Origin of the sequence: Micromonospora pattaloongensis, from assembly GCF_900107255.1 — a bacterium.
GTDB lineage: Bacteria > Actinomycetota > Actinomycetes > Mycobacteriales > Micromonosporaceae > Micromonospora_I > Micromonospora_I pattaloongensis.
This window is the reverse complement of the sequence record NZ_FNPH01000003.1, coordinates 115,344-173,014: the sequence shown is the minus strand read 5'-3', so window position 1 is coordinate 173,014 and position 57,671 is coordinate 115,344. Positions and strand designations below refer to the sequence as shown.

The following is a 57,671-nucleotide window of genomic DNA, read 5'->3' as shown; positions in this document are numbered from 1 at the left end:
TCGGCATCGTGCGAGTCGAACCAGGCGTTCACGGCTTCGCTTGTTTCTGCCGTGACCTTGATGGGCCGTAGCTCTTCGACTCTGGCAGACCGGTCGCCGTGCCCCACGAGGTAGTGGCCTTCAAGCAGTTCCAGGACGTGGTTGAGGTTGTCCGCGTAAGGGCCGTATCGGCCGCGGCTGAATGAAAGTCGAAGTGGCTGGCCCAGAACCTGAAGGAAGTATGCGATCTTTTGGATCTCTAGTTCCGTCACGCCTTCTCTCGGCGCAAGAGTGCGCGCCTGTGCCAGAAAGCGCTCGATTGCCCGGAGCAGCAGAGCTCTTCCCGGAGTGAGAGGAGGTCGAGGTGTCGCGACGGGCATGTCCGCCGGGTCGGGCGCTCCCTCGGGTGGATAGACCAACACTCGGACGTCGGGAAGGTCGCGGAAGGTCTGCTCGATGAGTGGGCGCACCTCTTCCCAATCGAGTCCACCGTTCCCGCAGCCGAGGGCGGGGATCGCGACAGACTTGATATTCCGTTCGCGGATGACGCGAGCGAGATCGTGAAGGCCCGCCCTGATGTCGGTGAGTTTCGACTGTGACCGCCAGTGCCCCTTGGTGGGGAAGTTGATCACGTAGCGGCGAGGGCCTACCAGGGCTGAGTCGAAGACGAACATCTTGCCGAGCTTTATCTGGTCGGCTGCGCAGGCGGCACGGTAGGCCGTGTAGTTCGCGGGAAATGCCCGCTTGAACTGCAGCGCGATACCTTTGCCCATGACGCCGACGGTGTTGACGGTGTTGACGAGGGCTTCGGCCTCGGCGGTGAGCAGGTTGCCGTGACTCGTGATGATCATGTCTCCACCTCCCGTCGTCTGTACCCGTAGTACCAGTCGGGTCTGACATCAACGTAGACGTCGTTCGTGCCCGCCGCCGTCAGGACCTGCTGCAACTCATGTCTCCGCTCCCGCGTGCGGACGACATAGCCTGCCACAATCTCCAGCGGAAACTCCCGGTGAACCAGGAACTCAGCCATGCGGCGACGCTTGCGATCAGGATCTTCGTCCGTGCTCTTCCAAATCTTCTCCTGCATCAGGGGCCAGTCGATGAGCTTTGCGAGCTCCTCAACCGAGGACGAGAAGCGGGTGAGTGCGGAGGCGCAGTTGGCATCGCTGGCAACCCACGGCAGTCCCGCAGCCTCGACCCGATCCACTGAGCTGACCAGGTAGACCAACGGATCGTCCCCGCCTGGGTAGCGTCCCGGGACTCCGTCACGGTGATCGCACGCAATCTTGTACATCATGGGGGAACACGGTGCGAAGTAGAAGGGCACGTAGTCTGCCACTACGCCCCCCGGTCCGCATTCCACCGGTCGCGACCGCCGGTTGGCCTTTATCTCGACATCTCCGACATCGGTGACAAGGCATTCACCTACGAAGTTGTCGGCGACCAGCCTGCCCCTTGCCAGAATCGACGGAATGTTCCGGATATGCGTGAAGTGATAGATGAGAGCGCGTTCTGGTGGTCGAACCGTCTGCGGCATCGCTCAGTCCAGCTCGCTCGGGTCGATGCGCGCATTGACCTCCGCGTGCTCCGCGAGCAGGTAGAGCAGGTTCGACCCGTCGATTAGCTCCAGCGGCTTTCCCGACGCGAACTCGAAGGACGCCGGCCCGTAGCCGCTCGTGGTAACCAGGATGCCCTTGGAGGCGCCCTCGTTCTGGACCGTCCCGAACAGGTCGCGCACCGACGACACGTCGACGGTGTTGCGGTACCGCTTCGCCTGAATCACGACCTTGCCGCCGAAGATCGGCCGTGGGTCGAACGCCACGCAGTCCACGCCGCCGTCGCGCGACGGCCGGGTCTGCTTCGTGTCCAGCCCCATCTTGCTGAACAGGTTCTGGATGAGGCTCTCGAACTCGGTCGGGGTGAGCTTGAGCAGGTTGGGCCGCTGGTCGAGGTCCGCCAGGACGTCCACCTCGTCCACGAACCTCTTGTCGACCATGTCGAACTCCAGTACCGGGCGCACGGGCGCCAGTGCCTCCGGTCGCTTCGAGACGGCGGCGTTGAGGTGCTGGAGGCACGCGGCCGGGTCGACCTTGCTGAGGTTGAGCGCGGTGAAGGTTTCGCGGGTGGTCCGCAGCGTCACCAGACACGGCTGGACGGAGGCTCCGGTGCGAGGATCGGTAGTGTCGACGATGCCGTTGAACACCACCGTCTCGATCAGCCGCTCGCGGTCCGCTTCGAAGAGCTCGTGCACGGTACGCAATGTCACCTGCGTGACGACGTTCGTGTACCGCTCCTTGATTTCCTTGGCGGGGCGGGCCAGCGTCGTCACCTCGTCCCGCGACTTCACGTACCGGTACTCGCGCACACCCGGAATGACGTCGAGCGTCGGCAGGTGATATTCGACGACGAGCTGCCGCGACTCGGGCACGTACGCAAGGCGGTAGTGCTGGGGGAAGTCGTCCGGGTAGACGGAGTTGCCGAGCACCATCCCGAAGTAGTCCACGACCGCCGCGGGTTCGCGAGCCGCGACCGCCCCGGCAAACCGATCGATCTCGGCGTTGTGTGCGGCGACCTCCTCCGCGGCCTTCTCGCACTTCTTCTGATATCGGTGGTGCGCTGCCGTTAGCCGCCGTTGACGATCCGCTTCGGCCGCTTGGTGCTGTGCCTGCGCTTGAGCGAAGGCGTGTTGGGCGGCGGCGAACTGCTGTTGGTACTTCGCCTGCCCGCCAAACATCTTGCTCAGCATGCCCGGCGCGGGCGGCTCGAATTGCCGCCAGTCGGGTGGGGGAAGTGGCGTACCGAGATCGCCCGGGTTGAACGGTGGATGCGTGACGGACTTCTTCAGTCGAGCGAAGTCGATGTGGTCGTCGACCGCGAGGGTGGCGGCGAGCAGCGTTTCCAGCTCCTCCAGATGCGCCTGCAGGTCGGCGTTCTCTGCGGCGACCTCCGCGGCGCGTGCCTCGGCGTACAGCCGCTTCCGTTCTCGCTCGTTTGCCGCACTCGCCCGCTGTGCGGCCCGCATCGCGCGCTCTGCTTCGCGCCGCATCTGCTGGTGGTGACGCACGCTAGCGGCCTGGGCCCGTTGCTGCGCGCGTACCTGCCGCGCGTGTGCCCGCTGCATCTCCCGAATAAAGCCCATGAGGCGTCCTACTGATCGAGGGGTGGGGGAGCCGACACCATATCGACATTTGCCATGGCGGGTAACCCTGTGGCACGGCGATATCCCGCACGGTGACCGTCAGGGCGACTGTTTCGATCCGTTTGGGTAGCGAGCGGCGCCGATGGCCGGGTTGCTCCCGCTGTGATGTTTCGGCACGCTCGTCGGACGCCTGACGCTGTACGGACTGATCCGTCAGTTAAGCGTGCTGCACAGGCGTGATTGTGGCCCTCGCGGCCGGTAATGTGCCGGGAACCGTCGGCAAACAAGGGGAGGGGACCACGTGGCCGTTGGACTCACGTTGCCGCCCGCCGTCGAGGCCGAGCGGGTCGTCACCGCCGTGCTCGACGACCTCCGTTCCGGCGCTCACCGCGGGGTCGTGGTCGACTCCCCGCCGGGGGCCGGCAAGTCCACGCTCGTGGTCCGCGCGGCCGTCGAGCTGGCCGCCGCCGGCGAGTCGCTGATCATCATCGCCCAGACCAACGAGCAGGTCGACGACCTCATCGACCGGCTGGCCCAGAAAGCCCCCGAGCTGGCCATCGGCCGGCTGTCCGCCACGGACTACGTACCCTCGGAGCGGGTCTCCCGGCACGCGACCGTGACGGTCGCGGCGAAGGTCGCGGAGCTCGGTGGTGCGGCCGTCATCATCGGTACGGCGGCCAAGTGGGCGATGGTCTCGGACGGCTCGTGGCCGTGGGCGATCGTCGACGAGGCGTACCAGATGCGCTCCGATGCCCTGCTGCGCGTCGCCGGCCGGTTTGAGCGGGCGCTGTTCGTGGGGGACCCCGGCCAGCTCGACCCGTTCTCGACGGTGGAGACGTCGCGCTGGACCGGACTGACCTGGGATCCGATGCAGAGCGCGGTGGCGGTGCTGCTGCGGCACAACCCCGACCTGCCCGTGCACCGGCTGCCGGTGTCGTGGCGGCTCCCCGCGTCGGCGGCGCCGGTGATCGCGCAGGCGTTCTATCCGTTCACCGGCTTCCGGGCCGGGACGACGGCTGACGAGCGGTTGCTGCACCTGTCGGCTCCGGGTTCGGGAGACGCGGTGGACGCGGCGGTGGAGCTGGCTGCGTCGTCGGGGTGGGCGCTGTACGAGCTGCCCGCGCGGCACACGCTGCGCACCGACACCGAGGCGGCGTCGGCGTGCGCGGCGCTCGCGCTGCGGGTGCTGGAGCGGGGCACCGTGGCGGTGTCGTCGGGGGAGTCTGCGCCGGTGGACGCGTCGCGGATCGCTATCGGGGCGGCGCACCGCGACCAGGTCGCGGCGATCCGGGCGCGGCTCGGCGCGGCCGGCGAGGGCATCACGGTGGACACCGCCAACCGGTTGCAGGGTCGGGAGTACGACGTGACGGTGGTGCTGCACCCGTTGTCGGGGCGGCGCGACGCGACCGCGTTCCACCTGGAGTCGGGGCGGCTGTGCGTGCTGACGTCACGGCACCGGCACGCGTGCATCGTGGTGGCGCGAGAGGGGATCGCGGAGCTGCTGGACGCGCACCCATCGACCGAGCCCGTCCACCTCAACGTGCCCGTCAAGTTCCCCGACGGCTGGGAAGCGAACCAGTCGGTCTTGGCTCATATCGCGGCCATCAAGTCGACTCCCGTCCGGCTAAGTCACACGCTATGAAGCCATTGCCGCGCGTGCTGGCAGACGCGAAATCCCGACCGCAACCGCCGGAGCGACCCCCGCCCGGCTATGCGGCGGCGACCCGAGCGGCGTGAAAGACGTCGGCCGGAAGCGGGTTTTCCAGTCGCCATACGATCCGCATCGGCCGGTCCCCGCTGTGCTTCACGTATGTCATCGGTCCGGCGTACAGGTACGGCGGCGCCCCCAGGTCGCCGTCCGCCATCTTGGTTTCGCGTACGAAGAGGTGCACGGTCGAGCCGCGTGCCGCGTGGTTGATGTAGCGCTGGCCGGTCGGTGACGTCGACGCGGTCGTGCTCTGCGATTCCCACTGGAAGAGCTCCGGTGTGATCGCGCGGTCCTGGTACATCGTCGTCGCCGAATAGTGCGCCTCCGTCTTTACGAGCGTCACGAAGAACAGATCTGCTCGCTCGGACTCCACCCATTTCACGCCTTCGCGCAGCGCCGCCGGGTTCGGCACGCCGAACGCGGCGCACGCCTCGTCGCGGCTGTAGCGGGCGTGCACGCGCAGTGGCACCGTCGGCGACGGAAGGGGCCAGGTCACGCGCGGGATGCGCGCCCGCAGCACGTCGGCTACCTGGCTCAGCTCGCTGCACCGCGCCAGGTGTGCCCACAGCCGCGCCAACGATGACTCGACGTCGATGGGCGTCGAGCCGCCCCACAGCGCGTGGTGCAGCATGGCCAGCAGCCGCGGATCCTCCGGTCGCTCACCGCGCGCCACGTGTTGGAGTTGCTCAAGCCGGTCGGGGTCGTCAACGTGCAGCATCCGCCCGATCGCCGCGCCGATCGCCGCATCGTCCGCGCCGCCATCCGACGCGTCAAACCCGGCGCGCCGGCGCAGCCCCGACCAGCCCCCGACGTTCCTCCGCCGGTAGACGTCCTCGATCTCCAGCCCCGTCTCGGCAAGAAACTCGCCGAGCGTCACGTCGGCGCCGAGCCGTCGCAACTCGGCGACCAGGTCCCGCGTACGCGTGGTCAGCGCGCTTTGCAGGTTGGCCAGCACCACGTCCTTCGCGACCCGGTCGAGTTCGATGTGACAGCCGCTCGGCAGCGTCGGGAAGTCGTCGGCCACGGCGTGGGCCAGCGCGCGCCGGCTCGTGCCGGTGAGCGCGCGGAACCGCAGGTCGAAGCGGAATTCGGCGTGCTGGGCGCCGATGAAGTCGAGGACGGTCAGGCAGGGCTTGTCGTCGGCGAGCCGCAGCCCGCGGCCGAGCTGCTGCAGGAAGATCGTGGCGCTTTCGGTCGGCCGCAGCAGCAGGATGGTGTCTACGGTGGGCAGGTCGACGCCCTCGTTGAAGAGGTCGACGGTGCAGAGCGCCTGCACGCGTCCGGCTGCCAATGCCTCGACTGCGGCCCGCCGGTCGACGCCCCCCGGGCGGGACGTGACCGCCTGCGCCGCGATCCCTTCCCGCCGGAACCGGTCGGCCATGAACTCCGCGTGCGCAATGTCGACGCAGAACACGAGAGCCCGCATCCGGCGTACGTCGACCTTGTCGCGCAGTTGCTGCAGGATGATCCTCGCGCGGGCGTCGTTGCCGGTGTAGAGGTTGCTCAGCTCCGCCTGGTCGTAGCCTCGCCCGCGCGTCCACCGCACCCGCGACACGTCGACGTCGTCGTGTAGCCCGAAGTACTGGAACGGCGCGAGCAGTTGCCGCTCCAGCGCCTCCCACAGGTGCAACTCCACGGCGGTGTGTCCGTCGAACCACTGCCGCACGTCCCGGCCGTCGGCGCGGTCGGGGGTGGCGGTGAGGCCGAGCAGCACGCGCGGTGTCAGGTGCCGCAGAAGCCGCGCGTACGTGGGCGCCTCGGCGTGGTGGAACTCGTCGACGATCACCATGTCGAAGTGGGCCGGGTCGAGGTCGCTCAGGTCGAGCCGGTTCAGCGACTGCACGGACGCGAACACATGGCGCCATTCGCGCGGCTTTTCGCCGGAGACCAGCGTCTCGCCGAAACTGCCGTCGCGGAGTACCTGCCGGAACACGGACCGGCTCTGCCGCAGGATCTGCTCTTGGTGCGCGACGAAGAGCAGCGTGCCGACCTTTCCGTCGCGCCGCAGTCGCCGGTAATCCAGCGCCGCCACCACGGTCTTGCCGGTGCCGGTCGCCATCACCACCAGGTTGCGGTGCCGGCCGTGCACCTTCCGCTCGGCGTCCAGGTCGTCGAGGATCTCTTGCTGGTACGGGTACGGTCGGACGTCCAGCGTCGTCAGCTCGATGGCGGTGTCGTCGAGGCCACCGCCGCCCCGCTCCGCCGACAGTGCCACCCGCAGCCGTTCGCGGCTGACCTCCGGGTCGTAGTCCTCGAACGCCGGATCTTCCCAGTAGTCCTCGAACGTCGCCTCGAACGTGTCGACCACGTCCGGCTGCTCGATGGCCGACAGCCGTACGTTCCACTCGACCCCGTCGAGCAGTGCCGTGCGTGACAGGTTCGACGATCCGACGTACGCGGTGGTGGCGCCCGTCGCTCGTCGGAACAGCCACGCCTTCGCGTGCAGCCGGGTCGTCTTCGTCTCGTACGAGACCTTGATTTTCGCTCCCCACCGTGCGAGCTGGTCGAGTGCCCGCTGGTCGGTGGCGCCGAGGTACGTGGTGGTGATGACCCGCATTCGGCAGCCGCGCGCGAGCAGCTGGGTGATCGGTCGCTCTAGCGTGCGAAGTCCGTGCCATTTGATGAACGCGCAGAGGAGGTCGACCTGGTCGGCGGAGGCCATCTCCTTGGCCACCTCGTGGCCGATCCGCGGCTGATTGCGCCCGTTGACGAGCAGCGCGCCGGTGCTCAGCGGAATCTCCGGCCGGGGCAGGGGAGTGATGGGTGCTGGCGGTGTGGGACGGTGCAGGATGGCCGTGAGGCGCTGCGCGGCCGCGACGTTGTCGTCGGCGTCAAGCACCCTGTCTGAGGCGTCGCGGATCGCGGCAGCGATGCGATTGGCGAGCTCGACTTGACCGGCGAGTCGCTGCGCGTCCGTCCCCGGAACCGCGCGGAGCGCACGCTTGGCGAGGGCCGCGACGTGCCGGGCGAGCAGCTCGTGCGCGTCGGTGGGATCCAGACCGGTCCGTTGGACGAGCTCGCCATCAATGCCCGAGAGCTGCTTCTCCAGCCCCTGCGTAACGAGTGTGTCGTACGCGCCGCGCGCAAGGTCGGTCACTCGCGCAAGCTACCGCCGTCGCGCCCATTAATCGATCACCCAAAGAGTCTGGTAACGCGATCCGTTGACGCACGCACCCGTCCTGGCCTTGAAACCTCGCTTCAATCGCCGGGTACCGAAAGCGTGATCTGGGGTCAGCCGATGAAGGGACCGATTCGGCGCTCAAGGTAGTGGCGGATGCGCAGCCGGACGGTTTCGTGTATCGGCAGCCGTTGTAGCTCCTCTGATGGGATGAAGCGAACGTCTGTCGACTCGTCGCTGACGGCTATGGCACCGCGGATGGGTCGAGCTATGAACGTGACGTTGAACTCTTGGCGTACCTCGCCGTCGGCGTACGCGATGACGTGATTCGGGTCGGTGTAGACGCCGAGAATGCCCGTCGTCTCGACGTCCAGGCCGGTCTCTTCCCTGACCTCCCGGACGACGGCATCAGCGAGCGTTTCCCCGATCTCCATCGTTCCGCCGGGTAGCGACCAGTTGCCGCTGTCGGCGCGTCGCTGCATCAGGATGCGCCCCTCGTCGTCTACCACCAGGGCTGATCCGCCCGGCACGATGGAGTTTGCCGCGGGCGCGTTGGGGTCGTTGTAGTAGTCCACCCGCCGGCTCATGCGTTGGTGCCCTCCATCGGCTGGACGGTAGCCCACACCTGCTCGAACTGCTCCGCGAAGCTCACGAAGATGCCGTAGGGGGAGAGTCCACTCGGTGTAGCGGCGGTGTGCGCCGGGGGCCCGCAGAGTCTCGCCTACGTCGTTGGCGAGCGGTCGGTGACGAAGACGCCCAGGCCTTGGTGGCCGTATAGCTCGCCGGTCTCGATCAAGATCGTGATGGCCTGGCGCACGGTCGACTGGCTGCCGACTTCGTACAGGTCGGCGAGCGCCTTCGTCGACGGCAGCTTGTGTCCGGGCGGCCACTCCCCAGAGGCGATGCGCTGCCTGATGTCGGCGATAATCCGCCGGTAGTGCGGCTCGAATCTCTGTGCGGGCATGCGAGGTTCTCTCAGCTAGGCCCACACATCTGATCACGGATCACCTCCGAACCTCAACGGCAACGTTGGCTTTACCAACAATGTCGGTACATCGCTGCGGATGCATCGCCTTCGCGCAACGGCGGCCGAGGTGGCGCCTGAGCTGTCACGTGCGCGCCGCGAGCATGGCGCGCCCCGGCGCACGGTCGTGATTGGCTCAGCTGGCGCTCGGCGCTGCCGATGCGGTAAAGGACGAGACTCGGAAGGGGGCGCGGATGGTGCGTTACCAACCGTTCGCGCTTCTATTCGGCATCGCCGCGTTCGGCTCGATCATCGCGACCGCGATCATGTGGCCGCGCCGTCGGCTGACGCCGGCCGCCGGGGCGATGACCGTGGCGATGGCCGGGCTGGCCTGGTGGTCGGCGACGAAGTGCCTTTCGGTGCTCGCCACCGACCTTGAGGTGAAGCTCGCGTTCGAGACGGCGATCTATCCCGGCGTCTGCGCGTGCGTCGCCGGCTTCTTCTGCTACGCGAAGGGCATGGCCGATCGGGCGTGGACACTGTCGCGTTCCGCGGCGTTTTTGCTGGCGATCGAGCCTGCGTTCGCGATCGTCACCGCCGCCACCAACACGTGGCACCGTGAGTTCTACGCCGGCGCCGTGCTCTCCGGCTCGCCGCCGCTGCTGGCGCCCCAGCCGGGGCCGGCGTTCTGGGTGCACACCATCTACAGCTACGTGCTGCTGGCCTGGGCGATGTTCGCGCTGGTGCGTGCCTGTCTGCAGGCTCCCCGGTCCTACCGGGGGCACTTCGTCTGGCCGCTGGTGGCCGTCGTGCCGCCGGTGATCGGCAACATCATCACCGTGTCGTACATGCCGCAGGGCAAGACCGTGGGCCTGACCCCGGTCTTCTTCTGTATTTCGGCCGGCGCGTGTTGCTGGGCGCTGCTCCGGGAGGCGTTGCCGGAGCTGGTCCCGGTTGCCGGCCGGCAGATCCTGGAGACGATCAGCGACGCGGTCATCGTGATCGACAGGTCCTCCCGGGTCCTCGACCTCAATCCCGCCGCCGATCGTCTGCTCCGGCGGCTCCAGCCCGACGCGCCCCCCAGCATCCTCGGCATGCAGGCCCGTGACGTGCTCAGCATTGACCGGGTGTTGTCGGCCGGATCGGACGCGGAGTACACCCTCACGGCCGCCGACGGGCAGCGGTTCGACCTCAACGTGCGGCACAGCGCGCTCTCCGACCGCGCCAACAGGGTGATCGGGTGGGTGCTGGTGGTGCATGACGTCACCGAGCGCAACCGTCAACGCCACGAGCTGCGGGCGGCCAACGACGAACTGCGTGAGCAGCTGCTCGCGGTGGAGCGGCTCCGCGCGGAGCTGGCCGAGCAGGCCAGCCGCGATTCGCTCACCGGGCTGCACAACCGGCGGTACCTGATCGGCGCGCTCGACCGCGAGGTGGCGCTGGCCGCCGCCGAACGCCGTCCGCTCAGCGTGGTCATGATCGATATTGACCATTTCAAGGGGATCAACGACCGCTTCGGGCATATTGCCGGTGACGAGGTGATCGCCACGACCGCCCAGCGCATCACCGCCCTCATCCAGGAGGGGGAGAGCGCGGTGCGCTACGGCGGGGAGGAGTTCTTCCTCGTGCTGCCCGGCTGCACCGCCGAGCAGGCGCGGCAGCGTGCGGAGACGATGCGGGAGGTCTGCGTCTCGTCGTCCTTCATCATCGGCGGGCAACCGTTGACCGTGACGATCAGCGGCGGCGTCGCGGAGTATCTGGGGTCGGAGAGCCCGGCGGCGCTGATCGAGGCGGCGGACCAGGCGCTCTATGTGGCGAAGAGCCTCGGACGCAACCGCATCGAGACCGCGCGGGCGACGGCCTCGTCATCGGACGGTCGGAAAACTTCGAGCGCGTGCCCTGGTGGTCTCTGACCGCTCGGCGCGATCTGCGACGAAGACGCCGCGACCCGGTGAGCCGATGACGACGCCGCGGTCCCGCAGCAGCGCCACGGCCCGAGCCGCCGTGGAGAACGACACGGAGTAGAGCTCGGCGAGCTTGGTGTAGGACGGCAGCTTGGTGCCGGGCTTGTACTCGCCGGCGTTGATCCGCGTCGCGATGTCTGCAGCGATGCCGGTATAGCTCAGCGGGATCGCAGGCATGACTGATCCTCCCGGGTTCGCCCGTGGCGGGAGCGCTGGGCAACGGTCGTGGCCACGTGGAGACGACACCGGGGCAGACCGGGTAGAGGGGCGGACGCCTTACGGCTCGGATCGGCCTGCGACGAACGTTCACTTGCCCTGCTGACCTTCCACCAGGCCCCGATCGCGGAGAATCCGCAGCGCTGCCTGGGCGGTCGAGACGCTCACGTTGTACTGCTCGGCGAGCTGGGCGTACGTGGGCAGCTTGTCGCCCGGCGTTAGCTCGCCGCTGTTGATCTGCTCGGTGATCGCGTTGACCACGCGCAGGTAGTCGGCAGTTCGGCTGGTCATGGTGGTGGAACTCCTCGCTCGGCTTATTGATTTGAGCACGAAGAGGAGGGGAGCTACAACAAGCATGTTGACTTAGGTAAGTAAGCCACCTAGCTTTGCCTCGTGGGACTCCTCGCTCGGCGGCTTGGAATCCCGCCCCTCGGGTGGATTCCCGGTCGGTGTCGGGGCTGCTCCTGGCAGGGGCGCCTCCCCAGCGCATCCCGTCCAGCAGGGCTGCCCCGGCATCTCAACCCCTGCACGTGTGACACCGACGAGGCGTGTCGAAGGGGCACGTCGAAACAGCAGACGCCCATCTCTCGCTGCGTCGATGACGGCGGGAGTCGTAAGCCGGCCCGGGGCGGGTGCTGGGCAACGGTCGTACCCACTGCGCAGCTGACCGACCCCGCCCGTCCCGGTGCCCCACTCGACCAGCCATCTCAACGGAGGCGCGTATGCAGCGCATCGTGCACATCAACGCGGCAGAGACGCTCGGCGAGATTCCGATACCCGTGCATGTGACCGCCGAGGATGAGCACTTCGCCGTGCTCGCGGTCGTGGTGCACGCGGCGGAGGAGTGGCCAGCCGGCCCGGTCTGCCGCAACGAGCGGGTGCCGCATCCGTGCCGGCTGCACCGCTGGGGCCGCGAGGTGCTGCGCCGGCGCGGTCTCTCCGACGCCCGCGTCGAGGAACTGGCGGCGCGCACCCGCGCCGACCTGTCGCGCCGCGGAGCCCGGCGATGAGCCGCGCGATCCGCGGCCCGAGGGTCTGCCGACCGGACGCCTTATCGTGCCGGCACAAAACCCGAGGTATTCCAGTTAAGGATCGTCCACACCCGACCGATACGCGAGCGATCGTCGCGATCGGCCGCTGGCTTGTGGCGATTTTTCCGCCTCATCCGGAAGGCCGAAGGATGGTGGAAGTTCCACCATCCGTTGCGCTGTCATCATTTGCGCCGCCGGCCGCCCGCGCGGCCATCGATGCTCGTATGGTGCGCGTAGTGAACGCGACGCCGCCCTCCGTGATTGGCCCGCTCGCCACCACCGCAGCGGGTGTCCCGGGGCACTCGATTGTTTACTCGCCGGTAGTCGGACCGATGCCGCCGCGACGACGCGGGGGTGCGCGGTGACCGAGTACGGCAGGCGGAACGCGACGCGACTGGGGCCGGACCAGGTGCGCCGGGCGCGCTTCGCGCCCGCGTCGCGCCGCCGCCCCGGCCTGGAGGCCGAGCAGGTGTACGCGTTCCTCGCGATGGTCGCCGACGAGCTCGGCTATCTGCACCGCGACTTGGCGGTGGCGCGCGCCGAGAACGAGCGCATCAAGAAGGGCCTGCGCGCCTGGCAGAGCCAGCACGCCGACTGCGCCGTGACGGTGCACGGCACTCCCGTGACCAAGCCCTCCGTCGGGAGAGCGCGACCGCACGGCAGGCAGGGGGACTGGTGATGGACGGGCCGTACGCGGGGGCGTCGAAGCCGATGCCGGATGAGCTGGTCCGGCACTACCGGGACACCCTGACCGCGCACGCCGACGATCCGGCGCTCGGCGCGTGCCCCCGATGCGAGCGCAGCCGCTGCGACGAGTGGCGCTGGGCGTACGAGCAGCTGGTGATGGCCGGGCGGCTGGAAGACCTGTGGGCCGGGACCACCACGACGACGACCGGCCGCGCGCGGCCGGGGACGGTGAGGAGGACATGAGCATTCTGCGCAGCGGCGATGACGACATGCATTACTCGGACGGTTCGCACCGCTGGGTGCCGCCGCCCGGTCGGGCCGACCAGGACGCCTGGGAGGACCGGGTCCGCGAGCACCAGCGCCAGCACCAGCGTCAGCTGCACGCGTCGGCCGCGGTGCCGCCGCAGCCGGACCGCCAGCCGCCGGTCATTCCGCGGCAGCGGGCTGCGATGCCGGCCCGCCAGCCCCTCCGGTAGCCGGCCCGGCCGGCGCGCTGTCGATCCACGGGCGGAAGCGACGCCCGGCACCCGCGCGTTACAGCGACTCGCCGCTTCTGTCCTCTTTCGGTCGTCTGTCCCCTCTCGATCTTGTCTGTCCGGGATGACCGGGGAAGGGTCGGCGCAGACGTTCCCGCTGCACAGGCCGCGGGACGGTGGCCGACGCGCGTGAGGAGCACCCCGTGCCGCAACCGATGCCAGCCGTGGGCGACGACGCCCGCGCCACGACCGACGTACCGTCGATGTTTTCCCGGCGCCGGATCGGCGCCGCTGCCGCCGCCGTCGCGGTGGCCCTGACCGCCTCGGTCCTGACCGCGCCGTCCGCGGTCGCCGCGCCCGAGGGCCCCGGGCAGGGCAGCTGCAAGATCCAGGAAGACCCGTCCTGGTCCGGCTGGTCCAACCACGACCAGGTCGGCAGGACGCTCGCGCAGATCGCGAAGAACAGCGGCGGGCGGGTCACCGTCGACGTGGCCGGCCGCTCGCCGCAGGGCCGCGAGCTGTGGGCCGCCCGGGTCGGCACCGGCGACCGGGTGCTGCTGGTGACCTCGGCGATCCACGGCAACGAGCGCACCGGCACCGAGGCGCTGCTCGGCATCCTCAAGGACCTGAGCAACGGCAACGACGCCCGCACCCGGCAGCTCCTGCAGGAGATCACGCTGGTCGCCATGCCGATGGTCAACCCCGACGGCGGCGAGCTCAACCGGCGGATGAACGTGCTCTCCTGGGACGCGACCGTCGCGCAGTTCCCGCAGCTCGCGGGCGCGCCGCGGGCCTGGTACCACCGGCTGACCGGCGACGGCATCAACCTGCCCGGGTACGACCTCAACCGTGACTTCAACCCGGACCTCAACTACGTGCCGCGCGCCGCGGACCTGCCGGGCCGGGACACCGACGCGGGCTTCTTCCTGTCGCCGGAGTCGCGGGCGATCCGCGACGTCTACGTCAAGCTCCGCGCCGAGAAGGGCGCCGTCGACGCGTACATCGACCTGCACCACATGGGCCCCTGCGACCGGATCACCGGCGGCGGGCAGGACGGCAAGCTGATCACGTTCTCGCTGGACTACCCGCCGCTCGGCGTGCAGGACGGCGCCAAGTACCGGGCGACGTACCCGGCGCTCGACCAGGACAAGTCCCGCCGGTACGCGCTGTCGGTCTACAACGGCCTGGTCGACACGTACGGCAACCAGTCGCCGCTGGCGGCGGTCGGCCGCTACTTCCACCCCGACAACCGGGAGTACGCCGGCCAGGGGCGCTCGGCGTTCGCGCTGAACGGCACCGGCACGGTGCTCTTCGAGGTGCGCGGCCAGCAGGACGACCTGGGCCAGAAGCAGCACGGCATGATGGTCAACTCGGTGCGCACCGGCATCGAGTCGCTGATGGCCGGCCTGGCCACCGGCAGCGTCGACACCCTCGACGGGAACGACTTCTTCGACCTGCCGGACTACGGCTGGGACACCACGGCCGACTGACCGGCCACACGGATTCGCGGCAGCCGCGGGGGAGAGAGGGCCCTTCGCGGCTGCCGCGCTTTTGGTGCGTGATTTGGCCGAACCCGGCCATTTCCTTGACCGCGCCCGGTTTCCGCTGAAAACGTTCCAAGGCCGGCATCGACCGATGTGGCTCCCCGAGGCGGGAGCGTGAACGGGAGGAGCGAGCGTGCCCAGAGGTTCCACCACCAGCCGCATGGTCGCGGCGCTGACCGGGCTGGCGCTCGTCGCCGGACCGGCGAGCCCCCCGGCCGCCGCCGCCCCGTCCGACCGGGCCGCCGCCGGCGCGTCCGTGATCGCCGAGGAAACGATCGGCCCGCGCCTGGTCGACCTGACCATTCAGTCACCCGCGCTCGGCGGCACCGCCACGGTGCGGCTGCTGACCCCCGACGGCTGGGCCGAACGCGACCGGCGCGACCGCTGGCCGGTGCTCTACCTGCTGCACGGCTGCTGCGACTCGTACCTCAGCTGGACCCGCTCCACCGACGTCGCCAGCATCCCCGAGCTGCGCGACGTGCTCGTGGTGATGCCGGAGGCCGGCGCCGCCGGCTGGTACAGCGACTGGTGGAACTTCGGCGCCGGCGGCACGCCGGGCTGGGAGACCTTCCACCTGCGGGAGCTGCGGAAGATCCTGGAACACGGGTACGGCGCCGGCCCGAAGCGGGCGATCGCCGGCCTGTCGATGGGCGGGTTCGGCGCGATGTCGTACGCCGCCCGCAATCCGGGGATGTTCCGGGCCGCCGCCTCGTTCAGCGGCGTCGTGCACCCATCGGCCGACGCGCAGTTCTGGCTGCCGTTCTTCGGCCGCACCGGACAGGACCCGTACGCGCTCTGGGGCGACCCGGTCGCGCAGCGGGCGATCTGGGCCGCGCACGACCCGTACGACCTGGCGAAGCGGCTGCGCCACACGAAGCTCTTCCTCGCCACCGGCGACGGCACCGCGGGCGGCCCGTTCGATCCGCCGGGACGCACCGACGGGCTCGAGGCGCTGATCCACCGGGAGAACGTCGCGTTCGCCGACCGGCTCGAACAGCTGGGCGTGGACGTGACGACGAACTTCTACGGGCCCGGCACGCACAGCTGGCCGTACTGGCAGCGGGAGCTGCACCGGGCGCTACCGATGCTGCTGGACGCGCTGCACGTGCGGGCCGGCGTGGGCCGGGGCTGACGCGCTGCACGTGCGGGCCGGCGTGGGCCGGGGCTGACGCGCTGCGCGCGCGGGCCGGCGTCGGCCGGGGCTGACGAGCGGCAGCCGCGGGAGCCGAGGGGCTCCCGCGGCTGCCGCGTGTCCGGCTACCCGGCGCAGCCGCTGGTCGGCAGGCTCCGCGCCGCCGGTGGCGTACGTCCGTCGTAGACCGCCAGCAGGAAGCGCTGCGGACAGCGCCACGTGCTGCCGGTGCGGATGCTGAAGTGCAGGTGTGGCCCGGTCGAGTTGCCGGTGTTGTCGGTGCGGCCGATCTGCTGACCCGCCCGCACCGTGCTCCCGTTCGCCACCGACCAGCTGAGCAGGTGGCAGTAGATGTAGGAAGCCCCGTCGGCGCCGGTCAGGATGATCCCTCTGCCGCAGCTGCCGTCGTTGACCCGGCTGACCCGGCCGGCCCGCACCGCGTACGCCGGGCTGCCGTTCGGCACCGGCAGGTCGATGGCCGGCGGGGGCGACCAGTGCGGGTCGTCGTACTCGGAGCGCGGCAGCGCGCTGCGCGGCACCGGCAGCGAGACGCCCGGCGTCGCCGACGCCGTCCGGACCCGCACCGCGTCGGCCACGATCTCGCCCGTGCCGGTGGTCCACCGGCTGACCCCGACCGCGTTGTAGTCGCCGCCGGCGAGCGTGAACGTGCCGAGCGACACCCACCGGCCGCCGGTGGCGCGCTGGTCGACGTGCACGGTCTGGGTGCCGCTGGTCGTCGCCACCAGGTACGGCGTCCTGTTGTTGTAGCCGCGGTCGGCGGGGTACCAGACGTCGACCGTGTATCTGCCCGTACCCGGGATATTGATCTTGTACCAGGCCGCGTCGCTGCGCGCGGTGTACGGGGTCGCGAACCGGTAGTCCGCGCCGTAACGCTGGCCGTTCCACGTCGAGGTGCCCCAGTTGGTGCTGGCGCTGAACCGGCCGGCGGTGCTGTTGTCGACGACCACCGTCGCCGCCGCGGCCGGCTCGGCCGGCGCCGCGACCGTCGCCAGCAGCGCCACACCGGCCGCGCAGGCATGTCGGCGTACGTGCAGATGTCCCATAAAAAGCCTTCCAGCATCGAGGAACGTGAGTCGTGTCCTGATCAGGAAAGGCGGGCCCGTCGCCTCTCACCCTGCCGGGGTGACGGGAGATCGTGAGCGCGTCTCGTCCTTGCTCACCCGCGGGGGTGAGTTGCGCGCAAACCCGCCCGCAACGCGGGAGAGCCTGCTCCGACCGGACGGGGTTGACTCATGATCGTCGACGGACGGGCGGCTCGACACGCCGACGAGACTGCAACCCAGCCGCCAACGATCGAGGCTCGCCATCGCAGATGGCGAGCCCGTAACGGGGGGCATGCACAGTGGGGCGAAGTCAGCGGAGGGGGACTTCGACCGCCACGTCGCGCTTCGTGTAGTGCGCCTGGACCTGGTCGGCGCCGTACTTGTCGCGGAACCGTCCGACGATGCCCTCGACCCGGGCGGCGTCGGTGATCGGGATGGCGCTCGCCCGGACCGCGGCGCCGTTCGCCGCGATCCGGATCGTCGGCGTCTTGCGGACGTTCTTGAACCAGTCGCTGTCCGAGCCGGTCACCGGCACCAGATAGAGCCGGTCGTCGTCCTGCACGAACCAGACCGGGCGCGAGGACTCCCGCCCCGACGTCCGCCCGGTCACGGTGATCTCGATTTCCCTGGCGTTCCCCAGCGCGTCCCTGACGTCGTTGGCCACGTCCCCTCCCTCAGCTGCGGGTGCCGACACCTGCCCCGCTGTCCACGCTATGGACCCGTGCGGGGGCGCGGGGGTGCATCTGCCGATCCGTTGTCGTGATGACGACACCTGCTCCCGCGGCCGACGTCGATCACGGTGCGTGTCGGGATGCGCGTACGCGGGTGATGGCGCGGCGCGGGGGGAGTGGGATGTCCGGTTGCTGGCACCAGAGCCGGACATTGTGGTGATCTTCCGGGCGATCATGGGCCGGAACCGACAATTCCTCTCCGTAGTTGATCACCGGTGGCGACGGTGTAAATGCCGAGCGCGACGGGATGAAAGCTGACCAGATAAGAGTCACCCATCCGACAGGAAAGCGGCACCCGAAAGGCGGAGTGCGCGACCCGTACGGCCGATCATCAACCTCCTCCGCCATATCGATTACGACTGTCCAACAGTCACCGTCCACGGTGCACCGGTCCGCTATCGAAGGTCAGCCGAACGTCTCTTAGCTGGACTGATCCCCGGTCCTATCGTTCTGCGTACATAGCGATAAGGGAACGTTAAAGGCACTAGTGGGCCGGTGGACAAAGGAGGCTCTTGTCCGGTTTTGGTGACAACCGAAACCAATCTTCCTAGAGCGTGAGGTCGCGTACCTCAATCATGCCCTTTTCACGGGAATGACGAATCCCGGGTGGAGGGCATGGTGCAACGCGCCCTCATTTCCGTCTGCTTTGCGTGCGGGAACAGAAATCCGGCAAGCGCCACTGAAGGGAAAAGTTGTGGGCAGGCATCGAAAGGTATTGGCCGCGGCGATGGCCGTGACCCTGGGGTTGGGACTACAGTCCGCCCTCCCGGGTTCCGCCAGCGCCGCGCCGGCGGGGCAGGGGTTCACCCTCAATGCCGGCGACATCCGGTTCATCCTCAAGCAGATCAAGATCGCGGAAGCGCACGCCACCCGGGAGGGCCCCAACGGTGAGCCCGTACCGGGTCAGCCGCTGTTCGGCCCCGGGGCAAACCAGGTCGCGAGCGCGCTGCTGCCGTACGGGCTGCGGACCGTGGACGGCACGTACAACAACGGCCAGCCGGGGCAGAGCGGGTTCGGCACCACGTACGAGGTCTTCCCGCGGCACGCGGCGCCGTCCTTCCGGGACGCCGAGAGCGCGATCATCCCCGGCATGGGCTCCGTCAACCCCAACAACCCCGAGCTCACCGCGACGACGTACAAGCAGAAGAAGGGCAACGTCGTCGACTCGCAGCCGCGCGTGATCAGCAACCTGATCGTCGATCAGACGGCGGCCAACCCCGCCGCGGTCGCCGCCGCCGGAAAGCCGCCGCGCACCCACAACAACACCCCGAGCGCCGTGCCCTGCACGACGCAGCCCACCGGCGGCACCCCCGGCTCGCCCGCGGGCTGCACCCCGGCCGGCGAGACGTTGTTCATCCCGAACATCACCACGGACTTCGGGCTCTCCCCGCCGTTCAACTCGTGGTTCACGCTCTTCGGCCAGTTCTTCGACCACGGCATCGACCTGACCGCCAAGGGCGGCGGCACGGTGTTCGTCCCGCTGAAGGCCGACGACCCGCTGATCCCCGGCCGTGACCGCGTCCTCGGCACCGCCGACGACCTGCCGCCGCACCTGCGGTTCATGGTGCTCACCCGGGCGAAGAACCAGCCCGGCCCGGACGGCGTGCTCGGCGACAACCCGGCGACGCCGGCCGACGAGAGCGCCGACGACGTCCAGGACGCGAGCAACCTCGACTCGGCGTGGGTCGACCTGAGCCAGACCTACACCTCGCACTCCTCGCACCAGGTCTTCCTGCGGGAGTACACCCGCAACGCCGACGGTCGCACCGTCGCCACCGGCAAGATGCTGGAGGGCGAGCAGGGCGGCATGCCGACGTGGGCGCGGGTGAAGTGGCAGGCCCGTACGTTCCTGGGCATCCAGCTCGCGGACACCGACATCCTCAACGTCCCGATGGTCGCCGCCGACGAGTACGGCCGGTTCCTGCGCGGGCCGAACGGCAACCCGCAGATCGTGACCGCCTCCGGTCTCGTCGAGGGCAACCCCGCCGCCCCGGTCGCCGTCCCGGCGAACGCGATGCGGGTCAACATCGCCTTCCTCGACGACATCGCGCACCACGCGAAGCCGGCGTCGAACCTGACCCCCGACGCCGACACCGCGATCACGCCGGCGACCGGCCGCCAGCCGGCCGGCACGTACGACGACGAGATGCTCGACGCGCACTTCCTCGCCGGTGACGGCCGGGTCAACGAGAACATCGGCCTGACCGCGATCCACCAGGTGTTCCACGCCGAGCACAACCGGCTGATCGGCGACATCACGCAGCTGATCCTCAGCCAGAACATCGACGTGGACGAGTGGCGGTCGGAGACCGGCGCGGGCGGCTGGAACGGCGAGCGGCTGTTCCAGGCGGCGCGGTTCGTCGCCGAGATGGAATACCAGCACATCGTGTTCGAGGAGTTCGCCCGGAAGGTCCAGCCGGGGATCAACGCGTTCAACCCGTTCACCCAGTCCGACACCGGCATCAACCCGCAGATCCGGGCCGAGTTCGCGCACGCGGTCTACCGGTTCGGCCACTCGATGCTGACCGACACCGTCGCCCGGACGAACAACGACGGGTCGCGCAACGACATCGCGCTGCTGGACGCGTTCCTCAACCCGCCGTCCTACTACGACGACGGTGAGGGTGGCCGGCTCAGCCCCGAGGCCGCGGCCGGCAGCATCGCGATGGGCATGACCGACCAGATCGGCAACGAGCTCGACGAGTTCGTCACCGAGGCGCTGCGCAACAACCTGCTCGGCCTGCCGCTGGACCTGGCGACGCTGAACATCACCCGGGCCCGTGAGACCGGTGTGCCGTCGCTGAACAACTTCCGCAAGCAGGTGCACCGGGCGACGAACGACAGCGGGCTGCAGCCGTACAGCAGCTGGATCGACTTCGGCCTGAGCATCAAGCACCCCGAGTCGATCATCAACTTCATGGCCGCGTACGGCCAGCACCCGACGATCAGGAACGCCGCGACGGCCCAGGCCAAGCGCGAGGCGGCGCGGCTCATCTACGAGAACGACCCGGCGCTCAACCCGGGCACGCCGGAGGACGCGTACGAGTTCGTGCACAGCATCGGCCCCTGGGAGAACACCGGGGCCGGGGCGTCGCGGACGGGGCTCGATGACGTCGACCTCTGGGTCGGCGGCCTCGCCGAGTCGACGGTCTTCTTCGGCGGCCTGCTCGGCTCGACCTTCAACTACGTCTTCGAGCGGCAGCTGACGGACCTGCAGGACGGCGACCGGCTCTACTACCTGTCCCGCACCGCCGGCCTGAACCTGCAGTCACAGCTCGACGGCAACTCCTTCGCCGAGCTGGTCATGCGCAACACCGACGCCGCCGCGCTGAAGGCCGACGTGTTCGCCACCGCGGACTGCGAGTTCGAGCTCGCCAACCTCGGCACCTCGGGCGCCATCCCGAACGACCCGGCCTCGGAGTGCGACGAGACGAAGCTGCTGATCCGGATGCCGGACGGCACGATCCGCTACCGCCAGAACAACAGCGTCGACCCGCCGGGCTTGAACGCCCAGAGCACCTTCAACGGCACCTCCGGCAACGACCGGATGTGGGGCGGCATCGACAACGACACCTTCTGGGGCAACGAGGGCAACGACCGCATCGAGGGCAACGACGGTGCGGACAGCGCGCTCGGCGGCGACGGCGACGACATCATCACCGACATCGCCGGCGACGACTTCCACAAGGGCGGCGACGGCAACGACGCCATCGACGGCGGTCCCGGCCTCGACATCCTCATGGGTGGCAACGGCAAGGACTTCACCAACGGCGGCCTCAACGGCAACGAGACCTTCTCCGGCGAGGGCGACGACTTCGCCATCGCCGGCGACGGCCCGGACACCGTCTGGGGCGGTGGCGGCGACGACTGGCTGGAGGGCGGCAACGCCAACGACCTGCTCCAGGGCGACAGCGGCGCGGTCTTCTTCGACGACCTGAACGACCCCGGCCACGACGTGATGATCGGGGACAGCGGCGAGGACGACTACGACGCCGAGGGCGGTGACGACATCATGGTCGCCGGTCCCGGCATCGAGCGGAACCACGGCGCGTTCGGGTTCGACTGGTCGACCCACGCCCGCGACCCGCAGGCGGCCGACTCCGACCTCACCATCGCGATCGGGGCCGGACCCATCCAGCTCGCCGACCGGTACCTGCTGGTCGAGGGGCTCTCCGGCGGCGCCAAGGACGACATCCTCAAGGGCGACGACGTGATCCCGTCGGACCCGGACACCGAGCTCAACGGTGGCCCCGGCCGCAACGTGCTCAACGCCGCGGGCATCGCCCGGATCGCCGGGCTCGCCGCCCTGCTGCCGCCGGGCACGCAGTCGTGGGGCGAGGGCAACATCATCATCGGTGGCGCCGGCAGCGACGTGATCCACGGTCGCGGCGCCAACGACATCATCGACGGTGACCGCTGGCTCAACGTGCGGCTCAGCGTCCGGACCAACCCGGCCGACCCGGCCACCGAGATCCGCAGCGTCAACAGCCTGACCGAGATCGCGGCGGACGTGTTCGCCGGCCGGATCAACCCGGGCAACATCGTCATCGTCCGGGAGATCCTGTCCAACCCGAACCCGGGCGACGTCGACACCGCGGTCTTCGCGGGCGTGCGTGCCGACTACGACATCACGTTCAACGGCGACTCGGTGACCGTGGCGCACGTCCGCAACGTGCCGGGCGCCGACGCGGGCGCGCCGGGCGGCGACGGCACCGACACCCTGCGGAACATCGAGGCGCTGCGCTTCGCCGACCAGGTGGTCCCGCTGCGGGCGCCCGACGCGCCCACGATTGGCACCGCCACGCCGGGTCCGCGCTCGGCGACGGTGACCTGGACCGCGCCGGCCGAGGCGGGCGCCGCGGCCATCACCGGTTACCGCATCCGGGTCGTCAACGACGCCGACGAGCAGGTCGGCGCGATCCGCACGGCGCCGGCCGACGCCACCAGCGCGGTCGTCACCGGCCTGACCGACACCGTCCGGTACCGGATCCAGGTCGCGGCGGTGAACGCCATCGGCGTCAGCCCGTACTCCGCGTTCTCCAACCCGGTGGTCCCGCAGGCCGACGTCGTGGCCCCGACGGTCACGGCGACGTCCCCCGCGAACAACGGCGTCCGGGTCGCGGTCGGCGCGAACATCACCGCCACCTTCAGCGAGGGTGTGCAGGCGGTGACCGGGACGACGTTCCAGCTGCGGGAGACCGCGACCGGCGCGCTCGTGCCGGCGGCGGTCACCTACAACGCCGGCAGCCGTGTCGCCACCCTGAATCCGACCGCCAACCTCAAGGCCGACACGAACTACACGGTCAGCCTGAGCAACGGCATCACGGATCTGGCGACGCCGGCGCGCAACGCGTTGGCCCCGGTGAGCTGGAGCTTCCTCACCGGTCCGGAGCCGACGCTGACCAGCCGCACCCCGGCGGTCGGGGCGACCAACGTGTCGCGGGTCGTCAACATCACCGCGGTGTTCAGCGAGAACGTCACCGGCGTCACCGGCACCTCGGTGCGCCTGCAGCGGGTCTCGGACGGCGCCTTCATCACGGCGGCGGTCCGGTACGACGCCAGCACCCGCACGGTCACGCTGGACCCGACCGCGACCCTCGGGGCGCGGACGCAGTACCGGGTCGTCATGACCGAGACGATCAGGGACACCGCCGGCAACCCGATCCTGCCGACGAGCTGGACCTTCACCACCGGCGCGTAGCGGCGCCGCACCGGTAGCGGGCGCTCCGGACCCTGTGCGGGTCCGGAGCGCCTCGCGTTGTGCGGCCCCCGCGGCGGCGCGCGGTCCGCGCGCGTGGCGCGAACGCCGCACGGTACGGTGCGTTCGTGGAGGTTGGCTTCGCCGCACCGGTGTCCGGCTCGTGGGCCACGCCCGAGCACATGATCCACGTTGCGCGCCGGGCCGAGCGGCTCGGTTACCGGTCGCTCTGGACGTTCCAGCGCCTGCTCTACCCCGCCGAGGGCGGGTACGGCGAGATGTACCGCAGCGTCCAGGACCCGGTGGTCACGCTGTCGTTCCTCGCCGCCCACACCGAGCGGATCCGGCTCGGCACGGCGGTGCTGAACCTGCCGTTCGTGTCGCCGGTCCTGCTCGCCAAGCAGCTCTCGACCCTCGACATCGTCTCCGGCGGTCGCCTCGACGTCGGCCTCGGGCTGGGCTGGTCGGACGACGAGTTCGCCGCCACCGGGGCGGACAAGCGCGAGCGCGGCAAGCGGGCCGTCGAGTTCGTCCGGGTGCTGCGGACCCTGTGGACGGAGGAGGTCGTCGAGCACGCCGGCGGCTTCTACCGCGTCCCGCGTACCCGGATGGAGCCCAAGCCGGTGCAGCGGCCGCACCCGCCGGTCCTGCTCGGCGGCGGCGTGCCCGAGGCGCTGCGCCGGGTCGGCCGGGTCGCCGACGGCTGGATCAGCGGCAGCCAGGCCGACCTGACCTCGATCGGCGACGCGGTCGCGACGGTGAAGACCGCCGCCGCCGAGGCCGGCCGGGATCCGGACGCGCTGCGCTTCGTCTGCCGCGGCGCCGTCCGGGTGCGCCCCGCCGGCGCCGCCGACCGCAAGCCGCTCACCGGCAGCCTGGACGAGATCCGCGCCGACGTCGCCGAGCTGGCCGGTCGCGGGATCACCGAGCTGTTCCTGGACCTCAACTTCGACCCGGAGATCGGCTCGCCGGACGCGGACCCGGCCGCGTCGCTGCGCCGCGCCGACGAGGTGCTCGAGGCGTTCGCACCCGGCGCCTAGCCCGGCGGCTGCCCGCCACCACCGCTGATCGACCAGCCCGACCAGCGGCTCACCTCGATCGCCACGACCGGGCCGCGGGGCGGGCGCTGCGCGTACTGGGGGTATCTGGCGGTCAGCCCGGCGCGCGCGTCGGCGGCCTCCGCCGTGCCGTCGTCGACCACCCGGCCGCGCCCGTCCAGCCGGACCCACCACAGCCTCGACCAGTCCTCCCGGTACTCGTCGACCAGCAGGCAGGCGCGCCCGGTCGCCTCCAGGTTCGCCAGCCGGCGCGGGTGCGCGTCGCGCTTCGGTTTCTCGTCGATCGCGGTGTAGACGACGTCGCCGCGCAGCGCGAAGCAGACCGGAACCAGGTGCGGGTTGCCGTCCGGATCGACGGTGGCCAGCCGCGCGACCCGGGCCGACTCGACCCGGCGGCGCTGCTCGGATGCGTCCACGGTTACGACCGTAGTTTCCGGGATCCGCGCGTGGGCGACGGTCGGCGGTTATCCCAGCGGGGCGGGGTCGTGGGAGGGCTGCGCGGTGCCGTGCGGGGCCTTCGCGGCCGAGCCGCGCACCCGATCGGCCGGGTAACGCCGGGCCGCGTCGTCGAGCTTGGCGCGCGCGGCGTCGACGAGATCGATGCCGAGGATGTCGGCGAGCCGGGTCAGATAGATCATCACGTCCCCGATCTCCGCCCGGACCCGCGCGCCGGCCTGCTGGTCCGTCATCACCCGCGCCGACTCCTCCGGGGTGAGCCACTGCAGCTCCGCGATCAGCTCGCCGACCTCACCGGCGAGCGCCATCGCGAGGTTCTTCGGGGTGTGGAACTGCCGCCAGTCCCGTTCCTCCGCGAAGGCGCGCAGCCGCTCGGCCAGCTCGTCGACGGTGCGGTCGGGCCGCGGATCGGGGGAGTGGGTGGTGCTCATAGCGGCTGACCATATCCGGGGGGAGCAACGACGATGTGTGTCCTACTTGCGATCTTACGCGCACAAATCACACATGGCTATGTTGATGCTACTGAGAGTGTTGGAAATCGGGCGCGTCAGGCGGCCCGGGAGACCGTGGCGGGGACGCCGGTCTGCGTGGTCGGGTTCAGCCAGTGCAGCAGCGACCGGGCGGCCTGCAGCACGAGCGGCCGGTCGTGCGTGATCGCGTACTCGAAGCGGCGCTCCCGGTCCGGGCCGTCGTCGCCGAGATCGCGCGCCACCAGCGCGGCGGCGTAGTGCGGGCCGACCACGATCACGTTCCACTCGTCGCGCAGCGGGTCGTCGTCGGCGAGTCGGGTGCCGCGGACGCCGGGCGCCGGTTCGGCCGGCAGGTTCACCGCGAGCGCCGCGATGAACGGGGCGTGCGCGGCCATCTCGCTGAAGCGGCGCGCGGTGGCCGGCGTGAAATGCCGCTCGTCCTGGAAGCAGGCGAGCAGCACCGGCGGCTCCGGCCCCTCGTCGGCCTTCGCCTCCAGATACCGGCTAATCGGCATCAGCAGCTCTTTCGTCGTCCGGGTGAGCGGCCGGGCGGCGGACACGATCTCGAACGGGGTGGCGGCGTCCCGGCGGGTGGCCTGCTGCGGCAGGGGGTCGGCGACCTGGACGAGCCGCAGCGGCTCGGCGACGGGGCGGAACCGCGCCGGCAGCGCGACGGGACGCCCGAAGTACCAGCCCTGACCGAACGCGGCGCCCATGCTGCGCGCCACCGCCAGGTGCTCTTCGGTCTCGATGCCCTCGGCGAGGATGGTGGCGCCGGTCCGCTCGGCGTACGCCAGGACGGCGCCGACGACCTGCGCGGTGTAGGGGTCGCTCGGCCGTCGCAGCAGCTGCATGTCGAGCTTGACCACGTCGGGATGGACGAAGGGCATCAGCGCCAGCGACATCGGGTCGGCCCCCACGTCGTCCAGCGCCACGCCCCAGCCCGACGCACGGCAGCTCGCCGTGGCGGCCAGCAGCGCGGACGGGTCCGCGGCGATCGCGCGCTCGGTCATCTCGGTGACCACACGCAGCCGCTGCTGGGCCTCGCCCAGCAGCGGCAGCAGGTCGGCCGGGCAGCCGGCCCGCCAGGCGGCCGGCTCCATGTTGACGAAGAGCGTCAGCGGCGGAGCCAGCCGCGCCTCCAGCGCCGCCCGGTACGCCTGCGCCCGGCACACCCAGTCCAGCTCGGCGTCACGGCCGACCTGCCGCGCCGCGGCGAACAGCGCCGCCGGCGACTCCCACGGCGTGCCGGCCGGGCCGCGGCTGAGCGCCTCGTACCCGATGATGTCCCCGGTCTCGATCCGCACCAGCGGCTGGAACACCGGCGTCACGGCACGCGCGTCGAGGACCGCGTGGATGTCCACGTACGGTCCGGGGCGCAGGATTCCGAGCACGATGTCCCCGATCGGCCCACCTGCGCCCCAGTTGAGCGTTCTTACCTGGAGTGACCGGAAAGAGCCCGTCGGGCCCCCGACCGCGCCTCCGCCGGCGCCGCCGGCGCCGGCACGGACGGCCGCCAGGGGAGCAGGCGGGGCCGCCGGCGGCCGCCGAGATCCTCCACCCAGCCGACCAGCAGCAGCGGCACCACCAGCAGCGCCAGGGCCACGGGCAGGTAGCCGACGTCGCCGAGCCGCCAGACCCCGAACCAGTCGCCGACGACGAAGCAGAGCGCGATCGCCACGTTGTGCCACAGGTACACGGTCACGGCGCGGGCGTTGAGCAGGGTGACCAGCCGGTCGAGCACCCGGATCCGGGACAGCCACGCCATCGACGGCCGCGCGCGCAGCAGCAACATCACGAAGCCGAGGGAGTAGAAGCCCTGCGCCAACGGGAGCCCGTTGAGGTCGTACCCGAACTCGTCGCGGTGGGTGACCGCCCAGGCCGCGCCGACGCCGAGCGCCAGCATGGCGCCGCCGACGAGCAGCGGCAGCGCCATCCGGCGCAGCGCGCCGTCGCGGTGCGCGAAGCCGATCACCCAGCACGCCCCGAACGTGGCGACGTCGGTGACGACCGCCTGCACGGGACCCTCCGCCAGCGGGCTCGCGAGCTCCAGCACGGCCAGCGCGGCGAGCGGCAGCAGCACGGTCGCCACGGGCCGGCGCCGGTAGAGCCAGAGCGCCGCGGGGGAGAGCAGCACCAGCCAGAGGTACGTCACCAGGTACCACAGCACCTCGGTGCCGTCCGCGACCCACTCCGTGCCCGGCGGAGACGTCACCGGCACGACCCAGGTCAGCAGGCGCGGCCAGGCCGGCAGCTGCCCCCAGCCGTCGTGCCAGATCATGGCGGCCAGCAGCACCGCCCCGAAGACCCACAGCGCCGGCAGCAGCCGGCGCACCCGGCCCACGACGACGGCGCCGCCGGAGTTCCGGTCCAGCGATCGGGCCATCAGGGAGCCGGCGAGCGCGAACATGACCCCCATGGCGGGGAAGACGACGCTGAGCCACGCGAAGCCGAACATGTGGTAGACGATCACCCGGCCGAGCGCCACGGCGCGGAGCGTGTCGATATACCGGTCCCGGCCGGAGTCGCGGGTCAGGGCCGCGCGGGCGCGGGCGATCGCTGTGCGCCCCGGGCGTCCGGAGACGGCCGTCTCGCCGGTGCGCTGCAGCTTGTGCCAGCGCAGCCAGACCCCGCTCACCGCCGTCACCACCGACTGGATCAGCACCAGATACATCAGCTGCCGGTACGCGAACTGCTGCAGCGGCAGGCTCCACAGTGATCTCATCGGTCCCCGGTCCAGCCGGAACGCCACCACCGCGGTGACGAACTGCAGCGCCAGCATGGCCAGCCAGGCGCCGAGGGTCTTCGTCCAGTCGGCGAAGAACAGGCCGTAGACGGCCATCAGATCGATGACCGGCCCGAGCAGCGGCAGCAGCACGCCGAAGAGGGAGAGCATCGGCAGGCAGCGGCGGCCGAAGCGCCCCGAGGCGCCGTGCTCCACCAGCGCCCGCCGGTGTTTCCACATCGCCTGCATCGTGCCGTAGCTCCACCGGTAGCGCTGCTTCCACAGCTGTTCGAGGGTGGCCGGCGCCTCGGTCCAGGCGCGCGCCGTCTCCTCGTACACGACCTTCCAGCCGACCCGGGACAACGCCATCGTGAGGTCGGTGTCCTCGGCGAGGGTGTCGCCGCTGACGCCGCCCACGTCGATCAGCGCCCGGCGGCGGAACGCGCCGATCGCCCCGGGGATGGTCGGCATGCACTGCAGCGTCTCGTAGAGCCGCCGGTCGAGGTTGAAGCCGATGACGTACTCGATCTGCTGCCAGCGGCCGATCATCGTGTCCTGGTTGCCGACCTTGACGTTGCCGGCCACCGCCCCGACCGCCGGATCGGCGAAGGGTTGGACGAGCCGGCGGATCGAGTCGGCCTCGAAGATGGTGTCCCCGTCGACCATCACGATCAGCTCGTGCCGGGCCAGCGCGATGCCCGTGTTCAACGCGGTCGCCTTGCCGCCGTTGGGCTTGCGCACCACCCGGACGTTGGGCAGCCCGAGCTCCTCGGCGATGTCGGCGGTGCCGTCGGTCGAGCCGTCGTCGACGACGATCACCTCGATCTCCGGGTAGTCGCCACCGGCCAGCGAGCGGACCGCCGCGGCGATCCCCTCCTTCTCGTTGTAGGCCGGGACCACCACCGACACCGGCTCGGCGACCGGTGGCCCCCACGACCAGCTGCGGGCGCGCCGCCGCCGCGCGTGCCGACCGGCGAGGACGAGCAGCAGCAGGGTACGTCCCAACGCCAGCACGCCGACGAGGACGAAGATCAGCGCGAGCACCCGGAGTGTGCCGTCGGCGAACTCCACCGCCCAGAGCAGCGCCGCCCCGCGCCACCGGTCCAGCCGGGAGGCGGCCGGGTTCTCCCGCATCGGCGGCGTGGTCGCCGCGGCGTCGGCCAGCGTCTGGTTCAACCCCGCGGTCACCGTGGTGAAGCGGTAGCCGCGGGCCTGCATCGCCGGGATGAACCGGTCGAGCGCGGCCACGGTCTGTGAGCGGTCGCCGCCGGAGTCGTGCAGCAGGATGATGGCGCCGGAGTCGCCGGGCGGGGTCATGTTGCGGACGATCGCGTCGACGCCCGGCCGCGCCCAGTCCTGGCTGTCGGTGTCGTTGACGACCACCAGGTAGCCGAGGTCGCCCGCCTCCCTGATCACCGGCCAGTCCCGGTCGTCGAACGCCTCCGCCTTCGACGAGTACGGGAACCGCAGCAGCGCGGTCTGCACGCCGGCCGCCTTCGCGATGGCGAGCTGCGTCTGCGCGTACTCCAGGTGCCGCCGCCACGACGGGACGGCGGTGAGGTCCGGGTGGGTGAAGGTGTGCGCGCCGAGCTCGTGGCCGTTCGCGGCGATGTCACGGGTCAGCACCGGCTGCCGCGCCACCTCCGAGCCGACCACGAAGAACGTCGCCCTGGCCTGGTGTCGGCGCAGTACGTCGAGCACCTTCCGGGTCCACCACGGGTCCGGCCCGTCGTCGAAGGTCAGCGCGATCGTCTTCGGCGGCATCCGGTACGACCGGGGCGTGCCGCCGGCGGCGTTGATGATCGGTCCGCCCTGCAGCACCTCCGCCGGCACGTTGTCCTGGACGTCGGTCTCGTGCACCGAGTCGGGAGTGAGCTCCGAGTTCGCGTACGCGGCGACCATCAGCACGCTGGCGAAGGCGAGCGCGAGCACCGAGATCACGGTCCACCGGCCGCGCTGGGTCCGCCGGGACGGGTGGCCGGGCGGCGCATGGTGGCGTGGCCGGGCCGACCCCGGCAGGGTGGGGACGGCCATCAGCGCACCGGCCCCGCGGACGCCTCACCCGGCGCCTCGCGGGGGGCCGGCTGCTGGGGGCCCGACCCGACGGGTGGCCGCGTCGACTCGGGAATCGCCGTCCGTGTCGGCTCCGGCGTCGGCGTGCCCGGCCGCGGCGGGCGGGTGGGGATCGGGGGCACGGTCACCGGCGGCAGCCCGGGACCGTGTCCGGGCGGGCGTTGCGGGACCACCGGGACCGGCTGCGGGCGTACCGGGCCGGGGACGGCGGCGGGCGGCGACGTCGGCGCCGGGGCCGGCAGCCCGCCCTGGGGCGCGGCGACGAGTCGCGCGCGCCGGGCGGAATCGGGCGTCGGCGTGACCGACGGTGCCGGCTGCGGGCGGGATTCGAGCTGCGGCAGCGACCGCGCCAGCGGGGGAATGACCGGGCTCCCGGCCACGGTGGCCACGAGCAGCGCCGCGTAGCCGAGGCACCCGCCGGTGACGCCGATGGCGAGCCACCGGACGAGACGTTGCCGTCGTCCGGTGACGTCGACGAATACCGGAATTGAGAGTTCTTCGGAAACGGCGATTTGATCGACCTTCGCTGGGTTGGCCAGACGCACGACAGGGCCTGATTCGATATCGTCCGGGGTCACGCGGTGAGCGTAATAAAGGAAGCCTTAAGAGGTGCCGATGTTCGGTGTTTGAAAAGGAGAGAAGATCGGGCGTTAAAAAGGGCCCGTCAGGACCATAACGTGTGCCATTTTCGCGCGTTGTCTCTGGTCACCCCGCACCGCGAATCGGAAAAAAGGTGCGGATGCCGCAGGCTGACGGGACGGCCGGTCGATATTCGGGCATCTTTCGCGGCCGGCGCTATTGACGCGAAGTCGAGCCTGAGAAGAATTCAATTTCACATTGAAGGAGCTCGCGCGATTCGCCGAAATGCGGCGCTATCTCGACAAACGCGGTGCATCGGCCGCGCGTCGGCGTCGGTGACGTAGCCGCCAGAGCCGGATCTCCGGCTGCCGCCCGTGTGGTGAAGATTTCTGCCGTACCCCAACTCCTCAACCCGCGTGCCGACCCACCGATGGGTATCTCACTCCGGTGACATGCCCGCCACCGGACCCTCGTGCTTCCGGTGGAGGACTCCGTGCGTCGTGCTGTCTGGAGCGTGGGCCCGCGCCCGCGCCGCATCCTCCGCGCGGCCGCCGCGATGCTCGGCGCGATCACCGCCGTGCTCGTGCTCGGCGCCACGCCCGCCGCCGCCACCTGGGACAACCTGCCGGGGCGGATCACGATGGACTGCGTTGTGGCGGGGGAGAAGAACACCTACCGGGCCGTGTTCGGCTACGACAACAACACCCGCTACTCCGGGACGATCCCGGTCGGCCGCTACAACTTCATCACCCCCAAGCAGTTCGACGGCATCCAGACCACCAACTTCGCGCCCGGCGCCCACCGCGCGTCGTTCGCCACCCCGCCGATCGCCCGCGGCCAGCGCGTCACCTGGACCGTCGGCTGGTTGTCGGTCACCGCCGACGCCAACTCCCGCAAGTGCGGCCCCGAGGTGCAGCTCCCCGCCGAGGGCAACGGTCTCGCGCCGGTCCTCGTCCTGGCCGGCAGCGTGATCGCGGCGCTGATCGGGATCCGGGCGCGGCGCTGGCGGCTGGAGCGGAGCGTCTGATGCGCAGCGTGCTCGCGGTCGGCGCGCACCCCGACGACATCGAACTCGGCTGCGGCGGCACGCTCGCCGCGCACCGCTGCGCCGGCGACACCGTCACCATGCTGGTGCTGACCGGCGGACAGAACGGCCCCGGCAGCTGCGCCGAGCGCCGCCGCGAGCAGGAGCGGGCCGCGCGGGTGCTCGACGCCGTGCTGATCTGGGGACGGCTCGTCGACTGCGCGCTGGCGCCCGACGCCGCCACCGTCACCGTCGTCGAGAACGCGCTGCGCAGCGTCGCCGCCGACATCGTCTACGTGCACGCGCCGGAGGACTCCCACCAGGACCACCGCGCCGCGGCGACCGCGACGCTCGCCGCCGCGCGGCACCGCAACCGCATCCTGTACTACCGCAGCCCGTCGACGACCGAGTTCAACCCGACGATGTACGTCGACATCTCCGCGCACCTGGACCGCAAGGTCGAGGCGATCGCCTGCCACCGTACGCAGGTCGCGGCGTCGGCGATGGTCGACCCCGAGGTCGTGGCCGCCTCCGCCCGGCACTTCGGCGCGCAGGCGCGCACCCGCTACGCCGAGGCGTTCGTGCCGGCCCGCTTCGTGTGGGATCTCAGCGCCACGCACGCCGACGCGCCGGCCGGCTCCACGGCGCTGGTCGGGACGCTGCCGGCATGGTGACCGTGGCGCCGGCTCCGCGTCACTCGGCCACCGCCGGCCGGGACGCGGAGCACCACCGCTGGGCCCTGCTGACGTACGCCCTGCTGCTGGTCGGGGCGTTCGTCGCGTTCGGCGTCGACAGCACCCTCGGGGTGATCGCCGGGGCGCTCAACGTCATCTTCCTGGCGTACTTCTTCCGGCACCTCGCCTTCGCGATCTCCGCGGCGCGTTGGGCGGAGGAGGACCTGGTCGCCGCCGACGTCGGCGTCGAGGCGTACGCCCCGCCGCTGGCCGTCCTCGTCGCGTGCAAGAACGAGGAGCTGGTGGTCGACGGGATGATCTCGGCGCTGCTGGGCCTGGACTACCCGCGCGACGCGCTGAGCCTGGTCGTCGTCGACGACGGCTCCACCGACGGCACCGCCGCCCGGCTCGACGCCTGGGCCGCCGCCGAGCCGCGGCTGCGGGTGCTGCACCGCGCCCCGGACGCCGGGGGCGGCAAGTCCGGGGCGCTCAACGACGCGTTGGCGCAGATCCAGGCCGAGATCGTGGTGGTCTTCGACGCCGACCACGAACCGGAACGCAACGTGCTGCGCCGCCTGGTGCGGCACTTCCGGGACCCGAACGTCGGGGCGGTGATGGGGCGCTGCGTGGTGCGCAACGGCGTGGAGTCGTCGCTCGCCTCCACCATCTTCATCGACTACCTCTCCGGCTACCTCGTCAACGAGTACGGCCGGCAGGCGCTGTTCGAGCTGCCCGCGTACGGCGGGGCGAACTGCGCGGTCCGCACCGACGTGCTGCGCGCGCTGAACGGCTGGAACCCGCACACCGTCACCGAGGACACCGACCTGACGCTGCGGGTGCTGCTCGGCGGCCGGCGGGTGCGGTACGACCCGGCCGCGGTCGACTTCGAGGAGGCGGTGCTCTCCTCGGGCCGGTTCTGGCGGCAGCGCTACCGCTGGGCGCGCGGGCACCAGAAGTGCCTGCGCGACTACTGGCGGACCGCGCTGCGCAGCCCGCACCTGCGGCTGGCCGAGAAGATCGAGACCCTGATGTTCCTGTGGGTCTACCACATCCCGGTGCTCTGCGGGCTCGGCCTGCTGATCACCGCGCTGCGCGGCTTCGGGATCGGCGGCCCGGCCGCCATCGACATCCTGCCGCTCTCCACCCTGCTCTTCGCCGGACCGTTCGCCGAGCTCTCCGTGGGGCTGCTGCTCGGCCGGGTGGAGCGGCGCGCGGCCTGGCTGCTCGTCGGCTTCATCCCCGCCTTCGGGCTGTCGATCCTCACCGCGACCGCCGCCTATTTCGACGGGATGTGGGGTCGCCGCTACAGCTGGGCCAAGACGGCGCGCTCCGGCGCCACCTCCGTACGCCCGGCCGCGCCGGCCCCGGTCGGTCCGGCGCCCGTGTCGTTCGCCCGCCGCGCGCTGCCCGCCGGCGTTCCGAAGGGGGAGTCGCGGTGACCGCGAACCCGATCGCACCGTCCCCGGCCCCGTCGGTGAGCGACCTGCTGCGGCGGGCGCTGCGCCGCGACCGGTTCCGCGTCCACGGCGCGGCGCGGCGGCGCCGCGCCGTCGTGCTGGAGATCGTCGGCGCCACCCTGTGGTGCCTGGTCGGCTTCGCGGTGCTGATCACCGGGGCCCGGCACCTCGAGGTCTGGCTCTCCAGCCGTGCGCTCGATCTGCTCGGCGAGACCCGGATCTCCGGCGCGCTCGGCGACGCCTTCCTGATCTTCGGTCCGGGGCAGGACCCGCTGATCGCCGAGCTGACCGCCTCCTGCTCGGCGCTGACCAGCCTGCTGGCGCTCTCCGCGCTCGCCGTCTTCGTGCTGCGCCGCCGCCCGCACGTGCTGGGCGGCTTCCTGGTCGCCGCGGCCTGGATCCTGCTCGCCAACCAGCTCCGGCTCATCCTGTCGCTCCTGGCCGGCCTGCACCTCGACGTCAACGCCCTGGTGCTCTTCCACGACTGGGTCGGCGCGCTGCTCAACTTCGGGTACACGCTGATCGGACTGCTCATCATGATCGCTCTCACCATGCACAGCTCGGAACGGGCCGAGCAGGACCGCTCCGGCCGGCACACCGCCGGCCGCCCCGACGCGTGGGCGCGGCCGGGGCTCGGCTACCGGGTCGAGAACGTCGAACGTGGCCGCGGGCCGCGGATCCGGCTCGCCGCCTTCGTGCACCGCCGGCTGCTGCCGCGCGCGGTCTCCCGGCGGCTGGCCGCCCGCCGCGAGCGGGGCCGCATCGACTACCGCCTCGGCCACCTCGACCCGGCCGAGCGCGCCGCCGCCGTCCGCGAGCTGGCCGGGAAGGGCCTCGGCGTGCACACCGCGACGCTGGTCGCGGTCGCCACCCACGAGACCGACGCCACCGTGCTGGACGCGCTCGCCGACGCGGTCGCCGCCCGGCAGTGGGAGCCGGTCTCCGACCGGCAGATCGTCGCGCTGCGGCTCTGGTCCCGCGCCTGGCTGATGCGCGCCCCCGCGGCGCCGCCCGCCGCGCCGGCCGGGGAGAGCGACCACGAGGAGCCGTTTGTTCGCCTCGTCGCGGTCACCGGGGCCGGCGGGCCGGCCGGGGTCGCCGTGATCCGGGCGCTGCGCGCCGCCGGGCACCGCGTGCTCGCCCTCGACGCCGACCCCGACGCGGTCGGGCTCCGCCTCGGCGACGCCGCCGCGGTGCTGCCCCGCGCCGACGCCGACGGCTACGGCGAGACGCTGCTGGACGTGGTCGCCGCGCACCGTCCGGACGCGCTGATCTGCACCGTCGCCGAGGAGTACGCCGCGCTCGGCGCCGTGACCGCGCGTCTGGCCGCGCTCGGCTGCCGTACCTGGCTGCCCGACTCCGACGCCGTCCGGACCTGCCTGGACAAGGCCGCCTTCGCCGCCGCCCTGCACGCCGCCGGGGTCCCGCACCCGGCGACCGCCACCACCGTCGAGCAGGCGGCCGCGCTGCCCGGCCCGTGGATCGTCAAGCCGGCGCACGGCCGAGGCAGCCGCGACGTGCACCTGGCGTGGACCGGAGACGAGCTGGCACGGGCGTTCGTCGCCGTGCCGGGTCCGATCGCCCAGCCCCGGCTGGCCGGCCGGGAGTTCACCGCCGACGTCCTGGTCGCCCGGGACGGGACGCTGCTGACCTGCGTGCCACGCTGGCGCGACGAGACGAAGGCCGGCATCTCCGTGCGGGGCGCGACCTTCGACTCCAGCGCGGTGACCCGCGTCGTGGCGGATGCGGTGCGCGCCGTCGGGCTGACCGGACCGGCCAACGTGCAGGGCTTCGTCGCCGACCCCGCCCCGCTGGTCGCCGACCCGGACGCCGAGGTCGCCGTCACGGTCGTGGAGCTCAACCCGCGGTTCTCCGGTGGGCTGCCGCTCTCCCTGGCGGCCGGCGCCGACCTGGTCGGCACCTACCTCATCGGGATCGTCGAGCCGGACGCCCCGCTGCCGCGGCTGAGCTTCCAACCCGGCGTCCGGATGGCCCGTCACTTCGCCGAGGTCTACTACGGCGCCGACGGCGCGCCGGTCACCGACCCGCTGGCGGCATGATGACGGCGGTGTCCCGCCGGGTTCTCGTCCCGTTCGGCACCCGACCGGAGGTCATCAAGCTCGCCCCGGTGGTCCGCGCCCTGCGCGCCGCCGGGCACGCGGTGACCACCGTGGACACCGGCCAGCACGCGACCCCGGCCATGGCCGCCGACGTGCAGGCCGCGCTCGGGCTCGAACCCGACGTCCGGCTGCGGCTGCCCGAGGGGGTCGGGCGGCTCGGGGCGCTGGTCGCCGACGCCGCCCGGGTGCTCGACGCGCACCCCGTCGACCTGGTGCTCGCGCTCGGCGACACCCACACCGTGCCCGCGTACGCGCTGGCCGCCCGGGCCGCCGGGCTGCCGCTGGCCCACCTGGAGGCCGGGCTGCGCAGCTTCAACCAGCGCAGCGTGGAGGAGAGCAACCGGCGGCTCGCCGCGGCCGTCGCGCAGCTGCACCTCGCGCCCACCGTCCGGGCCGCCGCGTTCCTCGCCGCTGAGGGGATCGCCGCCGAACGCGTCTTCGTGGTCGGCAACCCGGTCATCGACGCCCTGCGGGAACGCGCCGTCGACCCCGCGCCGCTGGGGGAGCGCACCGGGGTGCTCGTCACCGCGCACCGGGCCGGCAACGTCGACGACCCGGCCCGGCTGCGCCGCCTCGTCGACCTGGTGACCGCGCTCGCGGCCCGGGTCGGCCCGGTGCTCTTCCCGGTGCACCCGCGCACCGCGGCCCGGCTGCGCGAGCACGGGCTGTCCGGGCGGCTCGCCGGTGCGCCCGGGGTGACGCTGCGGGAGCCGCTGCCGTACCCGGAGCTGCTGACCGCGCTGGCGCACGCGCGGCTCGCGGTCACCGACTCGGGTGGGCTGCAGGAGGAGGCGGCCTACTTCGGGGTGCCGGTGGTGGTGCTGCGCCGGTCCACGCCGCGCTGGGAGGGGGTGGAGCTCGGCTCGACCGTCCTGACCGGACTGACCACCGACGAGGAGGCAGACCGGGCGCTCGCCGCCGCGCGCCGGCTCGCCCGTCCCGACGAGCAGGCCCGGATCGCCGCGCTGCCCTGCCCGTACGGCGACGGCACCACCGGCGCGCGGGTCGCGGCGCTGCTCGCCGACCCGGCCACCACGCCCCTGCTGACCCTGACCGAGCCCGACTACACCGACGGGCGGCTACCGTGGTGACCTGGCCCGGCCGACTCCCCGCCGGGGTGGTCGTCGATCTCGACGACACCGCCTACCCGCAGGCTTCCTATCTGGCCGGCGCGGCTCGCGCGGTGGGGCGGGCCGCCGCCCGCGCCGGGCTGCACGGGGCCGCGGTGGCCCGCGCGCTCCGCGTCGAGCTGCGCGCCGGCTCCGATCGCGGCGGCACGATCGACCGCGCGCTGGCCGCGTGCGGGGTGCCGCCGGCGCGGATCGTCGAGCTGGTGCCGGAGCTGGTGGCGGCGTTCACGGCGTACCGGCCGCGGCGCCTGCCGACGTATCCCGGGGTGCGGGCGGCGCTCGCCGCGCTGCGGGTGCGGTACCCGCTGGCCTGCCTGACCGACGGCAACCCCGCCATCCAGCGGGCCAAGCTGGCCGCCACCGGGCTGGCCGACGCGTTCGACGCGGTGGTGATCACCGACGAGCTGGGTGGGCGCGCGGCCCGCAAGCCGGACCCGCGGGGGCTGCGGCACGCCGCCGAGCTGCTCGGGGTGCCGGCGGGGGAGCTGGTCGTGCTGGGGGACCGGCCCGGCAAGGACGTGGCGGTGGCGCGCGCGGTGGGGGCCCGCGCCATCCGGGTGACCACCGGCGAGTACGGGCACCTGCCCGACGACCCGCCCGCCACGCTGGTGCTCCCCGACCTGCCCGCCGCCGTCGCCCTGCTCTGCCCCGGCTCCGCCCTCTGACCCCCTCGCCCGCGCCTCAGCGGGCGCGGGAGTGCCGGGGGAGCGCGGGCCGCAGGTGGTGCCGGCCCCGGCGCAGCCGCGCGGTGGTCCAGCGCGCGTCGGCGAGCATCAGGACCAACCGGGCCAGCGTGCCGGGATAGTACGGGGTCGCGTCGAACCCCCACTGCTGGGCGAGCAGCTCCGCCTTGCGCAGCATGTTGTCGAGGTCGTGCAGGGTGAGCCGCAGGTGCGGGACGGTCGTGGCGATCACCGCGACCCGGGCCGCGAGCTCGAGCCGGCCGCCCAGGTCGGCCACCGCCACCTCCTCGCCCAGCTCGTACCGGAGCACCCGGGAGGCCTCATCGGGGGTGACCGAGTAGAACCGGCGGGACGAGGCGGCGGCGCGGTCGGCGAAGCGCTCCAGCTGGTCCGGGCCCAACCGGGTGCGGCCGAGCTGCCCCACGGCCGTGTTGAACGCCGCCTCAACGAGGCCGAAGAACGGCATCGTGTCCCACGCCGCGCCCTCCGACTGGAGGTAGCGACGCACCCGATAGTGATCGAGCACAATGGACCGCAGGTAGTGGCCTTCAAGCGTGGTCAGCAACGATGCCTCTCTGGTCGGCCTGCCGCGGGGTGCTCGGCCGGCTCGCCTCGCACCGGGCCGCGGCCACCTTCAGCCCGGTTGGTGGTGCAGCCAACGCGGCTGACGCTACCAACCGGCCGTACTCCTCGGTAGGTCTCGTGCGGTCATCGCGGAACGGGCGAACGGGGAGGGGTGCTCAGTCGTTGAGGCGGCCGTTGCGCATCATCAGCTGGTGCCGCAGGACGTACCGGCGGATCACCCGGGCGTCGCGTTCGTGCGGCTCGAAGACGATGACGACGAAGGTCTCCGCCTCGTCCTCGCCGTCCTGCCATGTCCGCAGCACCCGGCCCTCGGTGCCCAGCACGTCGTCGCCGAGCTCGACCGTGACGTGCACCTCGTCACCCGCGCCCAGCTCGAGCTGGTCGAAGCGTGCCCGGATGCCGCCCTCGCTGATGTCGATGACCCGGCCGGAGGCCGGCTCGCCGTCCGGCTTGATCCGCTGCACCTTCAGCGGCTCGTTGCCGCCGCCGCGCACGAAGGAGCGGCTCTGTTCGATTTTGGGTGCCCCCTCTGGGCGCATCGCCCAGCGCGGCACGGCCCCGCTCGTGACCTCCACGATCGATCCGGTCACCGCGTACCGGCCGCGCGGGCCGGCGGGCCAACGCACGGTCAGCTTGTCGCCGACGTCCGGCACTTCGGTGACCCGCAGGTTGAGCGGCGCGGCGACGGTGATGACGCCGTTGTCGAGGTCCTCCACCCGCGACTTGTAGGAGTCTCCGCCGAAAACGCTCACCTCGATCAGCGCGTTGATGGCGGGCAACGACACCTCGTCGACCATGAACCGTCCTCCGTGGGGCGCGGACGCCGGTGCGGGTGGGCCCGGCGCAGAACGCTGACACCGTCCGATCGGCCGGACGTGCCGCGAGTTGAGGAAGATGTGACGCTCAACCCGATGCGGCGCCCGGCGGCCGATCCCGGCCCGACATTCCTCAGTTCGTTCTGGTCGTCGCCGAACAGGCGAGGGTGACGACACTGATGGGCGCGGTCCGCGCGGCAGTTCCGCGGGGACGACCGTTGTCGCCCGTCGAGTGGAGGAATCGCCACCGGTTCATCTGGTGGCTGATCGCGCTGCACGCGGCAGGGCTGTTCGGGTACGGGCTGGCGCGTGGCATTCCCCCGTTGCACGCCGCCGAACACGTGACGCCGCTCGTGCTGAGCCTGCTGGGCGCGGGATATCCCCGGCTGGGTCGCCGGCTGCGGTCGGCGGTCGCCACCCTCGGGCTGGTCGGTTCCACGGCGGTCGTGATCCATGTCGCCGACGGGATGCCGGAGGCGCACCTGCACTTCTTCGTCACGCTACTCGTGATCATGTTCTATCAGGACTGGCTGGCGTACCTCGTCGCCGCCGCCGTGGTGGTGGTCGAACACATCGTGATCGACCCGATCGCGCCGCACGCGATCTACACGCACCCGGACGGCACGCAGCCACCGCACGCCTGGGCGGCCCTGCACCTGATGTTCCTGGGCGCGGCCTCGGCCGCCGTGCTGGTGCACTGGCGGGTGACCGAGCGTGCCCAGGACGCGCGCGACCGGGCGGTCGCCGAGCTGGAGTACCGGACAAGCCACGACGCGCTGACCGGGACGCTCAACCGGGCCGAGTTCGAGCGCCGGGTGGCCACCGCGCTGGTGGCGACCGGGCGGGACCGTGAGCCGTACGCGGTCTGCGCCGCGAACCTCGACCGTTTCCGGATCGTCACCGAGACCTGCGGCCAGGCCGCCGGTGACGAGCTGCTGCGTCAGGTCGCGGCGGCGCTGCGCGAGCTGGACCCGCACGCGGACCTCGCGCGGCTCGGCGGGGATCGGTTCGCGGTGTTGTTGCCCGGGCACACCCTCGCCGACGCGGTGGCGTACGCCGAACGGCTCCGCTGCCGCCTCGCGCAGCGCGGCTTCGGCAACGCCGATCGCGCCTTCGAGGTCACCGCGAGCATCGGCGTCGTGCCGGTCACCTCGCTGGCGTTGGCGCCGCAGGAGGTGATCGGGGCGGCCGAGGCGGCCTGCTACGCGGCGAAGGACAAGGGGCGCAACCGCGTCGAGGTCTACGAGCCCGACGACGCGGCGCTGGCCCGGCACCGCAACGCGGTGGAGTGGGCGGCGCGGGTGATGGCGGCGCTGCGCGAGGACCGGCTGGAGCTGTACTTCCAGCCGATCGTCCCGGTGAGCGGGCACGCGCACGGGCGCTTCGGGGAGCTGCTGCTGCGGCTGCGCGACACCGACGGCACGATGGTCGCCCCGGGCGCGTTCCTGCCGGCGGCCGAGCGGTACGACCTGCTGCCGGCGCTCGACCGCTGGGTGGTGGGCGCCACCTTCGCCGCTCTCGCCCGGCACTACGCCGGCCGGCCGGCCGACGGCGACCGCTACTCCATCAACCTCTCCGGACCGTCCGTCGGGGACCCGCGCTTCCTGGAGTACATCCGCGCGCAGCTGGCCGAGACCGGTGTCCGGCCCGATCTCGTCTGCTTCGAGATCACCGAGACCGTGGCGATCACCGATCTGACCGCGGCCGCCGACTTCATCAGCACGCTGCGCGGGCTGGGCTTCCACTTCGCGCTGGACGACTTCGGCGCCGGGCTGTCGTCGTTCGCGTACCTCAAGTGTCTGCCGGTGGACTACCTGAAGATCGACGGCAACTTCGTCCGCGGCATCACCCGCGACCCCGTCGACCGGCTGATGGTGGAGTCCGTCAACGGCATCGGCCACCGGCTGGGGCTGCGCACGATCGCCGAGTTCGTCGAGGACGACGAGATCCTGGGCTGTGTGCGCGCCGCCGGCGTCGACTTCGCGCAGGGGTACGGCATCGCCCGGCCCGGCCCGTTCCAGCGCTGGCTGGAGCGCAGCGTCTGGCCGTGCCCGACCACGGCCAACGCCGCGGGCTGAGCCCGGCGGTGATCGGCGCGGCGTGCCGCGCCGGTCACGGGGGGCGCGGCGCCTCAGGGCACCATCCAGCCGAGCACCGGTGAGGCCTGCAGCGCCACCAGCACGCACATGAACAGCAGCAGCGCCAGGCTCCACCCCAGCACCTTGCGGAAGATCTCGCCCTCCCGGCCGGCCATGCCGACCGCCGCGGCGGCGATCGCCAGGTTCTGCGGGCTGATCATCTTGCCCATCACGCCGCCGGAGGAGTTGGCCGCGGCGAGCAGCAGCGGATCGAGCCCGGCCCGCGCCGCCGTCTGCACCTGCAACGCCCCGAAGAGCGCGTTGGCCGAGGTGTCGGAGCCGGTCACCGCGACGCCGATCCAGCCGAGGATCGCGGAGAGGAAGACGAAGCCGCCGCCGGCCTGGGCTAGGAACGTGCCCAGGGTCTGGGTCTGCCCGGACTGGTTGAGCACGTACGCCAATGCCAGCACCGCCATCACCGTGACGATCGCGTTGCGCAGCTCGACGTAGGTCGCCAGGTAGGCGCGGAGCGCCCGGCCGGCGGAGACGCGCAGCACGACGGCGGTGAGCAGCCCGGCGAAGATCATCAGGGTGCCGGCGGCGGGCAGCCAGTTCAAGGTGAACGTCATCGACGACAGCGGTTCGCCGGCGGCGTTGACGACGTCCAGGCCGGGCCAGGGGAACTTCACCGTCCACGGCTCGCCGGCCAGCGCGTCCTTGACCGGTCCGAGGTTCGCGATCGAGAAGATCGCAATGATGATCAGGTACGGCGCGTACGCGCGCGCCACCTCCGCCGGCCGGTCCCGCCCGACCGTGGCGGGCGGACCGGCGGTGTCGCGTACCCCGGGGCCGGCGCCGGCCGGGACCGCGCCGCCCGGGTCGGCTGCGTCCGGCCCGTCGGTCGCGGTCGCGCCGCCGCCCGCCGCGACCGGGCTGCGCGCCGCGACGTCCCGGTCGCCGCGCCGGGCCGCCGGCACCACCGCCCCGCGGTCCGCCGCCCCCGCCGGGCCGTCCGCCGCCTCCGGTGATGCCTGCAGCTCCGGCGACTCCGCCGGACGCCAGATCCGGACCAGCGCCACGACCGCGCCGGCCGAGACCAGCGCCGCGACGATGTCGGTCAGCGGAACCGAGATGTAGTTCGCGGCGACGAACTGCGCGATCCCGAACGAGAGCCCGGCGACCAGCGCGGCCGGCCAGGTCTGCCGGACCCCGCGCCGGCCGTCGACCACGGCCACGAGCACCAGCGGCACCACGACGGCGAGGATCGGGGTCTGCCGCCCGACCATCGCGCCGAGCGTCTCGACGGTGAGCCGCGCGTCGTCGTTGGCGCCGCTGGTCACGGTGGCGAGCGTGACGATCGGGGTGGCGAGCGCGCCGTACGCGACCGGCGCGGTGTTGGCGATCAGCGACACCGCGGCGGCGTGGATCGGCCGGAAGCCGAGCGCCATCAGCATGACGACCGTGATCGCGACCGGTGTGCCGAAGCCCGCCAGCGCCTCCAGCAGCGCGCCGAAGCAGAACGCGATGATGATCGCCTGGATCCGCATGTCCGGGCTGACCCGCTCGAAGGAGCGCCGCAGCACGTCGAAGTGGCCGCTCGCGACGGTGAGGTTGTAGACCCAGATCGCGTTGATGACGATCCACAGGATCGGGAAGAACCCGAACGCCGCGCCCTCGGTCGCGGAGAGCAGCGCCTGGCCGGCCGGCATCGCGTAGATGGCGACCGCCACCGCGAGCGCGACGGCGAGCGAGATGAGGCCGGCGAGCCAGGCCCGCATCCGCAGCACGCCGAGCAGGACGAAGAGCGTGAGCAGGGGGAGGGCGGCGAAGATCGCGGAGAGCGCGACGGAGCCGCCGACGGGGTCGGTGATGATCGTGTACTGCTCCAGCATGGGGGTCACCTCGAACCGGTGGGGGACGGACGGGAGGCGGTGCGGAGGAGCTGTTCGACATCGAGGCCGCGGATCGACGCGTCGAGGAGCTGGGCGGTGTGCGCCAGCGCGATGGTGGCGCCGATCCGCTGCACGGCGGCGGCGATCTGCATCATGCAGCCGGGGTTGGCGGTGACGAGCAGTTCGGCGCCGGTGGCGAGCACATCGCGGGCCTTGCGCTCGCCGAGTTCGGCCGCCGGTTCGGGGTTGAGCACGTTCCAGACGCCGGCGGAGCCGCAGCACAGCTCCGGGTCGGCGATCTCGCGCAGGGTCAGGCCGGGGATGGCGGCGAGCAGCGCGCGCGGCTGGGCGCGGACGCCCTGGGCGTGCGCCAGGTGGCAGGCGTCCTGGTAGGCGACGGTCACCGGCAGCGGGTGCCGGGGCGCCACCGGACCGAGCTCGACGAGCAGCTCGGACAGGTCCCGCACCCGCGCCGCGAACGCCGCGGCCCGTCCGGCGTACACCGGGTCGTCGGCGAGCAGCTCCCCGTACTCCTTCAGCGCCGAGCCGCAGCCGGCCGCGTTGACCACGAAGTGGTCGAGTCCGGCGCCCTCGAACGTGTCGATCAGCGCCCGCGCGAACCGCCGCGCCTCGGCATCGCGTCCGTTGTGGACGCTCAACGCCCCGCAGCAGCCCTGCCGCTCCGGCAGGATCAGCACCTCGCACCCCTCGGCGGCGAGCACCCGGGCGGTCGCGGCGTTGACGTCGGGGAAGAACGCCCGCTGCACGCAGCCGGTGAGCATCCCGACCAGGGCCCGCCGGGTCCCGACGGCCGGCAGCCGCCGGGGCAGCCGTTCCGGGCGGGTCAGCCGGGGCGCCAGCGACTCCAGCGCCGCGAGGCTCGGCGCGAGCCGGGGGAGCAGCTTGGTGCGGGCCACCAGCCGGCGCAGCCCGCTCGCCCGGTACGCCCGCAGCGGCCCGCGCAGCAGCCGCAGCCGGCGGGGGTACGGGAAGAGGCCGAAGATCGCCGCGCGGAGCAGCCGTTCGCGCCGGGTGCGGGGGTGTCGGCGTTCGACCTGTTGGCGGGTGTCGGTGATGAGACGGTCGTACCGCACCCCGGACGGGCAGGCGGTGACGCAGGCCATGCAGCCGAGGCAGCGGTCGAAGTGCTGCGCCATCGAGTCCGACAGCGGCTCGCCGTCGAGTCCCTGCCGCATCAGGTGGATCCGCCCGCGCGGCGAGTCCATCTCCTCGCCCCACAGCACGTACGTGGGACAGGTGGGCAGGCAGAACCCACAGTGGACGCAGTCGGCGACCAGGTCGGGCCGGGGCGGGTGGTGGTCGTCGAAGGCGTTCACCTCAGATCCCTCCCACGAAGCGTCCGGGCGCGAACCGCGCGTCGGGATCGAACTGCCGCTTCACCCGGCGCATCAGCTCCAGCCCCTCGACCGGGCCCCACAGGTCGACGCGCTCCCGCACCGCCGCCGGCGCGGTCAGCACCACCGCGTGCCCGCCGGCCGCGCCCGCGGCGGCCCGCAGCGCGTCGACCACGACCGCCACCGTCTCCGCCCGCGTCGTGCCGGGCAGGCCCGCGTAGAGCACGCCGGTGCCGGCCGAGCCGCGCAGCGCCAACGGCACGCCGTGCTGCCGGCGCGCCGTCAGCGCCGCGGTGAGCAGCGCCGGAACCCCGGAGAGCGCGGCGGTCAGCTTCATCCCCACGTCGCCCGGCCCCCACGGGTACGCCGACCACCAGCCCGGCGGCGCGTCCGAGATCGCCGCGTCCCCGCCGAGCAGCCGGGTGGTCCGCACCGCGCGCCCCGCCACACCGTTGGCGGTCCCTTCGAGCAGCACCACCACCGCGAGCCCGCCCTCGGCCGGGGCGTCGATCTCCAGCGCGCTCGGCACCACCTGCCCGGCGAGCACGCCGGCGACGAGCCGGGCGGCGTCGGCCGGGTCGGCGGCGCGCCGCGACACGTACGCGCTGGCGGCGGGGCAGGGGTGCAGCCGGAACGCGGCCTCGGTGACCAGGCCGAGCGTGCCGTACGAGCCGGTGATCAGCTTGCCGAGGTCGTAGCCGGCGACGTTCTTCACCACCTTGCCGCCGGCGTGCGCCACCGCCCCGTCGGGCCGGACCACCGTGACGCCGATCAGCAGGTCGCGGACGGTGCCGTAGAGCATCCGGCGCGGCCCGCTGGTGCTCACCGCGACCGTGCCGCCGACGGTCGCGCCGGACAGCGGCGCGTCCAGCGCGAGCTGCTGGCCGGCGGGGGCCAGCAGCTCCGCCAACTCGGTCAGCCGGGTGCCGGCGCGCACCACCGCGATCAGGTCCCCGGCGGCGTGCTCGACCACCCCGGTCAGTCGGCGGGTGCTCAGCAGCAGGTCGCAGCGGCGGGGCGGGGCGGCCCAGTCCTGCTTCGTGAGCCCGCCGCCGACCACCACCGCGAGGTCGTGGGCGGCGGCGGCGCGCAGCACCGCGGCGGCCTCGGCGGTGGAGCCGGGCGCCGCCATGTACCGGGGTCGTACGCCCGGCAGGATCGGCTCGTCGTCGGCCAGCCACACCCCGTCGGTGTGGTTGCTGCGGCCGCTGGCCTCGTGCGACGCCGCACGCAGCGCGGCGAGAACGGCGTCCGGCATGGTCAGAACACCTCCGCCAGCCCCGCCGCCTGCGCGGGGTGCACCCCGGTGCGCCGGCCCGGCACCTCCCCGCAGAGCCGCGGCGTCGGGAAGACCTTGCCGGGGTTGGCGAGCCCGCGCGGGTCGAACGCGCAGCGCAGCAGCTGCATCGTGTCCAGGTCGTCGTCGGTGAACATCCGCGGCATGTAGCGGGCCTTGTCCATCCCGACGCCGTGCTCGCCGGTGATCGAGCCGCCGAGCGCGACGCAGAGCTCCAGGATCGCCCCGGAGACCTCCTCGGCCCGTTCGGCCTGCCCCTCGACCGCGTCGTCGAAGAGCACCAGCGGATGCAGGTTGCCGTCGCCGGCGTGGAAGACGTTGGCGACCCGGATGCCGCGCTCGCGGGAGAGCTGATCGATCCGGCGCAGCACCTCGGGCAGCGCGGTACGGGGGATCACCCCGTCCTGGACGATGTAGTCGGGGCTGATCCGACCGACCGCGGCGAACGCCGACTTGCGGCCCTTCCAGAACAGCAGCCGCTCGGTCTCGTCGGCCGCGATCCGGATCTCGAAGGCGCCGTGCTCCCGGCAGAGCCGTTCGACCTGCGCGAACTGCGCCTCGACCTCGGACGCCGGGCCGTCCAGCTCGACGATCAGCACCGCCCCGGCGCCCGCCGGGTACCCGCAGTGCACCGCCGCCTCGGCCGCCTCGATCGCCAGCGCGTCCATCATCTCGACCGCCGCCGGGATGACCCCGGCGCCGATGATCGCCGAGGTGGCCGCGCCCGCGGCGTCGGTGCCGCGAAACGCCGCCAGCAGGGTGCGCACCGTCTCCGGCAGTCGGACCAGCCGGACGGTGACCTCGGTCGCGATCCCGAGCGTCCCCTCCGAACCGACGAACGCGCCGACCAGGTCGTAGCCGGGCGCGTCCGGGGCGCGCCCGCCGAGCCGGACCAGGTCGCCGTCCGGGGTGACCACCTGCAGGCCGGTCACGTGGTTGGTGGTGAAGCCGTACTTGAGGCAGTGCGCGCCGCCGGAGTTCTCCGCGACGTTGCCGCCGATCGAGCAGATCTGCTGGCTGGACGGGTCGGGGGCGTAGTAGTAGCCGTACGGGGCGGCGGCCCGGGTCACGTGCAGGTTGATCACACCCGGCTCGACCACGGCCCGCTCGTCCTGCGGGGCGATCTCCTTGATCGTGCGCAGCTGCGAGGTCACGATCAGCACCCCGTCGGCGTGCGGCAGCGCCCCGCCGGAGAGCCCGGTTCCCGAGCCGCGCGCCACGAACGGCACGTCGGCCGCGGCGCACGCCCGCACCACCGCCGCGCACTGCTCCGCCGTCCGGGGCAGCGCCACCAGCGCCGGGACGACCCGGTACTGCGCGAGCCCGTCGCACTCGTACGTCCGCAGCTCCTGCCGGTCGCTGATCACCTGCTCGTCGCCGAGCGCCGCCCGCAGCGTCGCGGCCAGGGTCCCGATCTCCCGCGTGGTCATCGCCGGCCTCCGTTTCGTGATCAGGCCATCCGTTCGTAGGCGGGCAGGGTCAGGAAGTCGACGAAGTCGTCCGCGACCGCGACCTCCATGAACAGCGCGCGGGCCTCGGCGTACCGGGCGGGATCGGGGCCGAGCCGCGCGATCTCCTCGTCGGCGATCCGCTCGACCAGCTCGCGGGTGACCTTGTCGCCGGTGTCGTCGAGGACCACGTCGTTGTGCAGCCACTGCCACACCTGCGACCGCGAGATCTCGGCGGTTGCCGCGTCCTCCATCAGGTTGAAGACCGCTACGGCGCCGGAGCCGCGCAGCCAGCTCGCCAGGTACTGGATGCCGACGCTGACCGCGTTGCGCAGCCCTGCCTCAGTCGTCCGGCCGGGGGTGTCGGCGACCGCGAGCAGTTGCGCGGCGGTGACCCGCACCTCGTCGCGGGTGCGGTCGAGCTGGTGCGGGCGCTCGCCGAGCACGGCGTCGAAGACCTCCCGGCAGACCGGCACCAGGTCGGGGTGGGCCACCCAGGAGCCGTCGAAGCCGTCGGTCGCCTCCCGGCGCTTGTCGTCGCGGACCTTCGCGATGGCCGCCTCGTTGACCTCGGGGTCGCGCCGACTGGGGATGAACGCGGCCATGCCGCCGATCGCGTGCGCGCCGCGCTTGTGGCAGGTCCGCACCAGCAGTTCGGTGTACGCGCGCATGAACGGCGCGGTCATCGTCACGGCGTTGCGGTCGGGGAGCAGGAAGTCCCGCCCACGGGTGCGGAACTTCTTGATGACGCTGAACATGAAGTCCCAGCGTCCGGCGTTCAGCCCGGCCGAGTGCGCGCGCAGCTCGTAGAGGATCTCCTCCATCTCGAACGCCGCCGGGAACGTCTCGATCAGCACGGTGGCGCGGATCGTGCCGAGCGGCAGACCGAGCCGCTGCTGGGCCAGCACGAACACGTCGTTCCACAGCCGCGCCTCCAGGTGGCTCTCCAGCTTCGGCAGGTAGAAGTACGGGCCGCTGCCGCGCGCGAGCTGCGCCTTCGCGCAGTGGAAGAAGTAGAGGCCGAAGTCGACGAGGCTGCCGGAGCTGCGCTCGCCGTCGACCAGGATGTGCTTCTCGGTCAGGTGCCAGCCGCGCGGCCGCACCACGATCGTCGGCAGCTCGCCGTCGTTCAGCCGGTAGCGCCTGCCCTCGGGCGAGGTGAACTCCAGCGTGCGCGCGACCGCGTCCCGGAGGTTGAGCTGCCCTTCGATCACGTTCTCCCAGCGTGGGGTGTTCGCGTCCTCGTGGTCGGCGAGCCACACCTTCGCGCCGGAGTTGAGCGCGTTGATCGTCATCTTCGCGTCGGTCGGCCCGGTGATCTCGACCCGGCGGTCGACCAGCCCCGGCGCCGGGTCGGCCACCCGCCACTCGCCGTCGCGGATGTTCCGGGTCCCCGGCAGGAAGTCCAGGAGGCCCCCGCCGGCCAGCGCGGCCCCCCGCTCGGCCCGCCCGACCAGCAGGGCCCGACGCCGCTGCTCGAACGTCCGGTGCAGCTCGGCGAGGAACGCGAGCGCGTCCGGGGTGAGGATCTCGTCGTACCGGTCGTGCAGCGGGCCGATGATCTCGACTCCGGCGGGGTTGCTCATGCGCGGCCATCCTTTCCGCGGCGGGAGGCGGCATCGCGGCCGGACCCTCGGTACGACGGCGGTAAATGCATCGATGTGTGCTGGTTGCGAATCTATCGCCGGCATCGATGAACGCGACGGGTCGGGCCGGGCGGACGCGGCCGGCGGCCGGGGCGCTGAGCCGAGCGGTCGTTCACGGTCGCCGGCCGGTTTCCGGCCGGTCACCGCGGGTAGACCGTCCCCCACGGGGCAGCACCCGCCTCCGGTCACGGGGCGCGCTCGGCGAGGGGTTGACCGCGATGACGCGGGAGACGAAGAAGCAACGGTGGCAACGCAACTTCTACGACCTGCTGCACGAGTTGCGGGTCGCGCAGAACGGCGTGCAGATCCTCTTCGCGTTCCTGCTGAGCCTGCCGTTCACCACCGGCTTCCCCAGGCTGAGCGGGTTCCAGCGCGGCTGCTACTTCGTGGCGCTGCTGGCGTCGGCGGCCGCGGTCGCGCTGCTGATCTCGCCGGTCGCCTTCCACCGGGCGGTGTTCCGCAGCGGGCGCAAGCCCGAGCTCGCCCGGTACGCCCACCGGATGGCGGCCGGCGGGATGGCCGCGCTGCTGATCGCGATGGTGGCGGCGGTGCTGCTCGTCACCGACTTCATCCTCCCCGGGCGCGTCGCGTTCGTGCTCACGGCCGTCACCGCGCTCTGGTTCCTTCTCCTCTGGGTGGTGCTGCCGCTCGCCCGCCGGTACGGCGCCGAGACCGAGGAGGACGCGCAGGACACGGACGACCCGGCGTACTGACGCGCCGGCCGCGTCAGGGGTGTGCCGGCGCCGGTTGGCGCATCCGTTCGACCGTGGTGTCGAGCACCGTCTCGGCGACCTCGTGGGCGCGGCGGGGCGAGGCGATCAACCAGAATTCGTGGTCGGCCGCGCAGCGCGTCGGATCCGTACGGGTCCAGACCTGCAGGCCGCGTGCCTCGAAGGCCCGGCGCAGCCGCTGCCGTGATTCGGCGGACCGGCGGTAGACATTGGCGAGAATGAAGCCGTTCGCGCCGATCAGCCGCACCATGGACTCGATGTGCTCCGGCGGCATCCGGAAATGGAAGACGAAGACGCTCACGATCGCGTCGAACGCCATCCCGGCGAGCATCGTGGGGGCGTCCTGGGCGGGCAGGCAGGCGACGCCGTGCCGGAGGTTGTCCGCGATCACCTCCGGGTCGATGTCCACGCCGACGAAATGGTCGCGGTGTTCCAGCAGCCCGCGCATCGGGTGGTAGCCGCAGCCCCAGTCGAGCACCGAGCGCGCGCCGACCCGGGTCACGGCCGCGGCCATCGCGCTCTTGACGCGGTGGTTCGTCGCGTACTGGGCGGACTGGTCGCCGAGCATCAGTTGCCGGCGGAGCTTGTTGACCTCGCGGATCTGGCGGGTGTTGAGATCCTCGGTGGTCAGGGGGAGCAGGATCACGTCCATGAACCGGACCGGTTCCCGGCCGCCGCGACGAAGTTCGGGGGCGGGCGACGACTCGCACAGGCGTACCCCGTGCAGGCCGAGGGTGGAGGCCGCAACGCGTCGAAGGAGACCGCCGAAACCCAGACCCACCAACCTGTCCTAGTGTCCGTTACCCCTGGTGGTTGCTCAGCCAGTGCTCCTCGATCCGCGCGACGTAGCGCTCCCGGTGCTCCTCGCGACCGAGGGAGCGTAGCAAGAAGTCCATGTGATCACAGATCTCCCGCGCCCGTCGGGTAGACGGGCAAGTCTCGTACAGAATGTCAGCGAACCTGTCGGCCTCCGCGTAGGAGCCGCGCATCAGCAGGTCGGCCCAGCGGATCAGGGCCGCCCACATCGGCTTGATGCTGGCCCGTCCGTGCCCGGTCTCCAGCCGCTTTATCGCCTCGGCCGAGCGGTCCCGCGCGTGCGGCAGCGCCTGCGCCTGGGCGGCGAGCAGCGCCAGGTAGAACGGCGTGACGACCTGTTCCCCGTCGAGCTGGTTCGCCTGCTGGTGCGCCTCGCGCGCGCCCGCGAAGTCCCCGTTGTCGCGCAGGATCAGCCCCAGGCAGTTCCAGGTGCCGGCCTCGGCCGGGTTGTGCTGGATGGCCCGGCGCGCGTGCGCCAGCGCCAGGTCGGGGTCGGAGTAGCGGTGCAGCAGCGCGAGCGCCCGCTCGCCCGCGTGGGTGGGCAGGTGGTATTCCAGCGCCGTCTTCAGCTCCTCGGCGGCCGCGGCGTCCTCGCCGAGGTTGGTCAGGGAGCGGCCGAGTCGGTAGCGCACCCGCGGGTTCTTCGGGTCCAGCTCGATCGCCCGGCGCAGGTACTCCACGGAGGTCGCGTAGTTGCCCTCCCGGTACGCCGCCTCGCCCTGATTGAACAGGTACGAGACCTCGACCTGGGTGGTGAGCCGCTGGTCGAAGTCGCTGAGCCGGGACTGCATGTCGTCGATGAGCAGGTGCACCTGCTCGGACTGCTCGTCCGCGCGGGCGACCGCGGTCTGCACCCGGCCGATCAACGTGTTCGCCTGCTCGGAGAGGATCTCCGCGCCGTGGATCGCGCGGTCGGCCTGGGCCACGATCTCCTGGGCCACGGTCTGCTGCTTGTCGAGTTCGCGCCGGGCGCGCTCGCCGGTCTGCCGGATCGAGCGCAGCTCGCGGATGCCGACGAAGCCCGCGACCACGAACAGCACGGTGAGGATCGCGACCAGCAGCGCGAAGGCCGCGAGAATCACCCCGGACCAGGTGATGACGAGGTTGGCAATCTGGGCGGGATCGTCGCCGGGGGCGGCGGTGGGGATGGGGGAGGGGGGCATGATTCAGTATCGCCTACTCTCCGCACTAATGGTGCTACTAACAGTGTCGATGATCGATGGCAAAAACGGCGTTTTTAACGACCAATCGGGCGGATCGGATGGCGATCCGCGGCGGGCGCGCTAGCGTCGACGGGTGACCGCAACCGCCGAACCGGCGCTCCCCACCCCGCCCGCCGACCTGCCCCGTACCGTCGGCGAGCTGCGGGCGACCGGCCATCGCTATCGAACGGTGAAGCAGGAGCTGCGCGAGAACCTGCTCGCCCGGATGCGGGAGGGCGCCGACCGCTTTCCCGGCATCGTCGGCTACCAGGACACCGTACTGCCGGAGGTGGAGCGCGCGCTGCTCGCCGGCCACGACATGGTGCTGCTCGGCGAGCGCGGGCAGGGCAAGACGCGCCTGATCCGGTCGCTGGTGTCGCTTTTGGACGAATGGACCCCGGTGATCGCCGGCTCCGAGCTCAACGAGCACCCGCTGCACCCGGTCTCGCCGGCGATGCGCGCGCTCGCCGCCGAGTCGGGCGACGGCCTGCCGGTCGCCTGGTTGCACCGCTCCATGCGGTACGGCGAGAAGCTCGCCACCCCGGACACGAGCGTCGGCGACCTGATCGGCGACGTCGACCCGATCCGGGTCGCGCAGGGGCGCACCCTCGGCGACCCCGAGACCATCCACTTCGGACTCGTGCCCCGTACCAACCGCGGCATCTTCGCGGTCAACGAGCTGCCCGACCTCGCCGAGCGGATCCAGGTCGCGCTGCTGAACGTGCTGGAGGAGCGCGACATCCAGGTGCGCGGCTACCAGCTCCGGCTGCCGCTGGACCTGCTGCTGGTCGCCAGCGCCAACCCGGAGGACTACACCAACCGCGGGCGCATCATCACCCCCCTCAAGGACCGCTTCGGCGCGGAGATCCGCACCCACTACCCGGTCGACCTGGAGCTGGAGACCGCGCTGGTCCGCCAGGAGGCCGCGCTGGTCGCCGCGGTCCCCGAGCACGTGCTGGAGGTCGTCGCCCGGTTCGCCCGCGCCGTGCGCGAGTCGCCGTCGGTCGATGCCCGCTCCGGGGTCTCGGCGCGGTTCGCGATCGCCGCCGCCGAGACCGTCGCCGCCGCCGCCCTGCGCCGCGCCGGGCTGCTCGGCGAGGGCGAGCCGGTGGCCCGGGTCGGCGACACGGTCTCGGTGGTGAGCACGCTGCGCGGCAAGGTGGAGTTCGAAAGCGGCGAGGAGGGGCGGGAGATCGAGCTCCTCGCGCACCTGTTGCGGACCGCGACCGCCGAGACGTTCCGCGACCGCCTCGCCGGGCTCGACCTCTCCGGCTTCACCGCGCTCGTCGCCGACGACGCCGTCATCGAGACCGGCGAGCTGGTCGCCGCCGAGGAGCTGCTGCGGCAGGTCGGCACGGTCCCCGGCCTGGCGAAGGTGCTCGACCGGCTCGGCCTGGGCGACGCGCCCACCCCCGGCGAGGCCGCCGCCGCGATCGAGTTCGTCCTCGAAGGGCTGCACCTGACCCGGCGGCTCGGCAAGGACCTCACCGACGGCGGGCGCACCCGCTACGGCGGGCGGGACTGAGCCGTGCCGGGCAACCGCTACCGGTACGGGGCGTGGCGCGGCGGACCCGACCCGCTCGCCCCGCCGTACGATGTGCGCGCCGCCGTCGACGCCGTCGGCGCCGAGGTGCTCGCCGGCGGCAGCCTGCGCGAGGCGCTGCGGGACCTGCTGCGCCGAGGCCCGCAGGGCGGCCGGGGCCTCGACGAGCTGGCCGCCCGGGCCCGGCGGCTGCGCCGGGAGGCGCTGCGCCGCGGCGAGCTCGACGGCGCGGTGACCCGCGCCCGGGCGCTTCTCGACCAGGCGCTCGCCGCCGAGCGCGACGAGCTGGGCCGGCGCGACGACGAGGCCGCCCGCTTCGCCGAGACCGTGCTGGACAACCTGCCCCGCTCCACCGCGCGCGCCGTGGCCGAGCTGGCCGGGTACGACTGGGCCAGCGACGACGCGCGCCGGTCGTACCAGCAGATCGTCGAGGGGCTGCGCCGCGACGTGCTGGAGCAGCGGTTCGCCGGGCTGCGCGACGCGCTGCGCGAGCAGGACCCGGCGGCGCGGCAGCGGACCGCGGAGATGCTGCGCGACCTCAACGACCTGCTCGCCCGGCACGCCCGCGCCGAGGACACCACCGACGCGTTCGCCGAGTTCATGCGCCGGCACGGCGAGTTCTTCCCGGAGAAGCCCGGCTCCGTCGACGAGCTGGTCGACACGCTCGCCCGGCGCGCCGCCGCCGGTGAGCGGCTGCTGCGCTCCCTGTCGCCGCAGCAGCGCGACGAGCTGTCCCGGCTGATGGCGCACTCCCTCGGCGACCTCGCGCCGGAGCTGGCCGCGCTCACCGACAACCTGCGGGCACTCCGCCCCGACCTGCGCTGGGGGCGCGGCGCGCAGGTACGCGGCCGCGACGGGCTCGGGTACGGCGACGCGGCCGCCGCGCTGGAGGAGATCGGCGAGCTCGACGACCTGCTCGACCAGCTCGGCCAGGAGCACCCGGGCGCCACCCTCGACGACGTCGACGTGGAGGCGGTGTCGCGGCAGCTCGGCCGGGACGCCGCCGACGACGTACGACGGCTGCAGGAGCTGGAGCGCGAGCTGCGCCGGCAGGGCTGGGTGAGCCGCGACGCCGAGGGGCTGACGCTGAGCCCGAAGGCGCTGCGGCGGCTGGGCGCGACCGCGCTGCGCGCGGTCTTCGCCGAGCTGGCCGGCAGGCCGCGCGGTCAGCACGACCTGCGCTCGGCCGGCGCCGCCGGCGAGCTGACCGGGGCGTCGCGGCCCTGGGAGTACGGCGATGAGCAGCCGCTCGACGTGGTGCGCACGATCGGCAACGCGGTGCGCCGCGCGGGCCCGGCGACCCCGGTGCGGCTCGCCGTCGAGGACTTCGAGGTGGTGGAGACCGAGCGGCGCGCCTCGGCGGCGGTGGCGCTCTGCGTCGACCTGTCGTACTCGATGATCGCCGACGGGCGGTGGGGGCCGATGAAGCAGACCGCGCTCGCGCTGTCGCATCTGGTCGCGACCCGGTTCCCGCAGGACGCGCTGCAGATCATCGGCTTCGGGCGGCGCGCGCTGCCGCTCTCGCAGACCGAGCTCGCCGCCGTCGGGCCGGAGCTGATCCAGGGCACCAACCTGCAACACGCGCTGCGGCTCGCCGGTCGGCACCTGCGCCGGCATGCGGGGGCCGAGCCGGTCGTCCTGGTCGTCACCGACGGCGAGCCCACCGCGCACCTGGAGGCCGACGGGGAGGCGGTGTTCTGCTGGCCGCCGCTGCCCGAGACGGTGCGCGCGACCGTGCACGAGGTCGATCAACTGACCCGCGCCGGGGCGACGCTGAACGTGTTCATGCTCGGCGAGGACCCCGGCCTGCGCCGCTTCGTCGACGCGGTCGCGCGGCGCAGCGGCGGCCGGGTCTTCACCCCCGACGCCGACGAACTCGGCCGCTACGTCGTCGCCGACTACCTCCACGCGCGCCGCGGCCGCCGGGCCCGCTGATCAGGCTCGGCGCACCGCGCCGGCCGCCTAGAGTGGCGGCATGGAGGCGGCCGAGCTGCGCCGGGCGTACGACGCCCTGCTCGCCGAGATCGAGGCCGGCGGCTTCGCGCCCCCGCCGCCGGGCCAGTGGCGCGCCGAGCAGGTGGCCGCGCACGTGGTGGCCAACGACGAGCTGCTGCTGCGGACCACCGAGGCGGTGCTGGCCGGCTCGCCCTGGGTCTACTACAACCACAACGAGCTGCACAATCCGCAGCTCGACGCGATCATCGCCGAATGCGGCGGACTGCCCGGGCTGGCGGACCGGCTGCGCGAGAGCAGCGAGCGGGTGTCCGGGGTGATCGGGCGGCTCGGCGTGCACGGCGAGACGCTGGTCCACACGCTGATCCGCGACGGCTTCGCGCTCCGCGTCGACGAGCCGCTGCCCTGGGGGCGGGTGCTCGACCTGCACGGACGCCTGCATCTGCCGACCCATACCGACCAGCTCCGCGCGCTGCGGGCCTGAATCTTCCGCCGCTCCCTCCACTGGGAGCGTTCCCAGAATCTGGGCCGGCGGTTGGCGGGACCGTGTGCGGGCACTACCTTCCGTCGAAACGATGGGAGTCGATATGCGGCGAACTTTCGGACGGCTGGGCGTCACCGCTGCGGTGGCGCTCCTCGCCCCACTCGTGCTCTCCGCCGCGCCCGCCGCCCGCGGCGCCGCCCCCGCCGCCCCCGCCGCGGCGGTGCCGCTCGACCAGCTCACCGTCACCACCACCCAGGTCGCCTCCGGGCTGCGCCGTCCCACCGCGATCGTCGCGCCCGACGACGGCAGCCGCCGGTTGCTGATCACCGAGAAGGCCGGCACCGTGCGCACGTACCACCCGGAGAGCGGGCTGGCCGCCGACACGTTGCTGGACCTCACCGACCGGGTCGACACGTCCGGCAACGAGCGCGGCCTGCTCGGCATCGCGACCTCGCCGCGCTTCGCGCAGACCCGCGCCCTGTACGTGGCCTACACCGCGCTGCCCGACGGCCGGGTGACACTGTCCCGCTTCCGGCTGGACCGGGCGGACCAGACGCCGGTGCCGCCGGCGCGCGAGGAGATCCTGCTGACCCAGCCGCACGCCGAGTACCCCAACCACAACGGCGGGCAGCTCGCGTTCGGCCCGGACGGCTACCTCTACTGGAGCCTCGGCGACGGCGGCGGCGCCGACGACGTGCTGAACACCGGCCAGAACCTCGGCACGCTGCTCGGCAAGATCCTGCGGCTGGACGTCGGCTGCGCGGGCCGCCCCTACTGCGTCCCCGCCGACAACCCCTTCGTCGGCACCGCCGGTGCCCGCCCGGAGATCTGGGCGTACGGGCTGCGCAACCCGTGGAAGTTCTCGTTCGACCCGCAGGACGGCTCGCTCTGGATCGCCGACGTCGGCCAGGGGACGTACGAGGAGGTGGACCACCTGGCCCGCGGGCGCGCCGGCGCCAACCTGGGCTGGTCCTGCCGGGAGGGTCCGCAGGTCTTCAACCCCGACCGCTGCGTGCCCGGCGCGCAGTACGTCGAGGCCGTCTTCTCCTACCGGACCTCGACCGACGGGTGCGCGGTGATCGGCGGGCACGTCTACCGCGGCCGGCAGTTCGCCGACCTCGCCGCCGGCACATACCTGGCCACCGACTACTGCTCCGGCACCGCCTTCGCGATCCGGCCGGCCTCCGGCGGCGGCTACGCGACGCGGCCGCTCGGCGAGCTGACCATCCAGCCGACGACGCTCGGGGTCGACGCCGACGGCGAGTTCTATCTCGCCAACGACCTGCCCGGCCAGCTGCACCGGATCTCATTCGGCACGACCGCCCCGGCCGCGACCTGCGCGGTGACGTACAAGGTGGACAGCCAGTGGGGGACCGGTTTCACCGCGACGGTGACCGTGACCAACACCGGCAGCCAGCCGGTCAACGGCTGGACGGTGGGCTGGACGTTCCCGGGCCCCCAGCGCGCATCGAACTGGTGGAACGCGGTCGGTAGCCAGCAGGGCGCGGCGGTGACCGCCCGCAACGCCAACTGGAACGCGACGATCGCGCCGGGCGGGTCGGTCAGTTTCGGCTTCCTGGGTACGCCGGGCGGCGCCCAGCCCGCCCCCACCACGTTCACGCTCAACGGCGCCGCATGCCGCTGAGCCTCTCCGAGGGGACGGCTGGGCGGCGGAACGTGCGGCGGTAGGTGGCCGGGGCGACGCCGAGCGCGGCCTGAAACTGCTGGCGTAGGGCCGCGGCGGTGCCGAAGCCGGCCTGCCGCGCCACCCGGTCGACGCCGAGGTCGGTGGTCTCCAGCAGCAGCCGGGCGTGCTCGGTGCGCTGCCGGAGCAGCCACCGGGCGGGGCTGAGCCCGGTCTCGTCGCGGAACCGGCGGGTGAAGGTGCGCACGCTCATGCTTGCGTGCTGCGCCATCGCGCGCAGC

The 57,671-nt window shown here is 72.2% G+C and carries 47 protein-coding genes (2 of these 47 cut by a window edge); 22 read left to right on the top strand and 25 right to left on the bottom strand.

What is annotated here, in order from left to right; all coding sequences use genetic code 11:
- The 3 genes in view from darG to BLW47_RS10200 are tightly spaced (at most 3 nt apart) and all read right to left on the bottom strand, a layout consistent with a single transcriptional unit that may run on beyond the window.
- Positions 1-830: the 5' portion of a type II toxin-antitoxin system antitoxin DNA ADP-ribosyl glycohydrolase DarG gene (gene darG / locus BLW47_RS10210; protein WP_091554924.1), read on the bottom strand. The gene continues 247 nt to the left of window position 1, outside the view; the window shows 830 of its 1,077 coding nt (coding positions 1-830); it begins with the start codon at positions 828-830; the stop codon falls past the left edge of the window.
- Positions 827-1,516 (bottom strand): type II toxin-antitoxin system toxin DNA ADP-ribosyl transferase DarT, encoded by a 690-nt coding sequence (gene darT, locus BLW47_RS10205; protein ID WP_091554922.1) that lies wholly within the window; start codon positions 1,514-1,516, stop codon positions 827-829. The genes darG and darT overlap by 4 nt, the downstream gene beginning before the upstream one ends.
- 3 nt (positions 1,517-1,519) lie before the next feature.
- The gene (locus BLW47_RS10200; RefSeq protein WP_245736572.1) at positions 1,520-3,025 is read right to left on the bottom strand and encodes a restriction endonuclease; all 1,506 of its coding nucleotides are present in this window, start codon (positions 3,023-3,025) and stop codon (positions 1,520-1,522) included.
- A gap of 394 nt (positions 3,026-3,419) precedes the next feature.
- Between BLW47_RS10200 and BLW47_RS10195 the strand changes: the two genes are divergently transcribed.
- Complete coding sequence (locus BLW47_RS10195; protein WP_175543578.1) at positions 3,420-4,760, top strand: AAA domain-containing protein; 1,341 nt, start codon at positions 3,420-3,422, stop codon at positions 4,758-4,760.
- A gap of 67 nt (positions 4,761-4,827) precedes the next feature.
- On the opposite strand, the gene BLW47_RS10190 is transcribed toward BLW47_RS10195, so the two are convergent.
- The 3 genes from BLW47_RS10190 to BLW47_RS10180 form a co-directional block, all read right to left on the bottom strand.
- Positions 4,828-7,923, bottom strand: coding sequence for a DEAD/DEAH box helicase (locus BLW47_RS10190; RefSeq protein ID WP_091554916.1), 3,096 nt, complete (start codon positions 7,921-7,923; stop codon positions 4,828-4,830).
- A 134-nt stretch (positions 7,924-8,057) separates the two neighbouring features.
- Complete coding sequence (locus tag BLW47_RS10185; RefSeq protein ID WP_091554914.1) at positions 8,058-8,531, bottom strand: NUDIX domain-containing protein; 474 nt, start codon at positions 8,529-8,531, stop codon at positions 8,058-8,060.
- Between the two features lie 134 nt (positions 8,532-8,665).
- Positions 8,666-8,908, bottom strand: coding sequence for a GntR family transcriptional regulator (locus BLW47_RS10180; protein ID WP_091554912.1), 243 nt, complete (start codon positions 8,906-8,908; stop codon positions 8,666-8,668).
- 254 nt (positions 8,909-9,162) lie between these two features.
- Between BLW47_RS10180 and BLW47_RS10175 the strand changes: the two genes are divergently transcribed.
- Positions 9,163-10,821, top strand: a complete 1,659-nt coding sequence (locus BLW47_RS10175; protein WP_091554910.1) for a histidine kinase N-terminal 7TM domain-containing diguanylate cyclase — start codon at positions 9,163-9,165, stop codon at positions 10,819-10,821.
- Here BLW47_RS10175 and BLW47_RS10170 read toward each other — a convergent pair.
- Positions 10,774-11,049 carry a winged helix-turn-helix domain-containing protein gene (locus BLW47_RS10170; RefSeq protein WP_091554909.1) on the bottom strand — a complete coding sequence of 92 codons (276 nt, stop codon included), beginning with the start codon at positions 11,047-11,049 and terminating at the stop codon, positions 10,774-10,776. The two genes, BLW47_RS10175 and BLW47_RS10170, sit on opposite strands and share 48 nt — an antisense overlap.
- Before the next feature lie 129 nt (positions 11,050-11,178).
- Positions 11,179-11,379: a winged helix-turn-helix domain-containing protein gene (locus BLW47_RS10165; RefSeq protein WP_091554907.1), complete on the bottom strand. Its 201-nt coding sequence runs from the start codon at positions 11,377-11,379 to the stop codon at positions 11,179-11,181.
- Between the two features lie 431 nt (positions 11,380-11,810).
- On the opposite strand from BLW47_RS10165, the gene BLW47_RS10160 reads away from it, so the two are divergent.
- From BLW47_RS10160 to BLW47_RS10135, 6 genes are all read left to right on the top strand, one after another.
- Entirely contained in the window at positions 11,811-12,098 is a 288-nt protein-coding gene (locus tag BLW47_RS10160; RefSeq protein WP_091554905.1) for a hypothetical protein, read from the top strand.
- 382 nt (positions 12,099-12,480) lie between these two features.
- Positions 12,481-12,798 carry a DivIVA domain-containing protein gene (locus tag BLW47_RS10155; RefSeq protein ID WP_245736571.1) on the top strand — a complete coding sequence of 106 codons (318 nt, stop codon included), beginning with the start codon at positions 12,481-12,483 and terminating at the stop codon, positions 12,796-12,798.
- Entirely contained in the window at positions 12,798-13,049 is a 252-nt protein-coding gene (locus BLW47_RS10150) for a hypothetical protein (RefSeq protein WP_091554903.1), read from the top strand. The genes BLW47_RS10155 and BLW47_RS10150 overlap by 1 nt, the downstream gene beginning before the upstream one ends.
- A complete protein-coding gene (locus BLW47_RS10145; protein ID WP_091554901.1) occupies positions 13,046-13,282 on the top strand; it encodes a hypothetical protein in 237 nt (78 codons plus the stop codon). The genes BLW47_RS10150 and BLW47_RS10145 overlap by 4 nt, the downstream gene beginning before the upstream one ends.
- A gap of 203 nt (positions 13,283-13,485) precedes the next feature.
- A complete protein-coding gene (locus BLW47_RS10140) occupies positions 13,486-14,772 on the top strand; it encodes a M14 family metallopeptidase (protein ID WP_217634828.1) in 1,287 nt (428 codons plus the stop codon).
- 187 nt (positions 14,773-14,959) lie between these two features.
- Positions 14,960-15,958: an alpha/beta hydrolase gene (locus BLW47_RS10135; protein WP_217634827.1), complete on the top strand. Its 999-nt coding sequence runs from the start codon at positions 14,960-14,962 to the stop codon at positions 15,956-15,958.
- A gap of 125 nt (positions 15,959-16,083) precedes the next feature.
- On the opposite strand, the gene BLW47_RS26040 is transcribed toward BLW47_RS10135, so the two are convergent.
- Together BLW47_RS26040 and BLW47_RS25360 are read right to left on the bottom strand one after the other, a co-directional pair.
- On the bottom strand, positions 16,084-17,022 hold the full coding sequence (locus BLW47_RS26040; RefSeq protein WP_217634826.1) for a golvesin C-terminal-like domain-containing protein: 939 nt from the start codon (positions 17,020-17,022) through the stop codon (positions 16,084-16,086).
- A 310-nt stretch (positions 17,023-17,332) separates the two neighbouring features.
- Complete coding sequence (locus tag BLW47_RS25360) at positions 17,333-17,686, bottom strand: nitroreductase/quinone reductase family protein (protein WP_091554897.1); 354 nt, start codon at positions 17,684-17,686, stop codon at positions 17,333-17,335.
- A 761-nt stretch (positions 17,687-18,447) separates the two neighbouring features.
- Between BLW47_RS25360 and BLW47_RS10120 the strand changes: the two genes are divergently transcribed.
- The gene (locus BLW47_RS10120; protein WP_217634825.1) at positions 18,448-23,454 is read left to right on the top strand and encodes a peroxidase family protein; all 5,007 of its coding nucleotides are present in this window, start codon (positions 18,448-18,450) and stop codon (positions 23,452-23,454) included.
- Positions 23,455-23,579: 125 nt separating this feature from the next.
- Positions 23,580-24,491, top strand: coding sequence for a TIGR03619 family F420-dependent LLM class oxidoreductase (locus BLW47_RS10115; protein ID WP_091555728.1), 912 nt, complete (start codon positions 23,580-23,582; stop codon positions 24,489-24,491).
- Here BLW47_RS10115 and BLW47_RS10110 read toward each other — a convergent pair.
- From BLW47_RS10110 to BLW47_RS10090, 5 genes are all read right to left on the bottom strand, one after another.
- Positions 24,488-24,925, bottom strand: a complete 438-nt coding sequence (locus BLW47_RS10110; protein ID WP_091554895.1) for a TIGR03668 family PPOX class F420-dependent oxidoreductase — start codon at positions 24,923-24,925, stop codon at positions 24,488-24,490. The two genes, BLW47_RS10115 and BLW47_RS10110, sit on opposite strands and share 4 nt — an antisense overlap.
- A gap of 48 nt (positions 24,926-24,973) precedes the next feature.
- On the bottom strand, positions 24,974-25,396 hold the full coding sequence (locus BLW47_RS10105) for a nucleotide pyrophosphohydrolase (RefSeq protein WP_091554893.1): 423 nt from the start codon (positions 25,394-25,396) through the stop codon (positions 24,974-24,976).
- Between the two features lie 116 nt (positions 25,397-25,512).
- Positions 25,513-26,829, bottom strand: coding sequence for a sensor domain-containing phosphodiesterase (locus BLW47_RS10100; RefSeq protein ID WP_245736570.1), 1,317 nt, complete (start codon positions 26,827-26,829; stop codon positions 25,513-25,515).
- Positions 26,830-26,870: 41 nt separating this feature from the next.
- On the bottom strand, positions 26,871-30,194 hold the full coding sequence (locus BLW47_RS10095; protein WP_175543576.1) for a glycosyltransferase: 3,324 nt from the start codon (positions 30,192-30,194) through the stop codon (positions 26,871-26,873).
- The gene (locus BLW47_RS10090) at positions 30,194-30,811 is read right to left on the bottom strand and encodes a hypothetical protein (protein ID WP_139307222.1); all 618 of its coding nucleotides are present in this window, start codon (positions 30,809-30,811) and stop codon (positions 30,194-30,196) included. Before BLW47_RS10090 ends, BLW47_RS10095 begins: the two co-directional genes overlap by 1 nt.
- A 494-nt stretch (positions 30,812-31,305) precedes the next feature.
- Between BLW47_RS10090 and BLW47_RS10085 the strand changes: the two genes are divergently transcribed.
- The 6 genes from BLW47_RS10085 to BLW47_RS10060 are packed head-to-tail and all read left to right on the top strand — an operon-like array spanning position 31,306 to position 37,882.
- Positions 31,306-31,839: a hypothetical protein gene (locus BLW47_RS10085; protein WP_139307221.1), complete on the top strand. Its 534-nt coding sequence runs from the start codon at positions 31,306-31,308 to the stop codon at positions 31,837-31,839.
- Positions 31,839-32,510, top strand: coding sequence for a PIG-L deacetylase family protein (locus tag BLW47_RS10080; protein ID WP_091554886.1), 672 nt, complete (start codon positions 31,839-31,841; stop codon positions 32,508-32,510). Before BLW47_RS10085 ends, BLW47_RS10080 begins: the two co-directional genes overlap by 1 nt.
- Complete coding sequence (locus BLW47_RS10075) at positions 32,504-33,949, top strand: glycosyltransferase family 2 protein (RefSeq protein WP_091554884.1); 1,446 nt, start codon at positions 32,504-32,506, stop codon at positions 33,947-33,949. Before BLW47_RS10080 ends, BLW47_RS10075 begins: the two co-directional genes overlap by 7 nt.
- Entirely contained in the window at positions 33,946-36,027 is a 2,082-nt protein-coding gene (locus BLW47_RS10070) for an ATP-grasp domain-containing protein (protein ID WP_175543575.1), read from the top strand. The genes BLW47_RS10075 and BLW47_RS10070 overlap by 4 nt, the downstream gene beginning before the upstream one ends.
- An 8-nt stretch (positions 36,028-36,035) precedes the next feature.
- On the top strand, positions 36,036-37,178 hold the full coding sequence (gene wecB, locus BLW47_RS10065) for a non-hydrolyzing UDP-N-acetylglucosamine 2-epimerase (protein WP_425435379.1): 1,143 nt from the start codon (positions 36,036-36,038) through the stop codon (positions 37,176-37,178).
- A complete protein-coding gene (locus BLW47_RS10060) occupies positions 37,172-37,882 on the top strand; it encodes an HAD family hydrolase (protein ID WP_091554878.1) in 711 nt (236 codons plus the stop codon). The genes wecB and BLW47_RS10060 overlap by 7 nt, the downstream gene beginning before the upstream one ends.
- A 16-nt stretch (positions 37,883-37,898) precedes the next feature.
- On the opposite strand, the gene BLW47_RS10055 is transcribed toward BLW47_RS10060, so the two are convergent.
- Positions 37,899-38,465 carry a hypothetical protein gene (locus BLW47_RS10055; RefSeq protein WP_139307219.1) on the bottom strand — a complete coding sequence of 189 codons (567 nt, stop codon included), beginning with the start codon at positions 38,463-38,465 and terminating at the stop codon, positions 37,899-37,901.
- A gap of 175 nt (positions 38,466-38,640) precedes the next feature.
- Positions 38,641-39,282 (bottom strand): PilZ domain-containing protein, encoded by a 642-nt coding sequence (locus BLW47_RS10050; RefSeq protein WP_091554874.1) that lies wholly within the window; start codon positions 39,280-39,282, stop codon positions 38,641-38,643.
- A 236-nt stretch (positions 39,283-39,518) separates the two neighbouring features.
- Between BLW47_RS10050 and BLW47_RS10045 the strand changes: the two genes are divergently transcribed.
- Positions 39,519-41,378, top strand: coding sequence for a putative bifunctional diguanylate cyclase/phosphodiesterase (locus tag BLW47_RS10045; protein ID WP_175543574.1), 1,860 nt, complete (start codon positions 39,519-39,521; stop codon positions 41,376-41,378).
- A gap of 53 nt (positions 41,379-41,431) precedes the next feature.
- Here the strand turns inward: BLW47_RS10045 and BLW47_RS10040 are convergent, their stop codons facing one another.
- From BLW47_RS10040 to aceB, 5 genes are read right to left on the bottom strand one after another with little or no spacing between them, the layout of a single operon-like run.
- Positions 41,432-43,270: an L-lactate permease gene (locus BLW47_RS10040; RefSeq protein ID WP_091554869.1), complete on the bottom strand. Its 1,839-nt coding sequence runs from the start codon at positions 43,268-43,270 to the stop codon at positions 41,432-41,434.
- Between the two features lie 5 nt (positions 43,271-43,275).
- On the bottom strand, positions 43,276-44,607 hold the full coding sequence (locus BLW47_RS10035; RefSeq protein WP_245736569.1) for a (Fe-S)-binding protein: 1,332 nt from the start codon (positions 44,605-44,607) through the stop codon (positions 43,276-43,278).
- A gap of 1 nt (position 44,608) precedes the next feature.
- Positions 44,609-45,883, bottom strand: a complete 1,275-nt coding sequence (locus BLW47_RS10030) for an FAD-binding oxidoreductase (protein ID WP_091554865.1) — start codon at positions 45,881-45,883, stop codon at positions 44,609-44,611.
- A gap of 2 nt (positions 45,884-45,885) precedes the next feature.
- Entirely contained in the window at positions 45,886-47,352 is a 1,467-nt protein-coding gene (locus BLW47_RS10025) for an FAD-linked oxidase C-terminal domain-containing protein (RefSeq protein ID WP_091554863.1), read from the bottom strand.
- 20 nt (positions 47,353-47,372) lie between these two features.
- The gene (gene aceB / locus BLW47_RS10020; RefSeq protein WP_091554861.1) at positions 47,373-48,956 is read right to left on the bottom strand and encodes a malate synthase A; all 1,584 of its coding nucleotides are present in this window, start codon (positions 48,954-48,956) and stop codon (positions 47,373-47,375) included.
- A gap of 278 nt (positions 48,957-49,234) precedes the next feature.
- Here aceB and BLW47_RS10015 point away from each other — a divergent pair, with 278 nt between their 5' ends.
- The gene (locus BLW47_RS10015) at positions 49,235-49,729 is read left to right on the top strand and encodes a DUF6328 family protein (RefSeq protein ID WP_091554860.1); all 495 of its coding nucleotides are present in this window, start codon (positions 49,235-49,237) and stop codon (positions 49,727-49,729) included.
- Between the two features lie 13 nt (positions 49,730-49,742).
- Here the strand turns inward: BLW47_RS10015 and BLW47_RS10010 are convergent, their stop codons facing one another.
- Positions 49,743-50,528, bottom strand: coding sequence for a methyltransferase domain-containing protein (locus tag BLW47_RS10010; RefSeq protein WP_139307216.1), 786 nt, complete (start codon positions 50,526-50,528; stop codon positions 49,743-49,745).
- 19 nt (positions 50,529-50,547) lie between these two features.
- A complete protein-coding gene (locus tag BLW47_RS10005; RefSeq protein ID WP_091554856.1) occupies positions 50,548-51,726 on the bottom strand; it encodes a tetratricopeptide repeat protein in 1,179 nt (392 codons plus the stop codon).
- Between the two features lie 133 nt (positions 51,727-51,859).
- Here BLW47_RS10005 and BLW47_RS10000 point away from each other — a divergent pair, with 133 nt between their 5' ends.
- The 4 genes from BLW47_RS10000 to BLW47_RS09985 all read left to right on the top strand — a co-directional run bounded on the left by BLW47_RS10000 (position 51,860) and on the right by BLW47_RS09985 (position 57,390).
- Positions 51,860-53,290: a sigma 54-interacting transcriptional regulator gene (locus BLW47_RS10000; protein WP_091554854.1), complete on the top strand. Its 1,431-nt coding sequence runs from the start codon at positions 51,860-51,862 to the stop codon at positions 53,288-53,290.
- A 3-nt stretch (positions 53,291-53,293) separates the two neighbouring features.
- Positions 53,294-55,243, top strand: coding sequence for a vWA domain-containing protein (locus tag BLW47_RS09995; protein WP_091554852.1), 1,950 nt, complete (start codon positions 53,294-53,296; stop codon positions 55,241-55,243).
- Between the two features lie 40 nt (positions 55,244-55,283).
- On the top strand, positions 55,284-55,745 hold the full coding sequence (locus BLW47_RS09990; RefSeq protein WP_091554850.1) for a hypothetical protein: 462 nt from the start codon (positions 55,284-55,286) through the stop codon (positions 55,743-55,745).
- Between the two features lie 103 nt (positions 55,746-55,848).
- Positions 55,849-57,390, top strand: a complete 1,542-nt coding sequence (locus BLW47_RS09985; protein WP_091554848.1) for a PQQ-dependent sugar dehydrogenase — start codon at positions 55,849-55,851, stop codon at positions 57,388-57,390.
- Here BLW47_RS09985 and BLW47_RS09980 read toward each other — a convergent pair.
- On the bottom strand, positions 57,368-57,671 hold the final stretch of the coding sequence (locus BLW47_RS09980) for a GlxA family transcriptional regulator (RefSeq protein ID WP_091554846.1). It continues 719 nt past the right edge of the window; only the last 304 of its 1,023 coding nucleotides appear in the window; the start codon falls outside the window, past its right edge; the stop codon is at positions 57,368-57,370. The genes BLW47_RS09985 and BLW47_RS09980 overlap by 23 nt on opposite strands.

Coding starts and splice junctions, on each gene's coding strand:
- darT (WP_091554922.1), bottom strand. CDS start 1,516: ATGCCGCAGACGGTTCGACCACCAGAACGCGCTCTCATCTATCACTTC.
- BLW47_RS10200 (WP_245736572.1), bottom strand. CDS start 3,025: ATGCGGCGCGAAGCAGAGCGCGCGATGCGGGCCGCACAGCGGGCGAGT.
- BLW47_RS10185 (WP_091554914.1), bottom strand. CDS start 8,531: ATGAGCCGGCGGGTGGACTACTACAACGACCCCAACGCGCCCGCGGCA.
- BLW47_RS10180 (WP_091554912.1), bottom strand. CDS start 8,908: ATGCCCGCACAGAGATTCGAGCCGCACTACCGGCGGATTATCGCCGAC.
- BLW47_RS10175 (WP_091554910.1), top strand. CDS start 9,163: ATGGTGCGTTACCAACCGTTCGCGCTTCTATTCGGCATCGCCGCGTTC.
- BLW47_RS10170 (WP_091554909.1), bottom strand. CDS start 11,049: ATGCCTGCGATCCCGCTGAGCTATACCGGCATCGCTGCAGACATCGCG.
- BLW47_RS10165 (WP_091554907.1), bottom strand. CDS start 11,379: ATGACCAGCCGAACTGCCGACTACCTGCGCGTGGTCAACGCGATCACC.
- BLW47_RS10160 (WP_091554905.1), top strand. CDS start 11,811: ATGCAGCGCATCGTGCACATCAACGCGGCAGAGACGCTCGGCGAGATT.
- BLW47_RS10150 (WP_091554903.1), top strand. CDS start 12,798: ATGGACGGGCCGTACGCGGGGGCGTCGAAGCCGATGCCGGATGAGCTG.
- BLW47_RS10145 (WP_091554901.1), top strand. CDS start 13,046: ATGAGCATTCTGCGCAGCGGCGATGACGACATGCATTACTCGGACGGT.
- BLW47_RS26040 (WP_217634826.1), bottom strand. CDS start 17,022: ATGGGACATCTGCACGTACGCCGACATGCCTGCGCGGCCGGTGTGGCG.
- BLW47_RS10105 (WP_091554893.1), bottom strand. CDS start 25,396: ATGAGCACCACCCACTCCCCCGATCCGCGGCCCGACCGCACCGTCGAC.
- BLW47_RS10095 (WP_175543576.1), bottom strand. CDS start 30,194: ATGGCCGTCCCCACCCTGCCGGGGTCGGCCCGGCCACGCCACCATGCG.
- BLW47_RS10080 (WP_091554886.1), top strand. CDS start 31,839: ATGCGCAGCGTGCTCGCGGTCGGCGCGCACCCCGACGACATCGAACTC.
- BLW47_RS10075 (WP_091554884.1), top strand. CDS start 32,504: ATGGTGACCGTGGCGCCGGCTCCGCGTCACTCGGCCACCGCCGGCCGG.
- BLW47_RS10050 (WP_091554874.1), bottom strand. CDS start 39,282: ATGGTCGACGAGGTGTCGTTGCCCGCCATCAACGCGCTGATCGAGGTG.
- BLW47_RS10040 (WP_091554869.1), bottom strand. CDS start 43,270: ATGCTGGAGCAGTACACGATCATCACCGACCCCGTCGGCGGCTCCGTC.
- BLW47_RS10030 (WP_091554865.1), bottom strand. CDS start 45,883: ATGCCGGACGCCGTTCTCGCCGCGCTGCGTGCGGCGTCGCACGAGGCC.
- BLW47_RS10025 (WP_091554863.1), bottom strand. CDS start 47,352: ATGACCACGCGGGAGATCGGGACCCTGGCCGCGACGCTGCGGGCGGCG.
- aceB (WP_091554861.1), bottom strand. CDS start 48,956: ATGAGCAACCCCGCCGGAGTCGAGATCATCGGCCCGCTGCACGACCGG.
- BLW47_RS10015 (WP_091554860.1), top strand. CDS start 49,235: ATGACGCGGGAGACGAAGAAGCAACGGTGGCAACGCAACTTCTACGAC.
- BLW47_RS10005 (WP_091554856.1), bottom strand. CDS start 51,726: ATGCCCCCCTCCCCCATCCCCACCGCCGCCCCCGGCGACGATCCCGCC.
- BLW47_RS09990 (WP_091554850.1), top strand. CDS start 55,284: ATGGAGGCGGCCGAGCTGCGCCGGGCGTACGACGCCCTGCTCGCCGAG.
- BLW47_RS09985 (WP_091554848.1), top strand. CDS start 55,849: ATGCGGCGAACTTTCGGACGGCTGGGCGTCACCGCTGCGGTGGCGCTC.